This window comes from Litoribrevibacter euphylliae (assembly GCF_042646085.1).
Taxonomy (GTDB): domain Bacteria; phylum Pseudomonadota; class Gammaproteobacteria; order Pseudomonadales; family Litoribrevibacteraceae; genus Litoribrevibacter; species Litoribrevibacter euphylliae.
The window spans coordinates 1-57,671 of sequence record NZ_JBHRSZ010000010.1; the positions used below are offsets into that span (position 1 = coordinate 1).

The window sequence follows — 57,671 nt, forward strand, 5'->3', positions numbered from 1 at the left end:
ACCGTGCGCTAGTCCTAGAACTACTGTTCGCTAATAGATTATCACCTAGTTGAGAGACTTGTAGATCCTTGACTGTCCAATGATTGCCCTCACCGGATGGCGTAAAGTGCGTCCGATAGCTAATAGCTCCCGTACTCACATTACGATCCAAGATAATAATCCCTGTATTATAGGTGCCAATGTAGACCTGTTTACTGTCAGGGCTTTCTATTAACTCGGCCACCAATCCAAGAGGGCCATACACTGACGCACTACCATCTGACGAACCAATGTACGCTTGGCTGTTATCCCACGTAGGGTTTGAGACATATGTATAGCTCAAACGCTCAAAGCTCTGATACTCACCCGAGGCCGTAAACGTACCCGCTACTTCATCAATGTTGTAATGAATCAAGTTTGGTGTAGTACTGTCTTCCATCAAGTACAGAGACTCGCCGTCCCGAGTAAATAATGCCGATACGACAGGCATACTTAGCGACTCATTAGAGACAAAATTTAAAGCACCGGTTTGTGTATCTCGAGCAAAAATCACTATATTTTGAATACGACGAACCGAGCTATCTGGTGAAGACAGTACGTATACAAATTTACCGGATACATGCGAAACAACTTCACGAATATAGTCTAGCCCTTCAACAGTCATACCATTGGCGGTTACATCCCCGTTTTTAAGAGAACCTAAGACAGAAATTTCTGTTCGATCATCAAACTCATTAATCCCCGCATTTGAGCCAAGCAAAAATTCCCACTGGTTGTTATAACCATCGCCATCGGTATCTTCTAAAGCATCATTCCTTCCTGGGTCTAGTCCACCTTGAGCTTCGTACCAATCCGGTAAGCCATCATTATCAGGGTCTAAGGACGGATTATTATAAGTGTAAGGATCATAACCATTGGCTACTTCCCATAGATCAGGTAGCTGGTCATTATCATCATCTAGGTCTCCATTATCACCAACACCATCACCATCACTATCTACCCACTCTAATCTATTTAAAGCAAACAGATCTGAATGATCCTGATAACCATCTCCATCTCTGTCTATATATGAACCAGTATTAGAAGTATTCTGACCAAACATAACCCAATCAGTAGTATTTATTGATTGGTTAATATCAAAAGATTTAACTTGGCCGTCTAATTGGGCAACCCACAAATGATCTGCTGAGCTCAACAAAAGCGGTGCATATATTTCAGGCAAACCTGAAATCAGCTGTTCAGAACTCAGTGATTGAGAGCTGTTAAGGGAGTAAAGATTACCTTGCTGAGTTGATAGAATTAGCTTATTGGACGTGGTTAATAAAGGAGAGGAATAGGTAATTTCATTTAGTGTTACAGAACTCACTAATGAACCATTTGAAGAATACTTATAAACCTGGCCTGTTTCATAGGCAACAAAAAACACATTACCACTGCCATCAATTACAGGAGCTGCAGCTCCTAGTCCTGAGAGAGGTTTACGCCATAATAGTTGACCTGAAGCGTTCAACTTATAGGCATATTTATCAAACCCCCCTAGATAAATTTCACCATCTTTAGTTAACGCAGGAGTTGAAAAGCCTTTGCCATTGGGGCTTGTATACGTAAAAACTATCGAACCCTGTTCATCAAACCCATAAAGCTCACCAATAGAGTTTGATACAACAATAATCCCCTGATCTGTAATAACCGGAGACGCACCGACTTTACCTAACGTATCAAAAGACCAATTAACCACACCATTTTTATTTAAAGAAAGAATGGAGCCAGAATCAGCGCCTAAAACTATGTCACCACCCGCACTGATAGCAGGCGATGTAAAGCTACTTCCAATGAGTGTGTACTGCCACTCAACTTGACCTTCAGGAGAAATCGCAAATAAGACTCCATCCAGAGTCGGAACATAAACAATGCCATCAATAGATATCGCTGGAGTAGAGGCAATTTCAGCCCCTAAATCAACGGGCCAACTTGATGAGTCATCAAGTGTGTACTGCGTACCATCAAAAGAAACTTGATGAAGTAGACCATCCGCATCACCAACATAATACAAGTCACCGCTATAATTTTGGGCAACACCAGAACCGAGATTTTGTCCTGTTTCAAAAGAAGCGATCTCAGTTACGGAAGCTTTAACAGATGAAATAAAGAACACTGTCAATAAAAGAACACGTACACAAAGACTGAAAACAAGTGAGCGACGTCCAGATGTCACAGGCAGACTCCAACTTTAAGTTTATTGTTTTTATATTCCGGCCAAAGCTGTCGGATTTTCGCAGAAACTATACAGAAAGAAGAATAGTCCTAAAAGCTGGAACTAACAGTCCTATCAATAGGACAATCATTATTTGAACTAAATCACAATATCAAAAATAAGCAAACTAAAGTAAAGACCATTCATACCTTATAGAAAGGCCACACTATGATCCCAAATCTTGGCCAAACTATGGGTAGGTATACAATTATTCTTTCAATCCCCCAGCGCTTCGATAGAATACCGCCCTTATTAATTAAAGGATTCACAGCAAAAGGATGTCCTCATGAAAAAAGCACTATTAGCCTCTGCCATCATCGTTTCAGCAGGAGCTGCCGCCAGCCCATGGATTATGGGATCAGTTGCGGAACAACAGTTCTCTCAGGCTTACGAAGCACTAAAAGCACAAGAAAACCAGATCGTTACGCTGTCTGAAAGCAGTTTTGAGCGCGGTTATACGACATCAAAAGCAAAGTTCACTTTGAATTACAGCTTCCCAGACAATGAAATCCCACCATTTGCTCTGGTTTTTGAGTCGAGTGTTCAGCATACGCCGATTGCCACCAATGAATCAGGCACCTATTTCTTTGAAATTACATCAGAAGATTCTGTATACCTCGAAAACATCTCGAAAGAAGCACAAGCAACGATTGATCAATACTTAGGCGGCAAGTTGTTTACTGGTTACAGCCACGTCAATCTGTTTGGTACGGGTACAACAGCGCTGAGTTCTCAGGCCATCGACTATAAAGATGAAGTAGCTGGAGTTTATGCTCAAGTAGCGCCTGTTACATTGTCCATCGAAGGAAACTTCCTAGAGGAATTCGGCACTCTGCAGTTATCCATTGAAAACTCCAACTTCGAAAGCCCTGAGGCCAAATTCTCCATCTACGGCACCACCTTGGACGCCTCTTTTGATAAGCATGAGTCTGGATTAACCGTTGGTTCGAGCGCATTCAATATTAATGAAATCAACGCGCTGACCCCAACAGGTCCTTTGAAGTTAACCAATGCGAATATTTCCAGCAACGTAGATGTTGTGGATAACAAGTTTAATAACCACGCGACCTTTAGCATTGAAAGCATTGAGTCCATGCTTCCGGTTCACGCAGTCCGTTATGAAATAGACTTTAACGGTGTAAGTCAGGAAGCAATGACACTATTGGAAGAGCTGAATGATAAAGCTGAGGCATTTGAAACGGCAGCGTTAGAAGCAGATCCGATTTTTGGTGAGTTAATCAACGCAACTTTACAACCAGGCCTGGAATTAAATCAGGAAGTTGAAATCAGTGCTTTTGACGGAAAATTATTCGCAGATTTAGACGTGCTATTTACTGGTATTGAAGGCGTTGAATTAGATGCGCTGGCAAACCCTGAGCTTGCTCCAAAAGCGATTAAAGCAAACTTTGTGGCTCGTGCGGATAACGAAGCCATCTTTAAGACACCGGCCGCACCTATGATTGCCGAGTACGTTCAACAAGGTTTAATCAAACAAACGGATACTGAAGTCTCGACTGAAATTAAGCTGGTTGATGGCGTATTGACGATCAATGAGCAAGAGATTCCGCTAGAACAGGTTATGCAGTTAGTTCTAATGAGCATGGCGGCTGAAGAGCAGAATATTCAATAAACACTCTTCAATCACTATCTAATCAATAACTCTCTATTTAACAAGCCCGCCGGATATAGCTAACACACGGTCAAACATCTCGCGGGCTTTTTACTGTCTATAATAAAAGCTAAAACGTCTTACTCTAGGGATTCCAAGTAATCCACCAGCTTCCTGAATTGGTAGGTTGAAACAAATCCCCCCACTTTTTCTACGAACACCTGATAATCGCCCTGCAATTCCAACTCCGACAATACGTCTTTTAATGTCAGGATGTTATGTTTCTTGGCAGCTTCCACCAGCGAAGCCAGTTTATCCGACTCTGGCAGAACCAACGGATGCTCAACGGACAAATCACCTTCGGGCGAATTACCGTGCAACAGCCATTCAAGCTTGAGCTGATCTTGTAACTTGTCGATCAACACACGATCCGACACCGGCTTGGGCACCAAGTCATTGAACCCACAAGAACTGACCTTATCGATGGTTTCAGGCTCTATCGCGGCCGTCAAAGCCACAACCGGAAGCTCGTCAGCTGAATGATCTTCACGAATCCTCTCAATCACCGCAAAACCGTCTAAGTCCGGCATTAATAAATCCAACATCACCAGATCCGGCTGCACCTTCGAAAGCATAGTTAAGCCATCCGCGCCGTTCGATGCTTCTTCCACAATAAAGCCCAACTGTTCCAAACGCTGTCGCAGCACATCCCGGTTAAGCGCATTATCATCAATCGACAATATGGTTTTACGTACGCCTTTATACCCGACGATGGCATCGTAGTCCCGGTCTTCACTGACCGTTGAATGCACCACCGAGTGCATACGCACTTCAAAGTAGAACCGACTGCCTTCACCGAGCACACTGTCGACACGGATCTCAGAACTAACCAGTTTGAGCAAGTTTTGACTGATTGCCAGACCCAAGCCAGCACCTTCACTGCTAAGCTTACCGTTATCCAATTGATGAAACGGAATAAAGATGTCCTGAAGTTTATCGCTCGGAATACCCGGCCCGGTATCGATCACTTCAAACAGTAAATCACTGAGCACACGGTGACCTTTCCGCTCGTTCTTTATCACGCTAATGCGTAACGTCACAGAACCTTTCGAGGTGAACTTAATGGCGTTATTCAACAGATTTAACAGCACTTGCCGCATCCGCTTATCATCGGCAAGCACCGTCGTAGGCAAATCGTCACCAAAGTCTTTAATAAAGTCGATGTCTTTAAGTCGAGCTCGAATCTCGGCCATCTCACATAAGGTGTCCAGGAAAGGTCTAAACTGCACCTCACGAGGGTAAAGCTGAATAGATTCAGACTCTACTTTCGAAAAATCAAGAATGTCATTAATCATCAACAACAGGTGGTCAGCGCTTCGATCAATGGTCTCAATACCCTGCCGATATTGCTTCATTAATTCACGATCTTTCTTATAGAGCTGCGTGTATCCCAAGATCGCATTCAACGGAGTTCTCAACTCATGACTGACGTTCGCCATAAACCGGGTTTTAGCTTTATCCGAGGCTTCAATCAGTTTCTTGGCTTTGTGGAGGCGTTCAAACAAAACCAAAGTGGCAAGCCAAACCAGTACCAACAAGCCCAACGCAATGGCCGTTTGACTGTAAAGTTTGCTCTTCATATCAGTACTAAGAAAACGATAGTAAGCATCACTAACCACAAACGATGCTACTCCAAGAATCTCCTGATGTTGACTCACCAACGGTAGGTCGGCCAAGAAACACTCGTCGCAACTCAAGTTACCTTCCGCCAGATCCAAGCTGCCTTCCAGCGCCGCCACCGCCTCGTAATCTAGAAACAGCGATACACCTTGGATGAAGGGCTCACCAATGGAAGGATCGGTGATCAACAGGATTTCCTGCACCGTTTGGACAAGTTGAGCTTTAGTATCCTGCTGCTCGCTATAGACAATCACATCACTGAGCAGGTTGGCCTGAGAGTTTGCCAGCACCTGAGAGTGCGTTTCGGCCGCCTGACGAAGGCGTGGTTCTAAAGTGCCTTCCCAATAGCTATTCAGCGAAGCAATGATAGTGACTTCTACAACCAGAAACACCAGCGTGATCAGGATACTGGATTGACGCAAACGAACTCGAGGTAGCCATCTCTTCATGCCATTACTCCGCCACCGCATATTGCTTTGCCACTTTCACGAAGAAAGGCTTGATGTTGATCTGAGCGCGCATCAGGGTATCCATATTTAACGCAGGCCGAACTCGGGCTTCTACCGAGATTCCACCCAGTACCCCAGCTTCCACATCACCTTCAAAGGGAGAAAACAACACCACTTGATGCTCAATACTAAATTCAATGAGCGCCTTGAGCTCATCACCGTCCAGTTTTTGAGTAATAAAAATGCCCGCGGTAGGGGGAGTATCCCCAGCTAACAGATCTTCCAAACTGACGCTGCGGATATGAACCTCGGGATTGGTAATCGACGCTAACTGTTCATCTGCGGTCTTTTCCAAACGACGAACTGCACTGGAATGAGTAATGTACAGTAAGGCTATCCCCAAGGCGCCATCGTCATCTCGTTTTTTATGGCGATCAGTGTCTGCCAGTAACATCATTTTGAAGAGTTTCATTCCGACGTGCGCACGACGCTCGTCATAACGGTCGGCAATCACTGCATGACCCGGTATCGACACCAACACTAAGCACAGCACCAGCTGCAACACAAAGCTGTATCTTATTTTTTGTTGGTGGCTACTCGGGAAGATTGCCGACACGACTCAGTTACTCCATACATCGCCGCAGGAGCAAACCTACATCAAGGGTCAAACAGAATAAAACCTGAAACTTAGAACTCATAGCCAACCTCAGCCCACCAAGTACGCCCTTCTTGCGGTAAGCCGTCCTCGTAAGTCGGACGAACGGAAAGAATTGCATAATCTTCATCAAACACGTTTTTAACCGTGCCAGAGAAAGACACCCCATCGATGCCCATCGGCTCAACCCATCTCACCGAATAATCGAGGGTCTGATATTCGGGGAAGCTGTTTTCGGGATCTAAACGTCGAATATTCGGATAGCCTTTCTGCTGTCCACGATACTTCACTAGAACACTTTGACTAACAGAACGGGTTGTATGCCAAGTCACAGCGACATTTGACATCCAATCAATCGACCCGACCACATCATCGTTAGTAACTTCATCATCCGTCAGCACATAAGAAACATTGGCTAGCACTTCCCAAGAACGACCAATAGCCTGTTGCCATTCCAGTTCAGCGCCGTAAGATGAGATCTCTCCTCTGTTTAGGTAAGTCGGTGGCTCGCCAGGAACGATGACAAATTCAATCATGTTCTTGATGTCCGTCTTGAACACGGTGAAACGTAGCACTTTGCCACTGCTCCGGTAGATATAAGCCAGCTCATAAGAGGCCAACTCTTCGGGATCAAGTTCACGCCCTTGAGATGTACGCCCTTCTGGTGTTAATGGACCAGGATAACTTTCCTGTAAGGTAGGAGGCCTGAAAGCTTCTGCGTATTGAGCTTTGAACAAATGCTTATCGGTTGCCCGCCACACCAAAGCCACTCTTGGCGAGAGATTGCCACCAAGATCATCGTAGTCGTCATAACGCGCCCCGAAAGTCATATCCAAGGTCGAAGTTAAATGCCACTGATCCTGGAAAAAGACACTGTTAATTTCACGTTCTGTATCGTCAAGAACGACCATTTCATCCGAAGTAAAATACCTTGCAGGTTGAACCAGATCGAAAACCTTCCCGCCGACATCTGTCACTTTCACTTTTTTATGGCTCAGCCCCAACAACAACGAGTGATCCGAAACGTCCCAGCTCCCCTCCCAGTTGAGAGCAAAGGAAGCGTCTTCATGCTCATCCTGACGATAGCTATCCGTAACCGTCGGCGGCCTACCACCTGGCCCCCTGACCCCTGCAGGGAGAGTAAGATGTACAGGATCTTCTGTATCATTTTGCAAATAATTCAACGACAGTTTATGGCTCAATTGCTCATTGAATTTCCATTCTTTAGAAACATCAAAACTCAACATGGATTGTTTGAAGGGAGAGAAGTCTTCAGGTGTATAGGCGGTACGACCAAACGTTATGCCTTTTTGATAATTTAGATACTGGGCTCGAAACTGGTACCCGTCATAATCCAGCCCCAAAAGAAAAGTGCTGCCCTTATTATTATCAAACACTGGTCCAGGTGAATGACCATTACCACTGTTCCAAAAGTTATCGGTGTTACTGATTCGATCCGAATCGTCTTCAATCCAGGCAGACGAACTTAGATTCCACTGAAAACGTCGATCAGACGAAGCGCCAAAGAGATTCACACTGGCTTGGCGCAAGTTATTGTCACCAACTTTGACCGCCACATCGTTCGATTGCTTACGGGTAATTACATTCACTACACCGGAAAATGCAAACTCACCATACAAGGACGCTCCCGGGCCTCGAATCACTTCAATACGATCAACTTGCTCCACAGGCAAATACAGTAACGGCTCAGCCAGCCCCGTGATAGCGTTATTCACAGGAACGCCATTTAACATCATCTTAAGGTTGTTCGAGTCCAATGAGGCGCCAACACCACGCACCAGACTAATGGTACTACCATCGTTGTTTTCATTAATATCGAATCCGGCAACGATGGATAACGCCTGAGCGACGTTCTCAAGCCCCAACCGCTGCAAGTCGCTACTGTGTAGCACCGTTACCATTCCAGGAACAAAGTCCGCGTTCATTTTACTGTGTGTCGCCAGATCCGTTTCCTGCTCCAACAAAGACATCAGAGCAGCAAGTTCATCCCCCTCATCTTTACCTGATGTTGAAGCTCCAGCCATAGAACTGGCAACGAGTCCTGCCAGTATCGTTATATTTTTTATCATCGTTATGCATCTACCGGCGTCCCGGCACCCTTCCTGTTAGTACTAAATATTTAGACAACAGCTATGGTATAGCACTCTCTGATATAACGCGATTTCGCCCCTGTTTTTTTGCTTCATATAAGTATTTATCTGCTAATTCCAGCAGATGTGCTGACTCACTCTCTGAAGACGGCTGCATAGTTGCACAGCCAATGCTGACAGAAAGATATGGCGCAGCATCTGAGTGTGAGTGAAGAATGTCTTGTTCCGCGACTCCTATTCGCAGTTGTTCTGCAATACTGAGTGCTTGTTCACCATTGGTTTCCGGCAACACCACCACAAACTCTTCACCACCGTAGCGCGCCAACACATCCGAAGAACGCTTCAGTAAGGTTTGAAAGACGCTGACTACCTTCTGCAAACACACGTCCCCCTGACCGTGGCCATAGGTGTCGTTGTAGTTTTTGAAATAATCCACATCAATCATGATCAAAGACATTGGTTTGCCATTGCGAATACCTCGTGACCATTCTTTTTTAAGCATCTCATCAAAGTGTCGACGATTGGGGATGCCAGTTAGGCCATCCAAACATGCCAGCTTCGCCAACAAGTCCGTTTTCATTTTCAATTCAAGATGATTACGAACCCGAGCTTTTAAAATTGGCACTGAGAAAGGCTTGGTAATGTAATCAATGGCTCCCAGCGATAAACCAAAAGCTTCATCATCCATTTCATCCATGGCCGTAATAAAAATAATCGGAATATCAGACAACTCAGGGTTTGCCTTTAGCTGCTTACACACTTCATAGCCACTTAGTCCTGGCATCATGATATCCAGCAGCACTAAGTCGGGTTTATGCTCCTTCACTAATCTCAGAGCATCTTTACCATGCAAAGCCACGAGAATTTCTATGTCCTCATCACGAAAATTCTCGATCAGAATATCCAGATTCTCTGGAATATCATCTACCACCAAAACCGTTGGTGTTCTCCCAGGCATCATGTTTTTTAAGGACTCAGTATTCAATTCAACACCTCTTGCCACGCAGTTATCTCTCTGAGTAAGTCATAGACATAACAACGGAACACTTTTCTTATCAATTACTTGAAATCGCTATAAAGCAATTTTCTGACCAAACTTACAACAAAATATAGTTTCTAGCCGTCCTCAGCCGCGGATGACCGGAGAAAATCAACACATTAAATAATAAACTCATTTAATATCAACAAGTTATAATTTCCCATATAAATAATATGGATAAATACCTCTGGCCTCTGGATTTACACCATAAAGATTGTTTAAATATTTATAAGAGATTTTCAGAGAAACCCAGCTAAATTTACTTATAAGTCTACAACCCTTCTTATAATCACTTATAAAAAACTTATAGAACACTTATAGAATTCATCATAGGCGATAAGATTACGGCAATGACAGAGCTTCCTTTGGTCTTAATAGTAGACGACCAACCTGACAACCTGGACATACTGGTAAACCACCTTAAAGATTCAGGTTTTCGACTGGCGGTCTCCATCAATGGAGCAGAAGCCTTAGAACTGGCGGCTGAGCAATCTCCGGATTTAATCTTATTAGACATCATGATGCCAGGCTTAAATGGTTTTGAGGTCTGCGAGCGACTCAAAATACAACACGCTACGCAGGACATTCCGGTCATCTTCATGAGCGCTCTTTCTGATACCGAAAATAAAGTCAGAGGCTTTGAGCTCGGTGCCGTGGATTACATTACCAAACCCTTCCAACGGGAAGAAGTACTCGCCCGCATCAATACCCATCTAACTCTTCATGCGCAAAAGCAGCAATTAGAAGCCAAAAATACCCAACTGCAGGCGCTGAACTATCAATTGATGGAACAAATCCAAAAACGAGAAAGCGCCGAAGAACAACTTCGCATTGCCGATGAACGCTTTGAAACCCTGTCAAAATACCAAGCCTCTTCATTGGGTTTGGAGGGCTTCATTGGCGAACACGACACCGTACTTAGCGTCATTAAGGAAGTGCAAAATCTCCAACAGTTTTCTCAAACCCATATTCTGGTGTTGGGAGAAAGCGGCACAGGAAAAGAGCTCATCTCACGAGCAATTCACTACGGCAGTTCTCGTAAAAGCAAACCTTTTATCGCCGTCAATTGCTCCGCCATTCCAGCAGAACTGGCTGACTCAGAGTTCTTTGGTCACAGCAAAGGGGCATTCACCGGCGCCAATCGAGATCATCATGGTTTCTTTGTCCAGGCGGATGGTGGCACCCTGTTCCTGGATGAAATAGGCGACTTACCACTGGCCCTGCAACCAAAATTGCTGAGGGTGTTAGAAGATGGCCAGGTAACTCCGTTAGGCAGTGAACGCGCTCAAAGAGTGGACGTTCGAGTAGTTACAGCCACCAACGCCGACCTCACGCGCAGCATTCAACAGAAGCAATTCCGCCAAGACTTATACTACCGTCTCTGCGGCTATATTATTCATCTGCCCGCACTCAGAGAGCGTGCATCAGACATTCCATTACTAGCCCAGTACTTTTTACATCAACTGGCAGAGCAGATGGGCAAACATACGCCAACTATATCGGACGAAGCCATACATGCACTCTCTGACTATCCCTTCCCTGGCAATATTCGCGAGTTAAAGAATCTTATTGAATACGCCTTAATTCGCAGTCAAGGGCAAACCATTACCAAGGCACACCTGCACCTCTCCGACCCTCTGTTTCATGACGAGCCTCTTGAAGTCTCATCCCCAATAAACCTGCCTGCTAATTCAGTTCACAAGGATGAGTCACTATTACTGAGTTACGCGCAACAACATGGGCGAATCGACAACACCACAGCACAAGCCCTGTTAAACGTGGATCACAGTCGTGCGTCTTATCTGTTAAAGAAATTGCATAAAAGTGGACAATTGGAACGCCAAGGCGAACGTCGCTGGTCGTATTACACTCCCATCTGATGCGACGATCGCAAGCCAGAAGCCGAAGAGGTCATCAGTAATTAGCTGGATCTGAGATGGCAGTCTCCCGCTCCAGCCGCTAGAATAGCCTTTAGAAAACAAGACAATGGACTGAATATATGAAAAAACTTATTACTTTCGCTGCCTTCGCAGCAATCCTAACATCGCTAAGTGCCTGCTCATTATTTTCAGTTCAGTCGGAGCTAAAAGATAAAGACGCGTTTGTTCAAGCCAATACGTATGCTTGGCGCTCAAAGGCTATCCCGAAGAGTTCGTCCAGTGATTCAAAACCCTATAAGGTAGATCAAAAAATCCGAACCTCAGTGAACGATGTCATGTCAGAAAAAGGCTACCAATTAGTAGAGTCGGATGCAGACTTGTATTTGGACTATCGTTACAAGATTGCTCCGATGGTCGTAGCAGAACAGCCAGAAGTGTCTGAAGCATCAATTAGCATCTCTCGAGATTCTGGCATCACTAGACAAAATGCAAACGTCGGAACCTCCCAAATCTCCTATTCCGCACGTTTTACCTTAACGGTATTCAAAGAAGACAAGAAAACCACTGCTTATGATGTATCGTTCAAAAGCGATGACATTCAGCACGATTCACAAAAAGACATTGATAAGCACATCAGTGATTTAACCCGTCGCATGAAACGCACCATTCCAGCAAAATAAGCCGTCCCCCGAACGAACAGTAATGGAGCTATTCCTAAAATAGCTCCTCATCAAAACAGCTCCACATCATCGTCATCATTACTGGGTTGGTCGATCACATCCGAAGCTACATCTTGCTTACGCCCCTGCCGCTTGGCGGTACTGTATTCCCGCTCACTCACTTCAAAGCTCGCCAACATGCTTTTCACTCGATGACTTAAGTTCGACAAGTCATCCGACGACACCGCCTGCATACGAGTACTTTCCAAGGCATCCGAGTTAAGTGAAATCAAACTATCAATGGAAGCATTGGTTTCTTTTGAAGAGCTCTGTTGTTGCTCTAGCTCTCTACGAACATTTCCGGCATTAGCGTTCACCTGCTCAACAATGCCAGTAATCTTGTAGAGCTCTTCTCTCGAATGAGTGGTCTTTTCCACCGCCTCATTGGTCATGACCCGACCTTGCTCCATACTCACCACCACTTTCTGAGTGATCGACTGAATCAATTCAATCATCTCTTTAACCTCTACCGTTGAGGCATAGGTGCGCACGGCTAAACCACGCACTTCATCCGCCACGACAGCGAAGCCACGACCGGCCTCACCGGCACGGGCCGCTTCAATAGCAGCGTTCAGCGCCAGCAAGTTGGTTTGCTCTGCAATGGAATTAATCACATCCAAAATGGCGACAATGCCATCACCATGTTCCTTCAACTGAGCAATTTGATGACCGGCATCGTCCATCACGGAGGAAAGTTGATGAATACTCTTCACGGATGAATCCACTGATTCCTGAGCCGTTTCAGCAATCGTTTGACCCGATTGCAGATCATCCATAATACTGGCCACATCCTGGCTGACCTGCTCATTAATATCGGTTAAGCGATGAACCACCTCACTGATGTATTGGCCATTCTTTGCCTGAATCACTGCTTTCTGCGCAAGATTACTGTAGGTTTCACTGAGTTCCTGAGACATCGGAATTAAGCGAACCACCGATTGATTGATCTCACCAAGCATCTCATCCGCGTCACAGGCTTTGCTATTGATCCGATCAATCAGAGACTTATACACAGGCGACATGACATCTGAATCTATCTGTTGCGTAAAATTGAAAATACCGTTACTCGACGCAATGCCATAAAGGTCAGATAAACTCGATAATGGTTTGCCGACTGATCGCCAAATTATGCCCCAGGTTACTGCAACCGCAATCCCCATTAACAACAAACTCACCCATACTTGAGGCTGAAGAAAAATAAACAACAAAGAACACAGCCCCCACACCATGGTGATGGGTAAAAAGATAAGCATTAATACTGCTGACTTCATGCGTTGAACCTATGTCCTTGTTTGCTTAGTTGTTTAATTTATCGCCCTGCAGGATCAGGCCTTTAACAAATACAGCGGATTAAAAGCACTCATTACAGGCTATCAACAGAAAAATTTCCTTAATAAGAATAGGCCAAACTGATGAATTAACTCAGTTTCCCAATGCCCCAACCTACTCTATAGTTAAATCCAATATTTTTATGCTTTTCATCTACTTATGAGGCACGCAATGAAACGCACAACATACCTTTTCTTAGGGCTGATAGTATCCATACTTTTAGCTGGATGTGAAAAAGAAATTCCAGTGAAGAAAGAAGTGATTCGCCCTGCAAAACTGATGTTATTGGGGGAAGCCAACAGTGCCTCAATTCGCAATTTCCCCGGTGAAGTTGAAGCCAGTGATCAATCGACCTTAGCCTTCCGTGTCTCAGGCGAACTGAACAAACTGCCGGTAAAAGCCGGTCAGAAGGTAGAGAAAGGACAATTACTGGCACAGCTCGACCCCACCGATTACCAGCTTCAGATGGATGACCGGCAGGCTAGTTTTGACTTAGCAAAAGTGGAATACACGCGCTTTAAGAAGATGCTTGATAAGAAACTGGTGGCCATTTCTACCGTCGATCAAAAGAAGGCCCAGTACCTCTCCACCAAGTCGGCATTGGACCTTGCCAAACAGGATCTGGCTTACACCAAGCTAACCGCACCTTTCGCCGGAGTGGTGTCAAAAGTGTTAGTAGAAAACCACGAGAACATTCAGGCTCAGCAAGTTATCCTGCACTTACAATCAGACAACGTACTGACCATCAGCTTCCAGCTACCAGAATCTATGATTGCGCATTTAAACACCGATGCAGAAGATTATCAGCCAACCATTACCTTCGACACCAACCCAGGCAAAACCTATCTGGCCAGCTATAAAGAACACAGCACCGAAGCCGATCCTAAAACCTTGAGTTATGAAGTGAAACTTGAAATGGATATGCCTGCCGACTTCAATGTACTGCCTGGGATGACGGCGAATGTAGCCATGGACATGCGCATCATTTCCACAGCCATCCTCCCGGACTACCAGATTCCATCCAGCGCCGTCTTTTCCTCTGATACTCAAAACACCGATAGTGACGTTCGTAATGTCTGGAAAATTGATCCTGAAAGCTACACAGCTCACCTGGCCGAAGTGAAAGTCGGTCAATTAACCAGTGCCGGTATTGAAGTCTTCGATGGTTTAATGCCAGGCGACATCATTATTACAGCTGGTACCACCAACATCAGGGAAGGGATGAAAGTGCGCCCTTGGGAAAGGGAGCGAGGTCTGTAGATGAATACCGCAGGTTATTTTATTAATAATAAAGTCACCAGTTGGTTGGTGACTTTGATCTTACTTATTGGCGGCATTCTCTCCTTTGATGAATTGGGCCGCTTGGAAGACCCCGAATTTACCATCAAAGACGCCATTGTTGTGACCCATTATCCTGGTGCTGCACCACAACAGGTGGAAGAGGAAGTCACCTACCTTTTGGAAAACGCTATTCAGCAATTGGCTTATGTTGATGAAATTACCTCCATCTCCACACCAGGGCTATCTCAAATCACCGTGACGATTAAAGACAAGTATAACTCAAATCACCTGCCTCAGATCTGGGATGAGCTGCGTCGTAAAGTGAAAGATGCCAGTCGCAACTTGCCGCCTGGTGTTAAAACGCCCTTAGTAAATGACGACTTTGGCGATGTTTACGGCATCATGTTTAACGTCACGGGCGATGGTTACAGCCAGAAAGAATTAAGCGATTACGTCGACTTTATTAAGCGCGAACTGGTGTTAATCGACGGAGTTGGAAAAGTCAGTTTGGCCGGCGTTCAGCACGAGAAAGTCTTCATCAATATTGATAAAGACAAGCTCGCTTCGCTCGGTATTTCACTGCAACGGATTTACAGTATCGTCGGTAATCAAAACACAGTATCGAATGCTGGCTCCATCCATGTAGGTCAGGAGAATGTGCGCCTTCATCCCACCGGCGAGTTTGAAACCGTCGAACAACTGGAAAATCTGTTGATCAGTGAACAAGGCGATCAGAACCTGATTTACCTTGGCGATGTCGCCACCGTGGAACGCGGTTACGATGAAATCCCCAGCAACATTGTACGCTTTAATGGTAAACCCGCTATCAATATTGGAGTCTCGTTCGCATCCGGCGTCAATGTCGTCAATGTCGGCGAATCCGTTCGACAACGCTTGGAAGAGCTAGAAGGGTATCGCCCAATAGGTATCGAAATCGATGCTATGTACTACCAACCAGACGAAGTCTCCCGATCCATTAGCGATTTCGTACTGAATCTGGCCGAAGCGGTGGTCATTGTTATCTTGGTACTCCTGCTGTTTATGGGCTTTAAAAGCGGATTACTGATTGGTTTAGTGCTGTTTCTGACCGTACTCGGCACCTTCATTTTCATGAAGGTGTTCGTTATTGATCTGCAACGGATTTCACTGGGAGCCCTGATCATTGCTCTCGGGATGCTGGTTGATAACGCCATTGTGGTCACCGAAGGAATTCTTATTGGGCGTCAAAAAGGCTTATCCACACTTAAGTCAGCACAAGCGATTATTAAACAAACGATCTGGCCATTATTAGGTGCCACTGTTATAGCCATTCTGGCGTTTGCCCCGATAGGCACATCCAGCGATGCCACAGGCGAGTTCTGTCAGACGCTCTTTTATGTTCTGTGTATCTCGCTGTTTTTAAGCTGGATTACAGCCATCACCATTACTCCATTCCTCGCCGATATCCTCTTCAAGAATCAATCGAATGAAGCAGAAGAAGATCAAGAACACGATCCGTATCAAGGCGCATTTTTCACTGTTTACAAGTCAGTGCTGGATTTCTGCATGCGCCACCGAGTACCAACGATGATTCTCATGGTCATTGCCTTAGGTACCAGTATTTACGGATTTGGCAGCATTAAACAGTCCTTCTTTCCTTCATCCACAACGCCCATCTTTCTAATCGACTATTGGAAACCGCAAGGGACAGACATTCGGGACACCCATTACGATATTCAGCAAGCCGAGCAGTACATTCTACAGAAAGACATCGTAGAGCATGTCACATCAACTGTTGGCCAGGGCGCTCAACGTTTTATCCTGACCTATGCGCCGGAGAAACAATACAGCAACTATGCCCAGCTGATTATTCGCACAGACACGCTGGAAGACATTCAGCCATTGATTGCTGAACTGTCGGAGTATTTTGAAGATCACTTCCCGGACGCCAAAGTGAAGTTTAAACGCTTGATGTTAGGCCCGTCCGACGATGCCAAAATCGAAGCCAGACTAACAGGGCCAGATCCTGACGTACTTCGAAAACTGGCCGTAGAAGTCGAGGACATCATGCATCAAGACCCTGGCGCCTCTTACATTCGACACGATTGGCGTAACCGCGCCAAGGTGATCCGGCCGGAGTTTTCTGAAGCCCGGGCACGCAAGCTCGGCATCAGTAAATCCGATCTCGACCAGTTATTGCTGATGAGTTTTGTTGGCTCGCCCATCGGGCTTTACCGTGATGGCACTGATCTACTTCCGATTGAAGTGCGTCTTCCTGACCACCAGCGCCAAACCGTCAACAGCTTACCTAACTTGCAAGTGTGGAGTCCGACCAACAACAGCTACGTGGCCATATCTCAAGTGGTGTTAGACTTTGATACTGAATGGGAAGATCAGGTCATTCATCGACTCGATCGTAAACGCACGCTAACCGTCCAGGCCGATCCAAACATATTAGGCAATGAAACCGCAGCTCAAGTATTCAATCGCTTACGACCAAAGATTGAAGCTATCGAACTGCCTCAAGGCTACCACTTACATTGGGGCGGTGAATTTGAAAGCTCAGGCAAAGCCCAACAGGCATTATTCGGCGCGCTTCCGATGGGCTATTTATTGATGTTTATTCTAACCATCTTGCTGTTCAATGCCGTTCGATCGCCGTTGGTGATCTGGGCCTGTGTTCCTCTGGCCGTCATTGGGGTCGTTATCGGCTTCCTACTGACCGGCAAAGCCTTTGGATTTATGGCACTTTTAGGCATGCTCAGTTTGTCTGGGATGATTGTGAAAAACGGTATCGTCCTGATTGATCAGATCAATATGGAACTGAACAGCGGCACCGAGCCTTACCAAGCGGTGTTTATGTCGGCGGTGAGCCGTGTCCGCCCGGTCAGTATGGCTGCAATCACCACCATGCTAGGGATGATCCCATTGCTGTTCGACGCGTTCTTTGAAAGCATGGCGGTGGTGATTATTTTTGGACTCGGTTTTGCCACCGTTCTAACCTTAATTGTGATCCCGGTCTTGTATACACTCTTGTATCGTATCGAGTATCGACATGTATCCAAGATCTAGTCACACTGTTGCACTTCTCCAAGGGTTCCCTTGTAGTAGTTAACTAATACTGGACAGTAATAACGTGGAAAGCCCTCTTAAAAGGGCTTTCAAGACCCTGCGCTTAAACGGGGCTCTTGCTTGTACATAATAAGAAGTTGAATGAAATTACAAAAAAACACATGGCTTTTACTGCTCTGGGCACTTGGTGTCACATTGGCAATAATCCAAGGCTACGATGAGCTGCAAGAGTTCTCGGAAAGCAAGGCCAAATCCACACTCGACCTCTACGACAACCTCTCGGCGTTTTCGGAACTGACCGAGCATAAGTCACGTGAAGTCATCAATCGCATTGAACTTAGCAGTCGACTCTTGGCAGAACAAAGCGACCTGGTTGCCTTAATCGAGCAACAGGCGGCCTTATCCGACCACGACTTGGCCCACTACGCGTCACTACTAAGCACCACTCAAAGCAGTATCTCTGTCATCACAACCATCGATGGCGAGATTCTCTACCGTTCCCCCAAGAGTTTCAGCCTCATTCAAAACAATAGTTTGTCTCATCGCCCCTTGTTTAACCGCACCAAAAGCCAAGGCTTCGCCTGGGATATTTATTACGACATCGCGAGTGAGCAACCCAGCTTACTCTCTAGTATTTTGGTGAAGTCAGGGAATACATCGATTGGACAAGTCGTGATTGAACATAAGATCACCTGGTTTCCGTTATTGAGAATCAGAAACACTGAACTCTTGTTAGTAAATAAACATTATTTAGCCGGCTTTCATTTCCACAATGACAGAACAGAAAAGATACGTTTGGAGTTAACGCACACAGAGTTATTCGAAACGCCATCCAGTCAACCATTGAACAACTTAAAGTCATTCCAACCTGACAAAACATTGAAGTTCAAGCCTCACGAAGAATTCAATATTTCTTACTATCAGCTTGAAGGCATCGGTGTTAAAAAAGCGCTGCTCAGCGAAGCCCCAATTTCGGATCGCTGGTCAATGCTGTTTATGATCCCCATCGACCAGGAGATCGAAACGCTCTACAGAGAAGTGTTCGAAACCATCACCAATTTCTTAGTGATTTTGGTTATCTGCGCAGTTCTTCATAAGTTCATCGTTTTCCACTTCAGAATCCGCGAGCTGACTTTTACCGACGAATTAACCGGCTTGAACAATCGTCAGCATTACAATCTCTTTGTGCCACCGCGCTTAAAATTACATGACCGAGGAAAAGTCAGTAACTTTGGTCTGCTCGTTATCGATGTCGACAAATTCAAAAATGTAAATGACACCTATGGGCACCCAGTCGGCGATCTAGTACTGAAAGCGTTAGCCAAAAACCTCACCGAACAATGTCGTGAATCCGATCTCCTCTACCGTTTTGGCGGTGAAGAGTTTCTCATCATCACCGAAGGAGATTCCCTTGAACAGCTCAAACAATTTGCCAATCGATTACGGGAATTAGCACCAAAAATTGAAGAGATTAATTCTAAAATTCCTGGCGGCATCACCATCTCAATCGGCGCATCACTCAGAGCGCCCAAGGAGTCGTTGACAGCGCTCTTTAAGCGTACCGATGACTTGCTGTATCAAGCAAAGCAAAACGGTCGAAACCGGGTAGAAATTGGTTAAAAAGCTCTAAATTAAAAAGGCCACGATTGCTGTGGCCTTCTCTTTGATCCATTTGAACAACACGAACTAGACTTTCAATTTTTCAGTATACGGTGGCCAGCCCATTGGCTTTCCGCCCAAGACATGCAAATGGATATGGTAAACCGTTTGTCCGCCATGCTCATTACAGTTCATCACGGCTCGATAGCCATCCGCTGCAACCCCTAAATCCTGAGCCACTTTCGCCGCTACCCGATACAAATGACCGACGATTTCGCGATCTTCTTCAGCAATATCATTGATCGTTGGAATAATTTTTTTAGGAATCACTAAGAAATGCACGGGTGCCTGAGGATTAATGTCCTTAAACGCCAAGGCCAACTCATCCTCATAGAGGACCTCTGCCGGAATTTCTCGATTGATAATCTTGGTAAAAATGGTTTCTTGAGCTTCTGACATGCTGTTTTCCAATTTTTGTACAATTAAAAATACAAGAGATGAGAATCACTTAGGCCCATAAAACCCAGTGAAAACAAATGACAACGGCTTTTAACATAGCACGCAACCCGCAGGAGAACTAGATTTTAAAGACTGCCAATACGTTCCAAAGCGCTTTCGCAGCCGCTTTTACAAGATCAACTTTTCAACATCAACCAAGAAACGCATAAGTCAGGTGATTTCATGAGCAAAACATTATTAATGTTGACTTACATGATGCGCAATTATCTGCTTGATTGTGAGTGGGAGCCCATTGCTTTAGGCAATCACAGAGTAATTATTCAACGTAAAAAAGAAAGCCGGGTGAGAGCCTTATGGCTATGTGCCTCCGGTGCCATGATGGCTGTGCCAACGTTAGGCTCTGTCATTGCAATCGGATTCGCATCCTTGTTTTTAACCTTTGCGATCATGGACGAAGCCTAGCGGCTAAACACGGATCGACGCCCTATTCAGAAGCAAATCGAAACGGTGGGTATTCTCCCATCCATTGGTAGTGGATATCTGCCGTGTATTGGTCGTGATTCCTATCCCTCAAGTTAGTAATACCCTGATAGCGCAAGATACGACGAGTTGCACAGTCGTACTCTAATTTCACGGGTGAAATGAATAAGTCTACCGGCCACCAATCCAAAGCCATCTGAAGATAGCATGTTCCTTCGGATTGATTATTCATCTTGAGGCTGAATTGGTAACTGTCGAGTTTTAATGGCGCAAATACCTCAAAGCTAACTTCCTGGTCTTCCTCTAATCTCGCCCAAGCCCGCTGAATAAAGGCATCAAACCCAGCATCCACAACCGTATTAGTACTCAGCGGTAAAGTAATTTCTTCTAACGATGTCTTTTCTGAATAACGATACAAACGGGCCGACGTGGCCGTCACCTCAACCCCCACTTGGTAACCAACTTCCTGATCGTCATAGGAAAAGCTTGGCGTCCACGGAGCCGCTTTAGAGTAATCCAGCTGTTTCACGCTTTTAAGGGTGTGATCCGGTAAGTGATATTCCACATATCGACCCACAATATAGCCATCTCCATCGAGGATGAAGTTGTGGTATTCGTAGAACAGCACCTCTTGCGTACCTGGCTTATAGCCAGTGCCAATCATTTGCCACGACCTCTCAGTAACATCAGAGTCGCCAGCCAACCCATGCGCGAAATTCCCCATAAGGATTTGACTGATCAACAGAGACGCAATCGACAACCCTGTTCTAATCGACAACAAGCGCGTCATAGCAATCACTTGGCCGGTAGATATTCTTTTACCAGAGAGGCAAGAAATTCAATATGATCAGGTTCGGCATTGAGAGCAGGAATATAGTGATAGTCCTTTCCACCCGCCTCTAAATAAATTTCCTGATTTTGAATCTGAATTTCTTCCAAGGTTTCCAGACAGTCCACAGAGAAGCTAGGTGCAATCACATCCACCCGTCCCATGCCTTTCTTACCCCAATCTTCCAATGTTTCATCGGTGTAGGGCTTCACCCACTCTTCACGACCAAAACGAGACTGAAACGCCTTCTGCCATTGATGATCTTCAAGACCCAGCTTTTCAGCCAGTAATTTAGCCGTTGTTCGACATTGCTTAGGGTACGGATCGCCAATGCGTTCAAGACGCTGAGGAATACCATGGAAAGACATTAATAAGTGATCACCTTTTCCATACTGTTGCCAATATTGCTCTACCGACTGTGCCAGAGCTGCAATATAACCAGGATGATCATGATAGTCGCTGACCCAGGTAAGCCCAGGGACATGCGGACATTTCCCAAGACTGCGAGCCAAGCTGTCGAACGCTGCCGCCGTCGATGTTCTCGAATTCTGAGGATACAAAGGTAAGACTATGATGTGTTCAACGCCTTGCTTAGCCAACGACTTGCCAGCGTCAGTCATGGATGGTTTACCATACGTCATGGCTAATTCCACAGGAATATCTTGATCCGCCAATGCTTGCTGTAACGCCTGTTGTTGTTTTCGGCTGTAATGCATCAAAGGTGAGCCATCATCAAACCAAATACTTTGATACAGCTTGGCGACCTTCTTGGGGCGAATACGCAAAATCACGCCATGAAGAATGATCATCCAAAGGACTTTAGGAATATCAACCACACGACGATCTGATAAAAACTCCGCAAGAAACTGTCTTACGGATTGAGCGGTAGGCTGTTCTGGGGTTCCAAGATTAATTAACAACACGCCCACTTTCTTACTCATACGCTTATTTTTCCTAATTAAATCGCTGTCTTAAGGTGCCAGAATATCGGGGAATATTACCGGAATAAATCATCTAACGCAGTGTTTATGTCAGGGTATTTGAAAGTAAAGCCGGATAACTCAAGTCTTTTTGGATAAACCCATTGACCAGACAACAAAAGTGTTTCTGCCATTTCACCAAACATCATTTTTAATAAAAAAGGCGGCATCGTCATCCACGCCGGTCGATGCAATACCGAGGCAAACACTTGTGTAAATTCCGAGTTATCCACAAACTTGGGCGCAGTGATATTCACAGCCCCCTCAATGTCAGGGTTATCGAACAACCAAACTACAGCAGCCAATAAATCCTCTAAGTGAACCCAGGAAAACCCTTGTCGGCCAGAACCTAGTTTGGCGCCCATGCCCAATGCAAACGAAGGTTTCAGTTTCTTCAGCATGCCTCCATGACCTAACACCACACCAAAGCGCATCAGTACTGTTCGGCAAGGCCAATCAATCTGTTCATCAACCAATTGCTCCCAGTCGCCACACAAAGACGCTGCAAAATCATTTCCCTGAGACGATTCTTCTGTCACTTGTTCCTTTCCGGCTCCGTAATAGCCGATAGCGGAAGCATTTAACCAATGATCAGGTTTCCAAGACTGACCTTTCAGCCATTGAATCAGATTACGGGTGAAATCAATGCGACTCTGACGAAGTAATTGTTTTCTCTGAGCCGTCCAACGTTTATCGGCGATGCCTTCACCAGCCAGATTAATCACTGCATCGTGTGATTCAATTACTGGCGCAGTTTCATCTTGGCGTTTCGAGAAATCCCAATACAGCCAAGATAACTGAGCAGACTCTTTTCCCGCAAAGGCTCCTTTCCGCTGTGTTTGACGGGAAACGATGGTGACTTGATGTCCTTGTTCAAGCAAGAGATCCACCAACGCACTGCCGATAAAGCCGGTTCCGCCTGTCACTAAAATCTTCATAAGTGATCCTCTTTTAATCTTGCCTCGTATATCAACAGACTAGACATCAGTTATACCCAAGCGAAAGTATTTTGGTTCACTTGAAGATCAATAATTAAGGAGCAGCCATGTTCAGCCCTAATATTTTTAATCAAGGCCAGCTAACCCATAGAATCCCCATCGGCATCAGCCAATGCCTCTTAGGCGAAAAGGTTCGCTTTGATGGCGGGCATAAACATTCGAAGTTATGCACACAACAACTGGGGCAATACTTTGATTACATTCCAAGTTGCCCTGAGCTTGGAGCCGGGCTGGGCGTACCAAGACGCACACTAAGAATGGTAGGTGACGATCAATCTCAACGTGTTGTCGAAACACGCGATAATCAGATAGACGTAACGGACCTTCTTGCCGATTACAGCACTCGACGCATTGAAGAGCTAGCGAACCTCAGTGGCTACATCTTCATGCAGAAATCTCCTAGTTGCGGAGTTTTCAGAGTAAAAGTGTATGCAGACAATGGCTACGCACAACACAGCAGCCCAGGCATTTTTGCCAAAGCCTTCAAGGAAAAGTATCCCTTAGTTCCAGTCGAAGAAGAGGGACGCTTGCATGATCCTGTATTATTAGAAAACTTCTTGGTGCGCGTTGTCGTTTACCACCACTGGCGCATCTTGATGGAAGAGGGCTTAACACCGAAAAAGCTGATCAAGTTTCACCAAAGCATCAAATACCAACTTATGGCGCATTCCATTGAAGGCTATAAACACACCGGTAAACTGTTATCCAACTTAAAAGAAAAGATAATTGAAGAGATAGCGCAAGAATACATTACTGCGCTCATGGGCCATTTGGAAAAACGAGCCACGCGAAAGACGCATACCAATGCACTCCTGCACATCCGAGGTTACTTCAAAGGCAAGTTATCGAAGCTTGAGCAACAAGAATTAAGCCAAGTGATCGATGACTACCGATCAGGCGTTATTCCTTTGGTCGTACCCATTACGCTCCTTCAACATTACACTCGCAAACTAGGCTGTGAGTACATCGAACAACAGCTCTATCTTCAGCCTTATCCTCATAAACTTGGGCTAAGAAACGGGATTTAATTTAGGAAAGGAAATTTCAGACAAAAAAAAAGCCCTAAACTTGCTGTTTAGGGCCAACAACGACAGACATGTTCCGTGTCTGGTACTGCCTAACAAAAGGATTGAATAGCCTAGCCTATCAACCGGATGCGTGAGCATCTCGAAACAGACTAATAACTACTATAGCCACCTCAAAATCTTTTGAAAGCTCCTAAAATCGAACTGACAGTTCCATATATCGAAACAAAAAGTTACAGGCACAAAAAAGGCGCCAAAAAAGCGCCTGTTTTTTTAATCAACCACTGACAATTACTCGACAGCCCTACCAAGACCTAGACAATATTCTCAATCGCCTCAAAGGCCGCCATTGCTAGGTTCTCTTTCAAGTGGTTAATAAATGCCGTGATCTTTGGCGGCACATATCGGCGAGATAAATACACGGCATGCAATGTTGATGGCGGTACAGTGTACTCGGTTAATACACTGACCAATTTTCCATCCTGAACCGCCTTAGCAGTAATATCCACCGGCAGTAACCCAATACCCAGGCCACCAATCACTGCGTCACGAATAAAGGTAATGTTATTTGCAACCAAACTGCCTTTGACTCGAGCCTGAACCGGCATACCTTGCGGATCCAGAATATTCCAAGGTAAATGTTGACTCTGCTGCATGACGATACAATTAGACTCAAGCAATTGCTCATGAGTGTCCAAAGGTCCGTGTTTTTCAATAAACTCTGGACTTGCATAAATGCCACGAGATAAGACACCAAGACGCGTTGCAACAAAATTGGAATCCGGCAAATCACCGATCTTCAAAGCAATATCAATATCATCTTCCAACAAGTCCGTTGCACGTCCGGACAAATCCACACGACATTGAATTTCCGGATATTTGTCCATAAAAGACGAAACAAGTCCGCCCATGTAATACATACCAAATTCAACGGGTGTCGAAATATTTAGCCGTCCCTGAGGTTTCTGCTGAAGATCGGAGAGACTGGCTTCAGCTTCTTCAATCTCACGAAGAATTCGCTGACAATGCCCATAATAACGCTCACCGATTTCCGTCAGCTTAAGATGGCGTGTGGTTCGATCCAACAAACGAACGGCCAGGCGTTCTTCTAGTTGAGTAATACGACGACTGATGGTGGACTTTGGCATATTCAGCTCGCGGCCTGCCGCGGTCAAACTGCCACAATCTACAACTCGAGTGAAAATTAGAAAATCGTTAAGATCCATCTTCTGGTTTCCGGCCCCAGGGCATTGTTTTTATTATCTTAGAAATAAGTGGTTACTACATAGACATACTTTAGCACAACTTATCTATTAAAAAATTGCAATTTCACTATTCAATATACCCTTTGTGATCTGAAATTAGTGTGAATTATCATACTTTTAAGAGAATTGATGACATATCAACTTTTTTCAGTAAATAAAATCAGTATAAAATGCGTCCATTAAATTCAAGAGATAAATACTATGAGCCAATTACTAACTATCGTTTCGAACATCAATAAATTACCTTCACCACTGAAAGGTAAAACGCTTTCTATGTTCTTTGGACGCGTGATTCCGTTTGCAGGAACCGCCAATGTGCAGATTGAAGAGCTAAATCAAGAACGTAGTGTCTTGGTTCTTAAAAACAAGAAGCGCGTACAAAACCATATTAAAGGTGTTCATGCAGCAGCAATGGCATTACTTGCAGAGTCAGCGACTGGCTTTTTATGTGGCATGAACTGCCCTGATGATAAGCTGCTACTGATTAAATCTATGAACCTGAACTATGTTCGTCGCGCAAAAGGCAATCTAACCGCAGTAGCAGAGTTATCTGAAGCCGAGCGTCAGCTGATGGTAGATCAGGATAAAGGTGAAGTCAGCGTTAAAATCACAGTAACCGACGAAGACAACAAAGAGCCGGTAGAGTGTGAAATGATTTGGGCCTGGGTACCTAAAAAGCGCAGCAAGTAAGAACGACCGCCTACTCTCCAAGATCAAGGAAAGCACCCTGCTTTCTTTGATCCTTCATTTCACCTACGAAATTTTTCCTATATTCTGTCACATTCAAACAAACGTCTGACATAATTTAATATTAGTGTCAAATAATTATTAGACACGTCTTTAAAATTGAATCCAGACTGTTACACTGTTCTCAATCCAAAAAAATAAAAACATGTGATTAGGATTGAAGTCAATGAAACATCTAGGCCTTAAACACGCCTGCCTTGTCACTTTAGGTATCTTGACGTCGCTAAATGCAATAGCAGACGGCCAGACCAAATTAGATGACCCTAAGAAGGCAGCTAAAGATACCTTTTGGGATGAGTTGTACAGCAAAGGCGGCCAATCCTTCTTCTGTAATCAACCATTTGAAGGTAAGACTCGTCGAATTATTGCGGGACACGTGTATAACACCCAACACATGATTGATCACTTCAACTGTGGTACCAAAAGCCGTTGTCGTCGCTCAGATACGAATTACAAATACGCGGCATCCGATCTTCACAATATGTACCCAGTAACGCCCCGTGTGGAGTTAAACCGACGGAACTCCCGATATGCAGAACTACCAAAAAGCAAAGATCAGTTTCCTAACCTTGAGTGCTCCTATAAGTCGAACTTCCAAACGGTAGAGCCTGCAGATGAGATTAAAGGCAACATCGCGCGAATCATCTTCTATATGCACGACTCGTACAACCTTCCCATTCTTGACGGTGTTCAAATGTTAATGGAATGGAACGAACAGGACCCTGTCGATGACGCAGAACGAGAGAGAAATATTTTAGTAGAAAAAGTCCAAGGAAATCGTAATCGCTTTATAGACAACCCTCATGCAGTCAAAGACATACAGATGACTGTTACAAAGTAGACGCTTCTTTTTCTACAACGTCTAGGTTCAAAACCTCCAGACATTAAAAAAGCTCGCCGAGGCGAGCTTTTTTATTGAGTTCAAACTAACTTAGAAAACAAATTTTTCTTCGTCCAGCTCAAACAATACTTCAGCACCGTTCTTAATAGAAGACGTTAGACCTTCGTAAGTTGGTAGTAGTCGCTTGAAGTAGAAACGTGCAGTAGATAGTTTGGCATCGTAGAAACCAGAAGTATCACCTTCTGCAATCTTAGCTTGAGAAGCTTTAACCATCTTAGCCCACATGTAAGCGTAAGCAGTCAAACCGAATACATGTAGGTATTCTACAGACGCTGAACCAATTTCATGGACGTCAGCCTGAGCAGCTTCAAGAACGTGAGCAGTCAGACCATCAAGGTTTTCGATAGCCGCTTTCAAAGGAGCAATGAACTCAGCCAAACCAGCATCACCTTCGTTTTCAGCAGCGAATGCTTTCATCTCGTCCGAGAATAGTTTGTAGATAGAACCACCGTTCATAGCGATTTTACGACCCATAAGGTCAAGCGCCTGAATACCGTTTGCACCTTCATAAATCTGAGTAATACGGATATCACGAACGTGCTGCTCTTGACCCCACTCACGGATGAAGCCATGACCACCAAACACTTGCTGACCTGCGATTGCAGACTCAAGCGCTTTATCAGACAAAAATGCCTTAGCAACAGGCGTTAGAAGAGCAACCATTGCATCAGCAAGCTTCTTCTCATCTGCATCTTCAGTAAACTTAGCACGATCCAACCAAGTAGAAGTGTAAGTAGAGAATGCACGACCCGCTTCGGTGTAAGCTTTCATAGTCAGAAGCATACGACGTACGTCTGGGTGAACAATGATAGGGTCAGCCACTTTATCTGGGCTCTGAGCACCTTTTGGTGAACGGCTCTGTAGACGATCACGCGCATACTCAACAGCACTCTGGTAAGACGCTTCAGCAGCACCAATACCTTGGATACCTACTGCAAGACGCTCATAGTTCATCATAGTGAACATGCAGGCTAGACCTTGATTTTCTTCACCAACTAACCAGCCTTTCGCGCCATCGTAGTTCATTACACAGGTAGCAGAACCTTTAATACCCATCTTCTTCTCGATAGAACCACAAGAGAAGTCATTACGCTCACCTAAAGAACCGTCATCATTAACAAGGAATTTAGGTACTAGGAACAAAGAAATCCCTTTAGGACCTTTCGGTGCATCTGGAAGCTTAGCCAACACCAAGTGAATGATGTTCTCAGCCATGTCATGCTCACCCCAGGTAATGAAGATCTTAGTACCTGTGATGTTGAAGCTACCGTCGCCATTTGGCTCGGCTTTGGTACGAATGATACCCAAGTCCGTACCTGAATGCGGCTCAGTCAAATCCATCGCACCAGACCAAACACCTGAATACATGTTTGGAAGATATTTTTCTTTCAATTCTTGGCTAGCGTGCGCATTGATTGAAAGACATGAACCTGCAGTCAACATTGGCGCAAGACCAAATGACATACAAGAACCTTGAATCATTTCTTCGAATTGACCAACAAGCGTCTTAGGCATACCCATACCACCAAACTCTGGGTTACCACCAAGAGCATTCCAGCCACCTTCGATGTACGTCTGATACGCTTCAGCGAAACCGTCTGGAGGAGTTACCTTACCGTCTTCCCACTTAGAACCTTGCTCATCAGCTTCACGGTTTAGAGGAGCCAAAACTTCGTTAGCAATCTTTGCCGCTTCTTCCAAAATTGCATCCGCAGTGTCAGGGTCAACAACATCTGCAACACCAGGCAAACGTGCCCATAATTTATCCGCTTCAAACACATCCTTCAGAAGGAACTGCATATCACGCAAAGGCGCTTTATATTCAGCCATTTTACTCTCCAGCTTAGTAATTCGCTTTATCTAATTAGAGGCTTATACAGCCCTGGCATGGATTGCCAACTTGTACAGTGGCTGGGGATTTTACAAGATTAAAACACATTTGTATAACGAGCGGACGCTTGGTCAAGTCAGCCATCGGGAAATTATTAATACAACACTCAGAAATGCCGGATAAGCATGGCAAAGCATGACGTTTTTACCCAGCGCCGAGATCAAATTGTCCTGTAGCTCATCTTTTGATTTCGTGTATTTCCAAAGAGGATACACAAACAAAAGCACACCAAGAACAATCAAACTAAATAGGAACACACCGACGTATTCAGCACACAGCAAAACAAGAATAAGAGCCGCGATCCATTGCAGTCGAAATACGGCCAAAACAAAATCACTGCTGTGAGTTATCCAAAGATGCTGTCTGTTTACCTGTGCATCTGCTTGTGCATCCGGAAACTGATTCAATAACAACAAATTATTGAGTAACAAAGAAAATCCTATCACGAGTAAGACAGACATAACGGAAAGGCTTCCAGATAAGATGTAGACACTCCCCAAAGTTGCCAACACACCGATTCCTAAGCCAGGAGCAACCAAACATAACCAAGGGTGGCGATTGATCGTAATGGTGTAATTCATAACAATCCACAGCCCCAGAATCCCCACTGGCAAAAGCTCGATACCCACAGAAAAAATAAACCAAAGTCCGATACAAAGCGCCAAACCAATAAATAGATAGGCAATCAATCTTGCAGTATCAGCAAATTCAGGATGATCAACTAACGTACCACTGCCGCCACTGAAGAGCGTCTTATCGGTAGTCAAATCCAATCCCGATACAAAATCCTGGTATTCATTCAGAGCATTCACGCCGATGTGAGCAGACATCATGGCAATTAGAATCAGCAGACTATCTATAAACGAAGGAAAGCCCGACTGAAAAAAAGCTAACGACCAAGAAAATACCAGAGTGACTAGCGACAATGTTAAAAACGGAGCACGACTGACTCCTAAGGTACATTTCAGAAACAGGCGACTATCCATAGTACGAATCCAACAACTCCATCCTAAATGGGTAAAAATTAACCCTAGCAGGTTGAGTGCAAAGATAGTATGACCAAAACAAAAAAACCGCAGCCTAAGCCGCGGTTTTTTCGTATCTGGCGCTCTTCTATAAGAGCATTCAGAAACTTATAGGAATGCGAAGTTTTCTTCTTCCATATCCATCAAGTTCTCAGCACCAGACAACATAGTTACTGCATGAGCACGAGTACGTGGCAAAATACGATCAAAGTAGAACTTAGCAGTCTGAAGCTTAGCTTTGTAGAATGCTTCTTCTTCAGTACCAGCATCAAGTTTCTCTTGAGCAACTTTAGCCATTTCAGCCCATAGGTAACCAAGACATACATAACCAGAGTACATTAGATAGTCTACAGAAGACGCGCCCACTTCGTCGCGGTTCTTCATTGCAGCCATACCAATCTTCATAGTTAGGTCGCCCCACTCTTTGTTGTGCTCTGCAAGAGGCGCAACAAATTGAGCGATCGCTTCGTTACCTTCGTTATCTTTACAGAACTTATGAACGATCTTAGTGAAACGCTTCAGAGATTCACCTTGAGTCATAAGAACTTTACGACCTAGTAGGTCAAGCGCTTGAATACCAGTGGTTCCTTCGTACATCATAGAGATACGAACGTCACGCATTAGTTGCTCCATGCCCCACTCGGCAATGAAACCATGACCACCGTAAACTTGCATACCGTGAGAAGTACACTCGAAGCCTACTTCAGTTAGGAATGCTTTGGCGATTGGCGTTAAGAAACCTAGAAGCTCGTCTGCTTCTTTCTTCGCTTCTTCAGAAGAGTTAGGAGACTTAACGATGTCCGCTTGCTTAGCCGTTAGATAAGCAAGAGCACGACCGCCTTCACCTAGAGACTTGATCGTCAATAGCATACGACGTACGTCTGGGTGAACGATAATTGGATCGGCGGCTTTTTCAGGAGCCTTAGGTCCTGAAAGAGAGCGCATTGCCAAACGATCTTTTGCGTAAGTAAGCGCGCCTTGGAATGAAGATTCCATTGCAGAGCTACCTTGTAGTGCAGTACCGATACGAGCAAAGTTCATGAACGTGAACATGCAGTTCAGACCTTTGTTCTCAGGACCGATCAACCAGCCTTTTGCACCGTCGAAGTTCATTACACAAGTAGAGTTACCGTGGATACCCATTTTGTGTTCGATAGAACCACAAGCAACCGCATTACGCTCACCTACAGAACCATCTTCGTTTGGAAGCATCTTAGGTACGATGAAAAGAGAAATACCTTTAGTACCTTGAGGTGCATCAGGAAGACGCGCAAGACAGATGTGAACAATGTTCTCTGCCATATCGTGCTCACCAGCAGAGATAAAGATCTTTGTACCAGTGATGTTATAAGAACCGTCAGCATTTGGCTCTGCTTTGGTTTTTAGTAGACCAAGGTCCGAACCACAGTGTGGTTCAGTCAGACACATAGTACCTGTCCACTCACCAGAGATAAGCTTAGTTAGGTAAGTTTGTTTCTGCTCTTCAGTACCGTGCATTTCGACAGTGTCAACAGCACCGTGAGAAAGACCTGGGTACATACCCCATGCCCAGTTTGAAGAACCTACCATCTCGCTCACTGCGATACCGATAGATGCAGGTAGACCCTGACCACCATACTCTGGGTCACAAGTCATTGAAGGCCAACCACCCTCAACGTACTGCTGATATGCTTCTTTAAAGCCAGTTGGTGTTTTTACGCCGTCTTCACTCCAAGTACAGCCTTCTTCATCACCTACACGGTTAAGAGGAGCAAGAACGTTCTCACAGAACTTTGCACCTTCAGAAAGGATGGCATCAACCATATCTTCTGTACATTCATCAGCACCTAGTGACTGATAGTGAGTTTGCATGTCTAGTAGCTCGTCCATGACGAACTTCATGTCGCGTAAAGGAGCCTTATATTCTGGCATAGTAACTTCCTCGGCATGATTTCAGGTTAAATGAACAGAAAGAATCTTTTGATTACTAACGTCTGTTCCACTTTTAAGCCAAACCTAATTCTGTACAATGTTTGACCAACTTATCAAACGGTTGTTTGAAACTTACGTTTAATGCCTGACATTGTCAAGATAATTCAAACAAATGTTTTAAATTTTCGACCAAACAAAGTTCATCATGCGTTTCTTACTGTCACATCCGCACCAATCTAAAGCACAGCATGCTGGAGAGAAAATTAGAAACGCCCCATTATGGATAGTGTTGACTCGGGAAATACGATAAACAACACAAGCTGAAAGCTTAGTTTCAATCTAATGGTACGAAATATAGAAGATCTGGATCACTGGTCAAACCAGTTCATCCAGATTACCTTTGGGAGGATCACGATTGATATTTTCGAAAACAGCCATTGCATTACGACGGGCTATTTCTGAAGCAAGAAGATAAGAAAAATCTTCAGGGGTTAACGAGCCATCATCCACCTGAACATCAGATTCAGCAGTATCATCATCGGACGATTCAGCCTCATCCTGCTCATCAGTAGAAGCTGCTTGAGTAGCATCTCCTCTGCCCGTTGTATTTACCGCCTCGGAAGATTCATCTGACTCTTTAGACGACTCTTCTGATTCTTCCGTCGCTGCTTCGGATGCTTCGGCTCGTAGCTCAGCCAATTCAGCCTGAGCTTCTAATTTAACTTGGGAAGCTTGCGCCGCCACTTGGCGGTCTTGCGCAGAAGGTTCAGCGGGAGCCAGGGCCGCGCGTCGTACGACTTCAGCTTTTTCAATGGTTGCCTGAGGATCCCCCGTCACCTTACTCGCGTCGATGGAAACCTCACCACCAATAGCATAATTCAGACCATCCGGGCCACGTTGATAGGTAAAGCTCGCAGCACCTGTATATTGCCCACCAGCGGATTGATGCGCTTGTTCATGCGCCCTGACCTCTCGGTCGCGAGCAGCAAGTTTTCTTACTTGCTGTAGCTCTTGCTCTGTTAATTCAGTAGCTAATGAAGACTCGGAAGAGGCATTGTCTGACGGCTTTTGTTCTGATTCACGACCTGAGCTTTCTGTTTCAGCGGCTTCACTAACAGCCGCTAACGACGAATCCTTGGACTTTAACTCAGTCCCACCTGAGGAAGCCACACTGACAGCGTCCCTGGTCTCAGCCAAATTGACATAAGATACGGTGCTGATTTGCATAGTCTGGATCACCTACTGTCGTTCACACAAAGAAAACTCAAATTTTATAAGGTCTAAAATCAAGCCATTTCATCGATCAAGGTACCCGCAACCTCATCGGCAGTTGAAATCACTTTTGCCGACGCCTTAAATTGTACTTCATACAATTTCAAGTCCACCACTGCGGTTAACATGGCATCATCTTCCGACTTTACCGCGGATGTATCGTTAACAGGAGGCGTTTGTCCGCCACTGGCTATCGTCTTAGCACTTTGCGTCAGTCCATCGCGACTTTTCGATATACCTTCCAATCCTGAACCTAACAATGCAGATACCATGGACACCTCATATAATCAGACCAACCTGACTATAATTTAACCAGAAAACACTTATAACCACCAATTTTATGCCGAAGTATGTGAGCATTTTCCCGATCAACGGCCTGAAATCACCTCTAAAATTGATAAATACTCTGCCACAGCCTCGGCAGATTTATTTTCCAAAAAGGGAACTTCCCCCAAACAGGGGGCATCAATCATCTGTTTAAGCGTTTCCAAATTCTCTTCATAGCGACTCATTTCCGGATCCACACGATTGGCGACCCAGCCAGCCAACTTTAAGCCACTTGACTGTAATGCGGCGACGGTTAAGAGAGCATGATTGAGGCACCCCAATCGCATACCCACGACTAGAATTACTGGCACATCGAGCTTTTTGACTAAATCAGCCAAAGTTTCCCGATAATTCAGAGGTGTAAACCAACCACCAGCGCCTTCAATTAATTTGACTTGAGCAGGCTTCAGTAACGCACCCCGAACAAACCCTTCCAATGAACTCGCGGTTAACAACTTCCCTTTTTCCATAGCTGCAATATGAGGTGCTATCGCCGGTTCATAAGCTACGGGATTAACACTTTCATAAGCCACTTTGACAGAAGCAGCTTGCTGCAATGCAAGAGCGTCTTCATTTCGTAAACCGTCTTCTGTTACGTCACAACCAGCAGATACCGGTTTAAGCCCTAGCGTTGAGTAACCTTCAGCCTCAAACGCTTTGAGCAAGCCCGCAGTCACAAAGGTTTTACCCACTTCCGTGTCCGTTCCAGTAATAAAGGCAGTAAATCGTTTCATCTTCTCTCATCCAAACTAGGGTTATCTTTCAGGGACTTGCAACACGCCATAAAACACATCATAAGAGGCAGGCAGCATGCCAGAGGCATCCCGAAAGGAATCATAAGCCTTAATCAATTTCCCGTACTGTCCTTTGGTCATGTTGCCAGAACCATCAACCACAGTGTTTGCCCCAATCCCCTTGATACTGTGCAATAACCGTTTCAAATCGGGGTATCCTGCGACTACTCGCTCACGATGTGATGTGTGAACAGCACCATAAGGTTGCATTGCCGTTTCTATTTGAGACGCACTTAGGAAGCGATTCACATGAACACGTTGGTCGACTTGATGCCAAGCATCTTTTAGTTCACATAAGGTATCGGGTAGCAAGGTCGAAAATGCAATAAAGCCACCCGGCTTGACGACTCGTGATAACTCGCTAAACAACTGAGTTAAATCTTCACACCATTGAATGGCCATGCTGGAGAACACCACCGCCAGCGAGTCATCAGGCAAAGGAAGTTGTTCTGCGTCGGCCACAAAACAATAATCCAGCTGATCAGAATATTTGGCCTGCACATGCCGCATCATGCCTTCGGATAAATCAGCCGCCATCAAAGGGCGTTGAGTATCAATATTCCGTAATGCCGGAAGAAAATAGCCTGAACCCGTACCCAGATCTAATATAGGGCCATCAACCACGTCTGATTCCGCAAACGCATCGCGTATCAACAATCGAATCAGGTTATGACCCACATACTTCTGAACCCGAGCATGCACATCGTATGTCGTCGCTTTTTTTCCAAAAGCCTTGGCAATTTGCTGCTTATCCAATGAACAACCTTTTAATTTCACTAGAGACCAACGAGCTGTTGGTAACCGGTGCTAAATGAGTTGCATCCAGAGCGTCTTGCTTAAGATGCTCTGGAATCCGTATCAACGCATCGTGCTGAAAATAGACAGGAAATAGAGCGTCCTTATCTAACAAGCCCTTCCATGCTTCGCGTACATTTAACTGATATAAGTGTTCTAATGACCGAACTAACAGATCCCCTGAAACATTTTCGGTTTGCACGTCTTTTTTAAGAGTGTGTATCTGAGCTTTGGGTTCACCTTGAGCGGTCAAGGCAATGAAATAGCTCAGCCCCTTAACCACAGACATAGCGACCCGTTTTCGAAACGACTCCGCCACCTCAGCATCAAAAACCGTCCAGTCGTCGTCAATAAACTGTGGACGTGCGCCTAACGTAACCACCTTACAATCTGTTTCGATGGTCGCTAATAACTTATGCGCCAGAGAGACGGCCAACATTCCGCCATACGACCAACCAATCAATAAGGGCCGATGATATTTAGCCAACTGATCCAACCAATTTTGCTGCCAAGATTCCTGATCATCAGGAAGATCAATCATTTCAACCGAGCACTCAAAACTCTGAGCTAGATCACGCCGCAAAGGGAGCAACCAATGACTGGGACACCCCCAACCACCTAACAAAAAAATACCGTCGGGCTGCCAATTAATGCTCGTTGTCATAGGTTTCGAATCAACCACTTACAAACTTATCTTTAACATCAGAGAGTTGAGCTTTTTTCTCATCAGAAAGCTGTTGATAAATATCTTGAAGCGCTGACAGTAATAACTCGATCTGATCGGATGAATGATCTGCAGATAAGGTGATGCGTAATCGTGACGTTCCTTCAGGCACAGTAGGCGGACGAATGGCTGTGACCAACAAACCTCTTTGCTCTAACTGCTGACTGATGTCTAACGCCAACGCGGCATCGCCAACCAATATCGGCTGAATTGCCGTTTCAGAACGCATTAAAGGAAAACCGATAGATTCAATACCACCCCTGAGTTGAGCAATCAGAATCTGTAACTTATCCCGACGCCAAGCTTCCGTTTGGATTAATTTCAGACTTGCTAAGCTCGCAGCAGCAACGGCAGGTGGCAGTGCTGTGGTGTAGATATAACTTCGTGCCTGCTGAATCAGTGTTTCAACAAGTTCTTCCGATCCCGCTACAAAGGCACCAAAAGAGCCACACGCCTTCCCTAAAGTACCCATCAAAACCGGCAATCGCTCTTGTGATAGGTTGAAGAGTTCAGCCGATCCAGCCCCTGTTGCGCCGAGAACGCCCAAGCCATGAGCATCATCAATCATCAAGCAGGCATTGTGCGCATCGGCTATATCGGCGATGCGGTCCAAAGGTGCAATGTCACCGTCCATACTAAACACACCATCCGTAACAACGAGTTTTCGACGAGCTTCGGAACAGCTATTAAGTTGACGCTCTAATCCGTTGAGATCGCAGTGAGGATAACGTTTGAATTTAGCTCCAGAAGCCAAACCTGCATCGATCAAAGACGCATGATTCCACTTGTCTTGGATCACAGCATCACCACGCCCGACCAAGGCGGAAATAGTGCCTATATTAGCCATAAATCCTGTAGAGAATAAGACGGCCCGATCTCGGCCTGTGAGTTCAGCTAACTTAAGCTCTAATTCATGATGAAGCTGACTGTGGCCATTCACCAGATGCGAAGCACCACTACCAACACCGTATTCACTGGCAGCTTCTATGAAGGCCTTTTTCACCTCTGGATGATTAGCCAAACCAAGATAATCATTACTGCAAAAAGAAAGTACGGACTTGCCATCCACTTGTTGCTCAGGTTGCTGAGCACTGCCAAGCAGACGGCGAGAACGATAGAGGTGTTGTGTTTTTCGGGCGTTAAGTGATTCACTCAAGCCATCAAAATCTGCCATAACGGCTCCAGGCAACGAAGAGAGCGATCAGAATTGAATAAATATAGAGTAAAGACGCTTCTTAAACCGAAGCGTCATAGAACATTTGATCTTGTTGCTGAGATTCCACAGCATTCATCAAAGCAGCTTCCTGAGCTTCCTCAGAGTGCTTCTCACAACGGCGCTCAGGGTTAATCCCCAGGCGTTCAAATAGCTTGCGATCGTTTTCAGCACGCGGATTCGCTGTGGTCAGCAATTTCTCACCGTAGAAGATAGAGTTTGCACCGGCAAAGAAGGCCAACGCCTGCATTTCGTCATTCATTTCTTCACGACCTGCCGACAAACGTACATGCGACTTAGGCATCATGATACGAGCGACAGCAATGGTGCGGATAAAATCGATTGGATCAAGTTCTTCGTTTTCAGCGAACGGCGTACCTTCGACACGCACCAACATATTGATGGGCACACTCTCCGGTTGCTGAGGCATGTTCGCAAGTTGAATTAACATACCGGCACGATCCAACTCCGTCTCACCCATCCCCAAAATACCGCCAGAACACACTTTCATACCGGCTTTACGGACATTATCAATCGTATCTAGACGATCCTGGAAAGTACGAGTCGTGATGATGTTACCGTAGAATTCAGGTGAAGTGTCCAGATTATGGTTGTAGTAATCCAAACCGGCTTCCGCCAATTCTTGAGACTGATCCGCATCCAACATCCCCAAGGTCATACAGGTTTCCATGCCCATATCTTTAACGCCCTGGATCATCTGAATAACGTAAGGCATGTCTTTTTTAGTCGGTGAGCGCCACGCAGCCCCCATACAGAAACGCGTAGAGCCAATCTCTTTTGCTTTACGAGCTTGCTCTAACACCTTCTCAACCTTCATGAGCTTTTCTTTTTCCAGCTCAGTGGTGTAGTGACCGCTTTGAGGGCAATATTTACAGTCTTCCGGGCATGCGCCAGTTTTGATCGAAAGCAGAGTACTGACTTGAACCTCATTAGGATCGAAGTTCTGACGATGAACCGTTTGGGCATGAAACAACAAATCATTAAATGGCATATCAAATAGTGCCTGAACTTCTTGTGATTCCCAATCGTGTCGAACTTGACCTAGCTGCGTGAGATTCATATACCGCTCTCTTCCGATGTTAAATAAAAATGCCCAGTGATAATTTAATAACCACTAAGAACGTGAAGACATAGTAATCCGCAAACGCTCTCTGTCAACTATACACAACCAACCGAGTTAACATTTGATTATTTTATGATCGCAAACAATCACTGCCGATTATGCTATTTTCCTCTTACCACTGCAAACGCCTACTTTTGTACTGAATGCACCTTCACTCTCCCCTTTATCACAAACTATTGCTCAAGCTGTGCTCTTCCAACCAACACCCCTTTAACAACCTGTGGTCATTGCCAAAAAACACCTTACTTCTTTGATAATGCGTTCAGTTTGTTTGAATACACAGGACAGATTCAAACACTCATCCATCAGTTTAAAGCCAACCAGCTCATAAATCTGAATCAGTTACAGATGTGGTTATTTTCCGCTTATTACCACAAGTTTAATGAACGGAAAATTGATGCGCTGATACCCATCCCAAGCAGCATAAAGAGCATCATCAAACGCGGTCATGTTCCAGCTCAAACTCTGGCCTCATTACTCAGCCACCGTACGTCATTACCAATTCATACAAACTTATTTTCGAAACGATGGTTTACGCCCAGTCAAAAAAACCGGAACAAACAGTCTCGAAAACACAGTCAGCAATTCAAACCGCATCAGCAGCGAATAGAGAGACTACCAAAAACATCACGAATTCTGTTAATAGATGATGTTATGACCACAGGTGAAAGTGCCAATGAAATCGCACGTCACTTAAAAGCCGCCGGAATTCAACAAGTGGATGTCTTAACCATTGCTCGTACGCCGTTGAAACACTAGACTGAACACCCTTCCTAAGCATTCAGGACTATGACGTGTCGAGCCTTTCTCATCCCTATCAATCCTTAACTCAAGATCTCGTAATCGACCTAGTTGAATCCTTAGGTTTTTACTCAGACGGACGTGTTTTCCCTCTCAATAGCTTTGAAAATCGCGTCTACCAAGTTGGGATTGAGGAAGAAACACCCATCATCATTAAGGTGTATCGTCCTAACCGTTGGAGTAGAGAACAAATTCAGGAAGAGCACGATTTCATGCTGGAACTGCAGGCGGCCGACATCAACGTGGTGCCACCGATGATTATCAATGGTCAAACCCTGCATCAAGATAAAGGCTTCATGTTTTGCCTGTTTGAACGTCGCTCAGGTCGCCCGCTAGAGCTAGATCAGTTAGATCAACTTTATGAAGTAGGCACCCAACTCGGTCGAATTCATTCAACAGCGAAAGCCAAAGATTTCATTCATCGACCTGCTCTTAATCTTGAGACCTTTGGTCGTCAGAGCATTGAAACGGTACTGGAATCCAACTTACTGCCTGACTATTTGCTTGAACCCTATAAAGTCCTAGCTGATCAACTGATGGGCATTATGGAGCAACGTTGGGGCGAATCAACTCATCAGCCGATTCGCCTGCAAGGGGACTTTCACCCAGGCAACATATTGATTCGTGACGAGCAATCAATCTTTGTCGACTTTGATGATTGTCGAAGTGGCCCAGCCATCCAGGATATCTGGATGTTACTCTCCGGTGACAGACATCAGCAAGAAATGCAGCTGTGCGAAATTCGCGAAGGTTATGAAATGTTTTGTGAATTTCCCAAAGATCAAATCGGGCTCATTGAAACCATGAGAACACTGCGCCAACTTCACTACGCAGCGTGGTTGGCAAGGCGCTGGGACGACCCCGCTTTTCCACATAATTTCCCTTGGTTTGGGCAAGAGCGATATTGGTCCGAGCATTTGTTGTCACTGAAAGAACAATTAGCCTCTCTGCAAGAACCGCCGCTGCAGTTGCTTTAAAGGCAACTAACCCCATTCCAACGGCGCTCCCCTGGTCAGGCAGGGATTAATTAGGGTTGACTAACCGGCCTGACCACATCGCGCTTCATCCGAATAGGATTCTGCAAGCGATTCTTACGTGCCTGTTCCATAACATCAAGGGTAAATTTGGCTTTACGTCGTTCCGGGCTCAGCATCTTGAAGCTCATTCCCAGTTGTTCGTGGCGTAACTTTCGCTCAGATAAAGGCATTAACAGCGCCTCTCGAACGGCCTGTGAAACACCCACAACATCCAACGGATGAACCACCAGCGCCCCCGGCAAGGTATTACCATCCAACGCCAAGGTTGAAACAATTAAAACCGCAGGATCCTCCGGGTCTTGTGACCACCAATAATCACTGTGATTGCAACTGCTGTAACAGCCCAAACTCAGATCCACAAACACTTTTGCTGAACGATATAAACTCTCAATCTCACCTTCCATCTTTTGGCATTGCGCCATCCGAAACGGCTTTCGAGAGAAGGATCGCCAATGGTCATTCAGCTCTTCTAAATCCGTGCGCCAACGCCGGATCGTACTCCGCACCCGCTCTTCATTAATGGCAAACGGCGTCACCAAAGAACCAAAAACGATATTTTTAGCGACAGCAGGATTGTCCTTTAGGAACAGCTCATAGGCCTGGTTTCGATTGGTTCGGTTGGTGAACCATGCAGGCGTATCGACCGTGAGCACTAACTTATCCCCTGGCGACATTCCAAAACAATCAATTTCAGGCAGGCGCCCTAAGACTTCGCTGTCGGTAAAAGAAGCCGGTGGGTATGCATCAACCTTCAAAATTTGATTGTCTTTCTTCAAGCGCTTATCAGCTAGGGTAATCGCGCCTTTGAGATCAATCATGGCTTCCGAAATGTTCTTAATATCCGCTTCTCTGGAGAAGGTGACCAGGTCAAAATAAAACAAATCGTCCAATAACTCCTCTGCAACCGGCAGAGTTTGCAACACTTCAGCCCCAGCAAAGGAAGAAGGAAAAGAAATACCGATAGGTAAGTTAGGTTGAAGCTCTTTTAAATAACGTGCCAGTGGAATCCAATGTGCATCATGCAGCCATAGCACATCGCCATCTCGGTACAAAGATGCCAGCCCTTCCGCCAAGCCTTTATTCCATTTCCGATAAGCGGAATAGTGATGATAATTGAAGCTGAATGCCTTCCTTAATTGATGGAATAACGGCAAAAGGCACTCTTCAAAGAACAATAAGCTTAATTCCAGCTCTTCGCACTGATCCATATTTAACCCAACCAGCTGGGTTCTTGCGTTAGGCGAGCCACCCTCACGCTCGACACATAGCCAAAGACCATCATCCACCTGCGAATGGATACCTGCCACCTGCTTAGCAACGCCATCCTTGGTATCCACCCCGCCATACCAGCTAAGGCTTAACATTCGACCAATCTTCACATTAACTCCCTTTTCTTAGGTAACCCCTAAAGAAAAACGCTTAACTTCATGATTCAAATAACTTTGTAGTATAGTTTATTTTTTGAACAGTCAAACAAAATACCAAGAACATCCTAAAACAACCCAATTCAAACCTGACACTCAGTCTTTTATAATGCTTCTGTTTTAATTTTAGCGAGTTGTGAATAAGGACGCGCATGAAAATAATTGGCCTTACTGGCGGCATTGGCAGCGGAAAAAGCACCGTCGCGCAATTTTTTAAAGAACTAGGTATTAACGTGGTCGATGCCGATCAGAAGTCTCGGGATGTCGTCGAACCTGGAATGCCGGCATTAGCGGCCATTGCAGAACACTTTGGCCATGAAGTGATACAAGAAGATGGCCGTTTGGATCGTGCTTACTTAAGAGGTGTTGTTTTTAATTCAGAAGAAAAACGACGCTGGCTCGAAGCATTACTTCATCCCCTGATTAAAGAAGCCATCATTGCAGATCTCAACGCATCAACATCAGACTACGCAATTCTTGAAAGCCCCTTATTATTTGAAACCGATCAGCATCAAATGACGCAAAAAACCGTTCTTGTTGATGTTCCAGTGGAAGTTCAGATTGAGCGTACCTGTCAACGAGACAATAATGACCGATTACAAGTTGAGAAAATCATTGCCGCTCAAATGCCGCGTCAGGAAAAACAAGTCAAAGCAGATTACCTTCTGGACAATACGCAATCATTGAGCGCCGTCAAACAACAGGTAGAGCAACTCCATCAAGAGTTACTGGCCTTATAGATGGCAACGGTTATTTTACGACCTTCACCTTTTAACCAAGGAACCTAACAGATCCATGTCGACCCCCATCAAGCTATTTAAATGCCCAACCTGCAGCGCCCCAATACAATACGATACGAAAAAATATCCACATTTCCCGTTTTGCTGTGAACGCTGCAAAATGATCGACCTGGGTGCCTGGGCCAAAGAAGAGCATAAAATCGAAGGTGATCAAGAAGGCTTCGACGATATTTTTTCCGAAGAAGACACCCTATAAATTACGAGCGCTAACAAAACAACAAAGCTACTCCGCTTTGAAGGCTCTGATCCCGGCAATGCCTTGAGCACCTAATGCCAAGGCGTGTTCCATATCTTGCATATCGACACCACCCAACGCATACGCAGGCATGTGTGCCAATTCGGCAAGCTCTTGAAATTTATCCCACCCTAAAACATCACCACCAGGATGCGATGGCGTTACTTGCACCGGAGAGATAAAGATAAAATCGACCTCCAACGCATTCGCCTTTTCGATCTCAGCCTCATTATGACAAGACGCAGACAACCAAATCACATCAGGACGGTCTTCCAAAGAATTCAACTGTGCAGAAGTCAGATGTGCCATCAAAGGGTCATTCTTTTGAAGAACCGGATAACCTTTGTCTTTCAAGTCACTGAGCTGGGTTAAGAACTCGCTCTTATTCTCGTCTCGAACATAGATGACAAGCTCATCAGGGGCATAAGACTGAGTCAGATATTCAACCTGCTCATTTGATATAGGATCCAGGATCGCCACCTGCTTGGGTAAAATGAGCGCATTCAGAATACCCTTGTTGGCTGCCGGAAACTCATAATTCTTTAACTGAGATTTAGGACACCAAACGACCGGTTGACCTTCCTTACCATGAGGCTCGCCTTCAAACTGATGTATCCGATGGACATCTAACAGCACATGTTTATCAGTATAACGATATCTGACGGAAATCAGAGGTGAGTGCGCCAAAACATCAATGCCTAACTCTTCATGGATTTCCCGTTGAAGTGCTTGGGTGATGGTTTCCCCCGCTTCAACTTTGCCCCCGGGAAACTCCCATAACCCACCTTGATGTTGATGATCGGCTCGCTTAGCGATACAGATATCACCGTTTTCCCGTTCAATCACAGCAACGGCTACGTGCACTACTTTCATTCAAACCTCAAAAACAATTCAAATCAGAATATTTAATTAACCCTGCACCTTATAATAGGCAGCGATTACTCAAAAAGGCAGTTACTAATAAAAAAGACAGCGTTTCAGCTGCCTTTTTGATGGTAAATGCTCTACAGGTTCATCGATCAGGTACGGTATTCGGCATTAATCGTCACATAGTCATGCGACAAATCACTGGTCCATACCGTTTCAGATGCGTCTCCAGATGCCATATTAATTCGAATCAGAATATCTTCTTGATTCATAACCGCTTGGCCGGCCTCTTCGGTATACTCCGCAGCACGCCCGCCATTTCGAACAATGCAAACATCATCCAAGTATATTTCCAGCTTATTCAAGTCGAAAGGCTCGATCTTTGCGCGTCCTACCGCTGCCAAAATTCGTCCCCAGTTAGGATCACTGGCAAACAAGGCTGTTTTCACTAACGGAGAGTGAGCAACAGTAAAAGCCACTTCCAAAGCCTCTTCGCTGCTCAATGCGCTATCCACCTGAATCGTCACAAACTTAGTCGCACCTTCACCATCACGAATAATGGCGTGAGCCAGAGCTCGCATCACATCCTGCAACTTCTCTTTGAAGATCTGGTACAGCTTATCCTGGCTAGATTCAATTTTAGGGGCAGAAGAACGCCCGGTGGCTACTAAAACGCACGAATCATTGGTCGAAGTATCACTATCAACGGTGATTCGATTGAATGACTTAGTCGTCGTATCCGATAACAAGGTCTGCAACACAGAGGCATCAATATTGGCATCCGTTGCGACATAACCCAGCATGGTTGCCATGTTTGGCTGAATCATACCAGAGCCCTTAGAAATACCCGTTAATTTAATGGTATGCCCCTGATACTCAAAGCTGACAGAAGCCCCTTTAGGGCGCGTATCAGTAGTCATAATGCCGGAAGCCGCCGCTACCCAGCCATCATCAGACAACGCTTCTTTTGTTGCAGGAATCGCAGATAACAGACGATCCATGGGGAGATTTTCACCAATCACTCCGGTAGAAAACGGCAGCACCGCTTCCGGTGTCACACCATAGCATTCAGCCACTGCTGAACAGGTTGCACGGGCATCTTTCATGCCTTGTTCGCCAGTCCCTGCATTCGCATTACCGGTATTGACCACTAAGTATTTCGTTTGTTCTTTAGATAAATGCTCTTTGGATACAAGCACTGGCGCAGCACAAAAACGGTTCTTGGTGAATACACCTGCAACACTACAACCATCCGCTAACTCGAACACTACCAAATCTCGTCGTCCAGGAGTCTTAATACCAGCCGAGACGGTCGCAATCTTAACGCCATCAATTGGAAGTAGAGTCGGAAGGTTTGGATTTCCTGTTGCCATAATGATCTCTTTATACATAACGTTTTTTAGATAAACACAAAAAAAGCCCTTCCAGGCTTTTCTTGTATGGGTGCAAAACTAAGAAACTTGCTTCTTTAGTTTACAGCTTGCCATGACATTGCTTGAACTTTTTGCCTGAACCACATGGACAAGGGTCGTTTCGACCAACCTTAGCGCCTTCTCGGACAAAAGGCTGTTCATGTGCTTCTTCGGGCTGCTCTTCAGCAGTATTCTCATTACCCAATGCAGACGCATCGTCATGACGATATTGAACCTGCTCTTGCTCTGCTTGAGCCTGGCGCTGACGCTCCATTTCTTCAACTTCTTCCGGACGCTGAACCTGAACATGACTGATGATACGAATCACATCTTGTTTAATATTGGTTAACAGCTGCTGGAATAACTCGAAAGCTTCACGCTTATATTCTTGTTTAGGATTCTTCTGAGCATAACCTCTCAAATGAATACCTTGGCGCAGATGATCCATCGTTGCCAAGTGCTCTTTCCATAAAGTATCAAGCACCTGAAGCATTACTTGCTTCTCGAAACCACGTAAAGTCTCAGCACCGGCCGCCTCTTCTTTCGCTTGATACACAGAGATAATTTCATCTGAGATTTTCTGACGAAGTGTTTCTTCGTACAGCTTCTGATCTTCATCTAACCACTGTTGAACAGGTAACTCGATACCAAACTCGGACTTCAAATGCTCTTCCAGACCAGGAACATCCCACTGCTCAGGTAAGCTCTGTGGCGGAATAAACATGCTGATTGCATCAGACAGCACATCGTCGCGAATTGCCTGAATAGTTTCAGCAATATCTTCACCCGCCATCAACTCCTGACGCTGCTGATAAATCACAGTACGTTGATCGTTTGCCACATCATCGTATTCAAGCAACTGCTTACGAATATCGAAGTTACGACCTTCCACTTTACGCTGTGCTTTCTCAATCGCATTCGTCACCATGCGGTGCTCAATCGCTTCACCGTTCTGCATGCCTAACGCTTGCATAAAGTTTTTAACACGATCCGACGCGAAGATACGCATTAAGTCATCTTCAAGAGACAAATAGAAACGGGTAGAACCGGCATCCCCTTGACGACCAGAACGACCACGTAGCTGGTTATCAATACGACGAGATTCGTGACGTTCAGAGCCAATTACATGAAGACCGCCAGCATTTAGTACGGCTTCGTGACGTGTTTGCCACTCAGTTCGAATTTTATTGATCTGCTCTTCTGTCGGCTCTTTCAACTTAGCAACTTCTGCTTCCCAGTTACCACCCAACACAATATCGGTACCACGACCGGCCATGTTGGTTGCAATAGTAACGGCACCAGGAATACCGGCTTGTGCAATAATTTCAGCTTCTTGAGCGTGATGTTTCGCATTCAAAACACTGTGCGGAATCTTATCTTTCTTCAAGACATTGGAAAGATACTCTGATGTTTCAATCGAGGCAGTACCCACCAACACAGGACGGCCTGCGGCAATACAATCACGAACATCATCAATAATGGCTGCGTATTTTTCTTCACGCGTCAGATAAACTAAGTCATTGAAGTCTTTACGTTCTGGGGTCTTGTTTGCAGGAATAACCACCACGTCCAAGGCATAGATCTGACGAAACTCAAAGGCTTCGGTGTCGGCAGTCCCAGTCATACCGGAAAGCTTGTCATACAAACGGAAGAAGTTCTGGAAGGTAGTCGATGCCAGAGTCTGACTTTCCGCCTGAATAGAAACGCCTTCTTTCGCTTCAATCGCTTGGTGAATGCCTTCACCCCAACGACGACCAGGCATAGTACGGCCAGTGTGTTCATCAATAATGACGATCTGCTTATTCTGTACGATGTATTCGACGTTTTTATGGAACATCACATGGGCTTTTAAGCCAGCATACACATGATGCAGCAAATTCAGGTTTTGAGGCGAATAAAGGCTGTCACCTTCGTTCAGCAAGCCAATCTCAACTAACAGCTCTTCAACATAGGTATGACCGTCTTCAGTCAGTTCAAGATTACGCTGTTTCTCGTCATAGGTATAATGACCTTCCATCGCTTCTTCATGAAGTTTCAGCTTTGGAATCAAGGTATTGATTTTCTTATAGAGTTCTGAGCTATCAGCCACAGGACCTGAGATCACAAGAGGTGTTCGAGCTTCATCAATAAGAATCGAGTCAACTTCATCGACTACAGCAAAGTTCAGACCACGTAACACCTGTTCTTCCTTGCGGAATGCCATGTTGTCACGCAAGTAGTCGAAACCAAACTCGTTATTGGTTCCGTACGTAATATCGGCTTGGTAAGCTGCGGCTTTTTCTTCAGGGCTTTGACCTGAATATACAACGCCAACCGTTAAACCAAGGAAACGATAAAGGCGTCCCATCCACTCGGAGTCACGCTTAGCAAGATAGTCGTTGACGGTTACAACATGCACACCCTTGCCCGATAGAGCATTCAGATAAACAGGTAAGGTTGCAACCAGGGTTTTACCTTCACCTGTACGCATCTCAGCAATTTTACCGTTATGCAATGTCATACCACCGATTAACTGAACATCAAAGTGGCGCATTCCCATAACGCGTTTACCAGCTTCACGAACCACTGCAAAGGCTTCAGGTAAAATAGCATCCAGCGACTCGCCATCAGCTATACGCTTTTTAAATTCGTCTGTTTTAGCTACTAATTGCTCATCTGATAATGCAACCAGATCGGCTTCCATCTCATTGATATGATTGACAACCTTCTTGAGGTTTTTTATTTCTCGATCATTTTTGCTGCCGAACAGTTTTCTTACCAGGGGTGCAAACATAGAAGCCTTCTGTGTATTTCCATTAAGTGCTTAAACACTTTTTGTTATATATCTATCAAGTGCTGTGGTGATTCAGACATCCGTCAAACGTTTCTTTGACCCGACGTCAGACAACCAGTAACTATAAGCGCTTTATACGTGAATCTTGTTACAATAGGGAACAGATAATAAAAGGATTTTGAAGAGAATACCAATAGCTGATGTGCACTATCGGCTAGCACGATGAATAAATCTAGCGGGATCAACCTGTCGGTTGTTTTTAAGCACTTCAAAATGAACGTGTGGCCCAGTTGATCGGCCTGTACTTCCCATCAACGCAACCACTTGATTTTTATCCACAACATCACCAACCTTCACGCTAATTTCTTTACAATGAGCATAACGAGTGGAATAGCCATTCCCATGATTAATTTCAACCAGTAACCCATAGCCATAACGCTTAGCCGCCCAAGTTACGACACCTGCGGCTACAGAAATAATTTCACTGCCATCTTTTCCCGCAAAATCAACGCCGGCATGCCAAGCAATACGGCCATGAAAAGGATCTCTACGCTTACCATAACGAGAAGACATCCACCCCTTTTTAATAGGACGACCAGCGAGGAAAATATCTTTCTTGAATTCACGGTTACTCAACAACGAATGAAGCACTTCAATTTGTTGCTGTCGATCAGTGATTCGAGCGGTCAATTGATCCAGGGCATCACTTAAGGTAGGAGCTTGATAATTCTCATCAAGCATATCAGAAGGCCCACCCATACCAGGGCCGGTAGCAAAATCAAATTCACTTTGATCAATTTCTGCCATTTGAGTAAGACGTTCACCGAGACCTTCAATTCTCAGTAGTCGAGCCTGCAATTCACCCATCTTTACAGACAGAGCATCAATCTTACGGGTAGATAGCTCTTTTTGAGCTTCGACTAACTCTTTTTGCTCGCTTAAGTCATCCGACCAGCGGGAAATCATTTCCGGAGTTAAAACGTTGGACTGGCGACTCTGCGCGTATTGATATCCACCATACGAAGTTGCAACAAGCAACAAAATGCATACGACAAGCGCCATCAACAAACGTTTCCCGTTCATTGAATAGGTAGAGGACTGACCATGCGATTTACTAATAAAAACGATATTCATTAGGCGCTTATATAAAAAACTTCGACTACTACAGTATATATTAAGAAAAAAATATAACCTAAATAAGCATGAAATGTAACGTACTAAAATAAAAAAACTGCCAGCAAAGCTGGCAGTAAATTTACGTTCGTTAACTTGGCACCCAGATTAAGGATTGGAAATCTCAAAGCACCAACTTCTCACAATCACGCGGTAACAGGTTTCATATAGTTAATAGGTAACTCATCAGCATTTTCATAAGTCACCAATTCCCAAGCATCCTTCTGCTCCATAAGCTCTCGTAGCAAGAGATTATTGAGACCGTGCCCGGACTTGTAGCCAATGTACTCACCTATCAAGCTTTTACGTAGGAGATATAAATCCCCGACAGCATCCAATACTTTGTGCTTTACAAATTCATCTTCATAACGAAGACCATCTTCGTTAAGAATTGAGAATTCATCCACAACAATCGCATTGTTCAGACTGCCACCTAACGCTAGATTCTGAGAACGAAGGAATTCAATATCCTTCATGAACCCAAAGGTTCGAGCTCGACTCACTTCCTTCACAAAAGAAGTACTCGAGAAGTCAAGCGATGTTTGTTGATTGCCTTCATCTACCACAGGATGATTAAAGTCAATGGTAAAAGTAACTTTGAAACCATCGAACGGTTCAAAGCGTGCGTATTTGTCGTCTTGACGCACTTCCACTGGCTTTTTGATACGGATAAATTGTTTCGGCGCATCCTGCTCAGCGATACCCGCCGACTGCAACAAGAACACAAACGGTCCTGCACTCCCATCCATAATAGGCACTTCAGGCGCAGATAATTCTACATAGGCATTATCAATACCTAAGCCAGCCATTGCCGAAAGCAAGTGCTCCACAGTATCCACTCGAACGCCATCTTTAATCAAAGTCGTGGACATAGTCGTGTCCCCTACTTGATCAAAGTTAGCCTCAACTTCATTGGCACCTTCCATGTCAGATCGACGGAAGATAATCCCGGTATTCACAGGAGCAGGCTTAAGGGAAAGATACACCTTCTCACCTGAATGAAGCCCTACACCAGTGGCACGAATACTGTTTTTTAAGGTGCGCTGTTTAATCATGGCAACCACCATTTATATGCAAGTTACTACGCAAAGGCGCGCGATTATACCAAAAAGCATTTAAGTAATCACTGACTAGTTATCACTTAAAACGATTTGGCCGAGACCTTTCCGTATACCGTATCTACCTTAGGTAGAATCAACAATCTAATCAGCTTGTCGACGTAAGAAAGCCGGAATATCCAGATATTCAATGCTGTCTTCACCACCAACGGCTTTCTTGGCAACACCCGCCACATCAGATTTAGCATCATCTACTGGCTTGTTACGCATAACTGTTGGGCGATCTAGCTGACGATAATCTACCTGACCATCCGCTTGTTTGGCCGAAGTATTATCAATAACCTTTACTGGCTTTTCAGTCTCAAACGCACGACCGATACCAGTAGCTACAACGGTAACTTTAATTTCGTCAGTCATCTCAGGGTCGATCGATGTACCAACAACTACGGTTGCAGTTTCAGAAGCAATCTCTTCAACAATCTCACCCACTTGGGCAAACTCACCCAAACCTAGCTCTGGTCCACCAGTGATGTTCACCAAAATACCGCGAGCTCCTGTTAGATCGATATCATCCAATAATGGACTACGAATGGCTTTTTCAGCCGCTTCAGTAGCACGATCTTCACCCGTAGCAACGCCAGTTCCCATCATTGCCATACCCATTTCAGACATCACAGTTTTCACGTCTGCAAAGTCCACGTTAATAACACCAGGATGAGTAATAAGATCAGCAATACCTTGAACCGCACCAAGCAACACATCGTTTGCAGCTTTAAACGCATCCATCAAGCTTGTTGATTTACCTAACACCGACAATAGCTTCTCATTCGGAATAGTGATTAGAGAATCAACATGCTGAGATAGTTCCTTGATCCCTTCATCAGCAATTTTCATACGCTTACGGCCTTCAAACGGGAAAGGTTTAGTAACAACCGCAACCGTCAAAATACCCATTTCACGAGCAACTTCAGCCACAATAGGAGCGGCACCAGTACCGGTACCGCCACCCATGCCAGCAGTAATAAATACCATGTCAGCACCGTGAAGTACTTCCATGATACGCTCACGATCTTCAATAGCAGCCTGACGCCCGACTTCTGGATTAGCACCAGCGCCAAGACCCTTAGTTAGCTCATTCCCCAGTTGCAAAATTGACTTAGCAACGTTTTTCTTCAGCGCCTGAGCATCTGTATTTGCACAGATAAAATCCACACCTTCAATATGATTATCCACCATGTAGCAAACAGCATTGCCACCGCCGCCGCCGACACCAACAACCTTAATGGTGGCCTGGTTTGGTACGTTATCAACCAGCTCAAACATATTAGACATTTCTAGTTTCTCCTTTAACGAACGTAATTCTTATACTTTATTTTTAAAAATTTCCTTGGAACCACTTCTTCAGTTTGGTCATCACGTTTTCTTCATCCGCAACGCGATTAACCTCTGCCGAACTTGCAGGCCCTTCTTCAAGGGTCTTTTGGCCATAGAGCAACAGCCCTACCGCCGTTGAATAAATCGGGTTACGCACTACATCAGTTAACCCTGATACTGAGTGCGGAACCGCCAAACGAACAGGCATATGGAAGATTTCTTCAGCTAGCTCGACGACCCCTTCCATTTTCGCAGTACCGCCGGTCAACACGATTCCTGCGGGTACCAAATCTTCAAAGCCGCTACGACGTAGCTCTGCCTGAATTAAAGTAAACAGCTCCTCATAACGAGGCTCTACTACTTCCGCCAATGCCTGACGCGACAAATCACGAGGAGGACGATCACCGACACTCGGCACCTTGATCGTTTCATCCGCACCAGCGATGGTCGTCAACGCACAGGCATACTTCATTTTGATTTCTTCCGCATGCTGCGTCGGCGTACGCAATGCCATCGCGATGTCGTTAGTCACCTGATCGCCCGCAATTGGGATCACAGCAGTGTGACGAATAGCACCTTCGGTAAAGACAGCGATATCAGTAGTACCGCCACCAATGTCGACCATGCAAACGCCCAACTCTTTTTCATCTTCAGTGAGAACCGCATAGCTTGATGCTAGCTGTTCTAAAATCACATCATCTACTTCAAGAGTGCATCGACGAACACACTTCTCAATATTCTGCGCAGCATTGTCAGCACAGGTCACCAAATGAACCTTGGCTTCCAAACGAACTCCCGACATCCCAAGTGGCTCTTTAATACCCTCTTGATTGTCGATCACGTATTCCTGAGGAAGAATATGTAAGATCTTTTGATCCGCAGGAATCGCAACGGCTTTTGCCGCTTCAATAACTCGCTCAAGATCCGCCTGCAGCACTTCTTTATCTTTAATCGCTACGATGCCATGAGAGTTCATGCTACGAATATGATTGCCAGCAATACCCGCAAACACTGAGTGGATCTCACAACCCGCCATTAACTCTGCTTCTTCTACCGCACGCTGAATTGATTGGACCGTGGACTCGATATTGACGACCACTCCCTTTTTCATCCCTCTCGACGGATGGGAACCAATCCCAACAATCTCAATATTGCCGTCTTCCGCCGTCGCGCCAACAATCGCAACAACTTTAGACGTACCTATATCTAAACCAACAATCATGGTTCCTGGTGCAACCATAGCTAGGTGTTTCCTCTTTCTTACCGAACACTATGTCGGTAGTCCCTATTTTCAATTCTCTCAGTACGATATACGCTATATTTTTTGTTGTTGTGCTTTCCAAGCCACCGCCAATCCATTGGTATACCGCAAATCAACCCGTTCAATCTGTTCCACTTTATCTTGCAACGCCAGCTTATAGACGGTTACAAATTTACTTACTTTCTGACCCACCCGATCTCGACCAAGATTCAACTGAATCTTATTACGACTCACTAACTGCCAAGCGCCACGCGAGGAACGAGTCAATGATTCGATACTCATATCAATTGGCGCTAATAGTCGACTCAAATCTCGATAGGTCGCCATCATTTCCAATTCATGCCCTTCATCGGCATTCAACTTGGGTAGCACTCCAAACTCGGCTGTATCAGCTACTTGAAATACTTCCCCTTCACTACTCAACAGAGCATGTTCTCCCCAACGAGCCACGGGAATATGTTCATTAACCGTCAGTTCAATACCATAAGGCCAGAATCGATGTATCTTGACCGTATCCACCCAACCAAAGGTTTCAGCCTCAGCTCGCAATTCCGACATATCCGTTGATACAAACCCCGCTTGTCCAATAGCAAGTAAAGTTTCCTTCAACCGGGCAACATCCAACTGATTGGTATCTCCCGAAATCACAACCCGTTGAATAGGCTGATCTAAGTAGTTAATGAACATTCTGGTAAGGCTTGCTGATCCATAAATGAATCCTGACAACACCATCACTACCAGTATCAAGGGCCACGGAATATGCTTTAACCAAACTAAACTTGGTCTCTTTCGTCGGCCCGGTTTAGACTCTACCGATACCGTCCGGCTGGCACCTCGACGAGGTTCAGTCGGCTTTGCTTTATCGCGCATCGCCTCATTACCTACCCTGATTACCCACTACCCCTTTAGAGCCGCCTGAGCTAAAACGTCCAACACCAACGCCTTAAAGTCCATACCACGAGCACTTGCGGCCATAGGCACTAAGCTATGATCAGTCATTCCTGGCACCGTATTTACCTCAAGCAAGTAAAACTTCCCACTTGCAGCATCCTGCATCGCATCTACACGTCCCCAGCCTTCACAGCCCACTGCTTTAAAAGCCGTCAATGCCATGTCCTGAAGCGCCTGCTCCTCTGCCTGCTCTAAACCGCATGGCAATAAATAACGGGTGTCATTGGCAAGGTACTTAGCGTCGTAATCGTAAAAGCTATGATCTGTTTCCAATTTAATAACAGGCAGAGCTTCGCCATTTAGAATCGCAATAGTGTATTCGTTACCTGTAATCCACTTCTCGACCAAAACACTGCTATCCAAAGCTTTCGCCTTTTCAATGGCATCCACCAGCTCCGCTTCAGAATGAGCTTTCGACATACCAATACTGGAACCTTCATGCGCAGGCTTCACAATCACAGGTAATCCAAGCTGGCTTACAATCTCCGCTGCCGAGACATTCTCAGATACCACCATGTACTCAGGCGTTGAAATACCATTACCCACCCAAATATGTTTGGTCAGCTCTTTGTCCATGGCAATTGCTGATGCTGTGACACCACTTCCGGTGTAAGGCAAGCCTAAAGATTCAAGCACTCCCTGAACCTTACCGTCTTCACCACCCCGACCATGCAATGCATTAAAGACACGATCATAGTTACCTTGAACTAGACGCACGATCCAATCATCAACCGCATCAATGGCATCAAAATCAACGCCAGCCTGCTTAAGCGCCTCACACACGGCACCGCCACTTTTTAGAGAAACGTCACGTTCCGCTGAAGAGCCGCCATACAGCACTGCTACTTTGCCAAAAGAGGTTGTCGAGCCCATCATTAACTTGTTCCTACTTACTCAATACTAATTTCTGTTCTGCTAACCCAGAGGCCAAACTACCAATATCACCAGCCCCTTGAGTGAGTAAAATATCGCCATCCTGAAGTACACCAGACAGAACCTTAAAAGGATCTTCATCTCGCTCCATGAATACAGGCTCCACCTGACCTCGCTGCCTGATGCTTCGACATAGGCTACGACCATCAGCGCCAGGAATAACCTTTTCACCTGCTGGATATACTTCCATCAACACCAACCCGTCGGTCTCAGAAAGCACCTGAACGAAATCTTCATAGAGGTCACGAGTTCGGGTGTAGCGGTGCGGCTGATACAAGGTTACCAACCGCCTTTCTGGCCAACCGTCACGAATAGCGGCAATCGTTGCGGCGACTTCTCGTGGGTGGTGACCATAATCATCCACCAGCATGACCTGCCCTTGGCCTGTCTCAAACTCACCATAAACCTGGAAGCGGCGACCAACACCGTTGAACTTAGCCAGTCCTTGAACAATAGAGTCATCATCCAAACCTTCGTCTGTTGCAACAGCAATGGTCGCCAGTGCATTTAGGACATTATGCTTACCAGGCATATTCAGCTCGATATCCAACGGCATATGCCCTTCTGGACGAATCGCGGTGAACTTCACTGTCTGCTGATCCTGACGAATGTTCGTCGCGCGATAATCCGCTTTTTCATTCTCGATACCGTAAGTCACCGTTTGACGACTAATTCTTGGAATCAAACTTTCCACAACCGGGTCATCCACACAAACCACCGCCAATCCGTAGAATGGCAAATTGTGAAGAAACTCAATAAAGGTCTGTTCCAACTTGGAAAAGTCCCCACCATAAGTATCCATGTGATCCGCGTCGATATTGGTCACAATCGCTGTCATCGGCTGTAGATGAAGGAAAGAGGCATCACTTTCATCTGCTTCTGCGACCAGATAACGACTATCACCCATCTTGGCGTTAGTGCCAGCACTGTTAAGTCGACCACCAATCACAAAGGTTGGATCTAAACCACCTTCAGCCAACACAGAAGAAACAAGACTGGTTGTTGTTGTCTTACCATGAGTTCCTGCAACAGCAATGCCGTGACGGTAACGCATCAACTCAGCCAACATTTCTGCCCGAGGAACAACAGGAATTCTACGAGCTAACGCTTCTGCCACTTCAGGATTGGTCGTATCCACCGCGCTGGATACCACAATCACATCAGCGCCGATCACTTGTTCTGCGGCATGCTCAATAAAAACAGTGGCGCCCAGATCTTCCAAGCGCTGAGTATTCGCGGACACTTTAAGATCAGAGCCGGTAATCCGATACCCCTGATTAATCAAGACTTCTGCAATACCGCACATTCCAACACCACCAATTCCAACAAAATGAATTGTGCGAATTCTGCGCATCTCAGGCACTTCCCAACTGGCCGCCTTGATTGTTTGAGGACTAATTGATTGCTTGTCACTAGACATTTACTAACTCCTGGCAATGGCTTAGCACCCGTTGGGTTGCATCCGTTTTCCGGTTTTGCCACGCATTGTTCGCCATTACCGGCAACTTTTTACTTTTAATTAAATCCAAGATCACTTGGCTTAACTGTTCTGAATTCATATCACGCTGCTGACAGATAATGCCCGCATTCACCTTTTCCAAATATCCAGCATTCGCCGTCTGATGATCGTCCACAGCAAATGGAAACGGCACAAGAATAGCGGGCACTCCGACATTCATTAGTTCAGAAACGGTTAACGCACCAGACCGGCAAATCACCAAATCAGCTTGCTGATAAGCTGCAGCCATATCATCAATAAAAGGAACCACTTCAGCATCCACCGAGGTGTTCTGATACAAACCTCGAGTCTCTTCTAGGTTTCTCTTACCACTCTGGTGCAGCACTTTCACTGACACACCCTGTTGATGCAGCAGTTCTAACGCTTGAGGCACCATATTATTGATAGCTACCGCACCTAAACTGCCACCCACAACTAAAATATGGTTTGTCTCTTTCTGCCCCAGATGCCTTTCTTCAGGAGATGATATGGCATTCAAATCGGCTCTTACTGGATTACCAGTGGCGTCATCCGCATGTGTAAACGTATTCGGAAACGCTTCAAGTACTCTGTCCGCAATTCTCGCCAATAACTTATTGGTCATCCCCGGAATGGCATTCTGCTCATGAATAACCAGAGGAACACCCTTCGCTTTCGCAGCAACACCACCAGGCCCTGTCACAAATCCGCCCATGCCGAGTACGACATCGGGCTTCACAGAGGACATGACCTTCAACGCCTGACCAATAGCCTTCAAAATTCTAAACGGCGCTTTTAACCATCCAAGCAAGCCATTACCTCGTAAACCAGCAATATCGATATATTCAATATCGATTCCGGCCTTAGGTACGAGTTCTGATTCAAGCCCTGCACGAGTTCCTAACCATACAACCCGGCCTCCCTTAGCAAGCACTTCATGAGCGCAAGCCATGGCCGGATAAATATGACCACCTGTGCCACCAGCCATCACCAGCATGGTTTTACCTGACCATTCACTGTTATGCTGTCCCTTCACTCACGCGCCCTCGACTTTCAAGCCAGACTGTTGCTGCGTAGATGATTGAGACGCTGATGATTGAGCTAAGCGAGTTTCATAATCGATTCTCAAAAGCATTGCGACCGCCATACAACTAATTACCAAACTACTTCCACCGTAACTAAGGAAAGGCAAGGTTAACCCCTTGGTTGGCAAAGTACCGGTATTTACACCTATGTTAATAATTGCCTGCATCGAAAAAATAATAGCTAAACCGTATGCCATATAAGCACTAAACAGCTGGCCTGCCTGCTCAGCTTTTCTGCCTATGGTTAATGCCCGCCAGGCAAATATTGCGAACAGCATAAGAACGCCTATGGCGCCAATAGTTCCCAGCTCTTCCGCCAAGATTGCAAACACAAAATCTGTATGGGCTTCCGGTAGGTAATACAGCTTCTGCATACTGTTCCCTAGGCCAACTCCAAACCAATCCCCACGCCCAATAGCGATCAATGCCTGAATCAACTGATAACCACTACCAAACTGGTCTTGCCAAGGATCAAGAAACGCCTGTAGTCGTGCCATTCTGTAAGGCTGGGACACTGCAAGCGCTGCAGCGCCTAATAAGCAAACGATGATGGATAAGAAAAAGTGCGACGCCCTCACTCCTGCCAAAAACATCA

Annotated in this window: 48 protein-coding genes (1 of these 48 running past the window's edge); 14 read left to right on the forward strand and 34 right to left on the reverse strand. The window is 45.3% G+C overall.

All coding sequences use genetic code 11. From position 1 onward, the window contains the following. The coding region (locus ACFOEK_RS20790; protein WP_386723415.1) for an outer membrane protein assembly factor BamB family protein at window positions 1-2,194 on the reverse strand (2,194 nt) is incomplete at its 3' end. A 325-nt stretch (window positions 2,195-2,519) separates the two neighbouring features. On the opposite strand from ACFOEK_RS20790, the gene ACFOEK_RS20795 reads away from it, so the two are divergent. Then, window positions 2,520-3,863 (forward strand): DUF945 family protein, encoded by a 1,344-nt coding sequence (locus ACFOEK_RS20795; RefSeq protein ID WP_386723416.1) that lies wholly within the window; start codon window positions 2,520-2,522, stop codon window positions 3,861-3,863. 119 nt (window positions 3,864-3,982) lie between these two features. Here ACFOEK_RS20795 and ACFOEK_RS20800 read toward each other — a convergent pair whose 3' ends face one another. The 4 genes from ACFOEK_RS20800 to ACFOEK_RS20815 all read right to left on the reverse strand — a co-directional run bounded on the left by ACFOEK_RS20800 (window position 3,983) and on the right by ACFOEK_RS20815 (window position 9,722). Then, window positions 3,983-5,971: a response regulator gene (locus ACFOEK_RS20800; RefSeq protein WP_386723417.1), complete on the reverse strand. Its 1,989-nt coding sequence runs from the start codon at window positions 5,969-5,971 to the stop codon at window positions 3,983-3,985. A gap of 4 nt (window positions 5,972-5,975) precedes the next feature. Further along, window positions 5,976-6,587: a hypothetical protein gene (locus ACFOEK_RS20805; protein WP_386723418.1), complete on the reverse strand. Its 612-nt coding sequence runs from the start codon at window positions 6,585-6,587 to the stop codon at window positions 5,976-5,978. 71 nt (window positions 6,588-6,658) lie between these two features. Next, complete coding sequence (locus ACFOEK_RS20810; protein WP_386723419.1) at window positions 6,659-8,716, reverse strand: TonB-dependent receptor plug domain-containing protein; 2,058 nt, start codon at window positions 8,714-8,716, stop codon at window positions 6,659-6,661. A gap of 61 nt (window positions 8,717-8,777) precedes the next feature. After that, window positions 8,778-9,722, reverse strand: coding sequence for a diguanylate cyclase (locus ACFOEK_RS20815; RefSeq protein WP_386723420.1), 945 nt, complete (start codon window positions 9,720-9,722; stop codon window positions 8,778-8,780). A 404-nt stretch (window positions 9,723-10,126) separates the two neighbouring features. Between ACFOEK_RS20815 and ACFOEK_RS20820 the strand changes: the two genes are divergently transcribed. Together ACFOEK_RS20820 and ACFOEK_RS20825 are read left to right on the forward strand one after the other, a co-directional pair. After that, the gene (locus ACFOEK_RS20820; RefSeq protein WP_386723421.1) at window positions 10,127-11,656 is read left to right on the forward strand and encodes a sigma-54-dependent transcriptional regulator; all 1,530 of its coding nucleotides are present in this window, start codon (window positions 10,127-10,129) and stop codon (window positions 11,654-11,656) included. Window positions 11,657-11,775: 119 nt separating this feature from the next. Further along, window positions 11,776-12,336 carry a hypothetical protein gene (locus tag ACFOEK_RS20825; RefSeq protein WP_386723422.1) on the forward strand — a complete coding sequence of 187 codons (561 nt, stop codon included), beginning with the start codon at window positions 11,776-11,778 and terminating at the stop codon, window positions 12,334-12,336. A 50-nt stretch (window positions 12,337-12,386) separates the two neighbouring features. Here the strand turns inward: ACFOEK_RS20825 and ACFOEK_RS20830 are convergent, their stop codons facing one another. Next, window positions 12,387-13,646 (reverse strand): methyl-accepting chemotaxis protein, encoded by a 1,260-nt coding sequence (locus ACFOEK_RS20830; RefSeq protein ID WP_386723423.1) that lies wholly within the window; start codon window positions 13,644-13,646, stop codon window positions 12,387-12,389. 229 nt (window positions 13,647-13,875) lie between these two features. Here ACFOEK_RS20830 and ACFOEK_RS20835 point away from each other — a divergent pair, with 229 nt between their 5' ends. From ACFOEK_RS20835 to ACFOEK_RS20845, 3 genes are all read left to right on the forward strand, one after another. After that, entirely contained in the window at window positions 13,876-14,964 is a 1,089-nt protein-coding gene (locus ACFOEK_RS20835) for an efflux RND transporter periplasmic adaptor subunit (RefSeq protein ID WP_386723424.1), read from the forward strand. Next, window positions 14,965-18,036 (forward strand): efflux RND transporter permease subunit, encoded by a 3,072-nt coding sequence (locus ACFOEK_RS20840; protein ID WP_386723425.1) that lies wholly within the window; start codon window positions 14,965-14,967, stop codon window positions 18,034-18,036. It abuts the gene before it with no gap. 141 nt (window positions 18,037-18,177) lie between these two features. Continuing rightward, complete coding sequence (locus ACFOEK_RS20845; RefSeq protein WP_386723426.1) at window positions 18,178-19,656, forward strand: GGDEF domain-containing protein; 1,479 nt, start codon at window positions 18,178-18,180, stop codon at window positions 19,654-19,656. 66 nt (window positions 19,657-19,722) lie between these two features. On the opposite strand, the gene ACFOEK_RS20850 is transcribed toward ACFOEK_RS20845, so the two are convergent. Further along, complete coding sequence (locus tag ACFOEK_RS20850) at window positions 19,723-20,094, reverse strand: histidine triad nucleotide-binding protein (RefSeq protein ID WP_386723427.1); 372 nt, start codon at window positions 20,092-20,094, stop codon at window positions 19,723-19,725. Window positions 20,095-20,316: 222 nt separating this feature from the next. On the opposite strand from ACFOEK_RS20850, the gene ACFOEK_RS20855 reads away from it, so the two are divergent. After that, the gene (locus ACFOEK_RS20855) at window positions 20,317-20,556 is read left to right on the forward strand and encodes a hypothetical protein (protein ID WP_386723428.1); all 240 of its coding nucleotides are present in this window, start codon (window positions 20,317-20,319) and stop codon (window positions 20,554-20,556) included. A 22-nt stretch (window positions 20,557-20,578) separates the two neighbouring features. Here ACFOEK_RS20855 and ACFOEK_RS20860 read toward each other — a convergent pair whose 3' ends face one another. The 3 genes from ACFOEK_RS20860 to ACFOEK_RS20870 are packed head-to-tail and all read right to left on the reverse strand — an operon-like array spanning window position 20,579 to window position 23,321. After that, entirely contained in the window at window positions 20,579-21,364 is a 786-nt protein-coding gene (locus ACFOEK_RS20860) for a hypothetical protein (protein ID WP_386723429.1), read from the reverse strand. Between the two features lie 5 nt (window positions 21,365-21,369). Further along, window positions 21,370-22,344, reverse strand: coding sequence for a ferrochelatase (gene hemH, locus ACFOEK_RS20865; protein WP_386723430.1), 975 nt, complete (start codon window positions 22,342-22,344; stop codon window positions 21,370-21,372). A 56-nt stretch (window positions 22,345-22,400) separates the two neighbouring features. Then, window positions 22,401-23,321, reverse strand: coding sequence for a TIGR01777 family oxidoreductase (locus tag ACFOEK_RS20870; protein ID WP_386723431.1), 921 nt, complete (start codon window positions 23,319-23,321; stop codon window positions 22,401-22,403). 107 nt (window positions 23,322-23,428) lie between these two features. Between ACFOEK_RS20870 and ACFOEK_RS20875 the strand changes: the two genes are divergently transcribed. After that, window positions 23,429-24,409 carry a YbgA family protein gene (locus tag ACFOEK_RS20875; protein ID WP_386723432.1) on the forward strand — a complete coding sequence of 327 codons (981 nt, stop codon included), beginning with the start codon at window positions 23,429-23,431 and terminating at the stop codon, window positions 24,407-24,409. Between the two features lie 311 nt (window positions 24,410-24,720). On the opposite strand, the gene ACFOEK_RS20880 is transcribed toward ACFOEK_RS20875, so the two are convergent. Further along, on the reverse strand, window positions 24,721-25,632 hold the full coding sequence (locus ACFOEK_RS20880; protein ID WP_386723433.1) for a LysR family transcriptional regulator: 912 nt from the start codon (window positions 25,630-25,632) through the stop codon (window positions 24,721-24,723). A 240-nt stretch (window positions 25,633-25,872) separates the two neighbouring features. On the opposite strand from ACFOEK_RS20880, the gene ACFOEK_RS20885 reads away from it, so the two are divergent. Both ACFOEK_RS20885 and ACFOEK_RS20890 read left to right on the forward strand, forming a co-directional pair. After that, on the forward strand, window positions 25,873-26,361 hold the full coding sequence (locus ACFOEK_RS20885; protein ID WP_386723434.1) for a DUF4442 domain-containing protein: 489 nt from the start codon (window positions 25,873-25,875) through the stop codon (window positions 26,359-26,361). 223 nt (window positions 26,362-26,584) lie between these two features. Beyond that, window positions 26,585-27,259 carry an endonuclease gene (locus ACFOEK_RS20890; protein ID WP_386723435.1) on the forward strand — a complete coding sequence of 225 codons (675 nt, stop codon included), beginning with the start codon at window positions 26,585-26,587 and terminating at the stop codon, window positions 27,257-27,259. Between the two features lie 90 nt (window positions 27,260-27,349). On the opposite strand, the gene ACFOEK_RS20895 is transcribed toward ACFOEK_RS20890, so the two are convergent. The 10 genes from ACFOEK_RS20895 to bioB all read right to left on the reverse strand — a co-directional run bounded on the left by ACFOEK_RS20895 (window position 27,350) and on the right by bioB (window position 38,352). Then, entirely contained in the window at window positions 27,350-29,149 is a 1,800-nt protein-coding gene (locus ACFOEK_RS20895) for an acyl-CoA dehydrogenase C-terminal domain-containing protein (RefSeq protein ID WP_386723436.1), read from the reverse strand. Between the two features lie 132 nt (window positions 29,150-29,281). After that, window positions 29,282-30,196, reverse strand: a complete 915-nt coding sequence (locus ACFOEK_RS20900; protein WP_386723437.1) for a prenyltransferase — start codon at window positions 30,194-30,196, stop codon at window positions 29,282-29,284. A 147-nt stretch (window positions 30,197-30,343) separates the two neighbouring features. Further along, window positions 30,344-32,146: an acyl-CoA dehydrogenase C-terminal domain-containing protein gene (locus ACFOEK_RS20905; RefSeq protein ID WP_386723438.1), complete on the reverse strand. Its 1,803-nt coding sequence runs from the start codon at window positions 32,144-32,146 to the stop codon at window positions 30,344-30,346. Window positions 32,147-32,521: 375 nt separating this feature from the next. After that, complete coding sequence (locus ACFOEK_RS20910; RefSeq protein WP_386723439.1) at window positions 32,522-33,373, reverse strand: putative metalloprotease CJM1_0395 family protein; 852 nt, start codon at window positions 33,371-33,373, stop codon at window positions 32,522-32,524. A gap of 59 nt (window positions 33,374-33,432) precedes the next feature. Next, on the reverse strand, window positions 33,433-33,690 hold the full coding sequence (locus ACFOEK_RS20915) for a flagellar biosynthesis protein FlgE (protein WP_386723440.1): 258 nt from the start codon (window positions 33,688-33,690) through the stop codon (window positions 33,433-33,435). Window positions 33,691-33,786: 96 nt separating this feature from the next. Then, the gene (bioD, locus tag ACFOEK_RS20920) at window positions 33,787-34,479 is read right to left on the reverse strand and encodes a dethiobiotin synthase (RefSeq protein ID WP_386723441.1); all 693 of its coding nucleotides are present in this window, start codon (window positions 34,477-34,479) and stop codon (window positions 33,787-33,789) included. A gap of 21 nt (window positions 34,480-34,500) precedes the next feature. Beyond that, entirely contained in the window at window positions 34,501-35,295 is a 795-nt protein-coding gene (gene bioC / locus ACFOEK_RS20925; protein WP_386723442.1) for a malonyl-ACP O-methyltransferase BioC, read from the reverse strand. Beyond that, a complete protein-coding gene (locus ACFOEK_RS20930) occupies window positions 35,288-35,998 on the reverse strand; it encodes an alpha/beta fold hydrolase (protein ID WP_386723443.1) in 711 nt (236 codons plus the stop codon). The genes bioC and ACFOEK_RS20930 overlap by 8 nt, the downstream gene beginning before the upstream one ends. A 10-nt stretch (window positions 35,999-36,008) precedes the next feature. Continuing rightward, on the reverse strand, window positions 36,009-37,232 hold the full coding sequence (gene bioF / locus ACFOEK_RS20935) for an 8-amino-7-oxononanoate synthase (protein ID WP_386723444.1): 1,224 nt from the start codon (window positions 37,230-37,232) through the stop codon (window positions 36,009-36,011). Between the two features lie 61 nt (window positions 37,233-37,293). Then, a complete protein-coding gene (gene bioB, locus ACFOEK_RS20940) occupies window positions 37,294-38,352 on the reverse strand; it encodes a biotin synthase BioB (protein WP_386723445.1) in 1,059 nt (352 codons plus the stop codon). Between the two features lie 135 nt (window positions 38,353-38,487). On the opposite strand from bioB, the gene ACFOEK_RS20945 reads away from it, so the two are divergent. Beyond that, on the forward strand, window positions 38,488-39,174 hold the full coding sequence (locus ACFOEK_RS20945; protein WP_386723446.1) for a ComF family protein: 687 nt from the start codon (window positions 38,488-38,490) through the stop codon (window positions 39,172-39,174). A 35-nt stretch (window positions 39,175-39,209) separates the two neighbouring features. Then, on the forward strand, window positions 39,210-40,193 hold the full coding sequence (locus ACFOEK_RS20950; RefSeq protein WP_386723447.1) for a serine/threonine protein kinase: 984 nt from the start codon (window positions 39,210-39,212) through the stop codon (window positions 40,191-40,193). 50 nt (window positions 40,194-40,243) lie between these two features. Here the strand turns inward: ACFOEK_RS20950 and ACFOEK_RS20955 are convergent, their stop codons facing one another. Next, window positions 40,244-41,632 carry a trehalose-6-phosphate synthase gene (locus tag ACFOEK_RS20955; RefSeq protein ID WP_386723448.1) on the reverse strand — a complete coding sequence of 463 codons (1,389 nt, stop codon included), beginning with the start codon at window positions 41,630-41,632 and terminating at the stop codon, window positions 40,244-40,246. A 197-nt stretch (window positions 41,633-41,829) separates the two neighbouring features. On the opposite strand from ACFOEK_RS20955, the gene coaE reads away from it, so the two are divergent. Both coaE and yacG read left to right on the forward strand, forming a co-directional pair. Then, window positions 41,830-42,417 carry a dephospho-CoA kinase gene (gene coaE, locus ACFOEK_RS20960; RefSeq protein WP_386723449.1) on the forward strand — a complete coding sequence of 196 codons (588 nt, stop codon included), beginning with the start codon at window positions 41,830-41,832 and terminating at the stop codon, window positions 42,415-42,417. 55 nt (window positions 42,418-42,472) lie between these two features. Further along, entirely contained in the window at window positions 42,473-42,673 is a 201-nt protein-coding gene (gene yacG, locus ACFOEK_RS20965; RefSeq protein ID WP_386723450.1) for a DNA gyrase inhibitor YacG, read from the forward strand. Window positions 42,674-42,700: 27 nt separating this feature from the next. On the opposite strand, the gene ACFOEK_RS20970 is transcribed toward yacG, so the two are convergent. The 12 genes from ACFOEK_RS20970 to ftsW all read right to left on the reverse strand — a co-directional run. Next, the gene (locus ACFOEK_RS20970; RefSeq protein ID WP_386723451.1) at window positions 42,701-43,585 is read right to left on the reverse strand and encodes a Nudix family hydrolase; all 885 of its coding nucleotides are present in this window, start codon (window positions 43,583-43,585) and stop codon (window positions 42,701-42,703) included. A 146-nt stretch (window positions 43,586-43,731) separates the two neighbouring features. Continuing rightward, entirely contained in the window at window positions 43,732-44,952 is a 1,221-nt protein-coding gene (gene argJ / locus ACFOEK_RS20975; protein WP_386723452.1) for a bifunctional glutamate N-acetyltransferase/amino-acid acetyltransferase ArgJ, read from the reverse strand. A 100-nt stretch (window positions 44,953-45,052) separates the two neighbouring features. After that, complete coding sequence (gene secA, locus ACFOEK_RS20980) at window positions 45,053-47,764, reverse strand: preprotein translocase subunit SecA (protein ID WP_386723453.1); 2,712 nt, start codon at window positions 47,762-47,764, stop codon at window positions 45,053-45,055. 207 nt (window positions 47,765-47,971) lie between these two features. Beyond that, the gene (locus ACFOEK_RS20985; RefSeq protein WP_386723454.1) at window positions 47,972-48,898 is read right to left on the reverse strand and encodes a peptidoglycan DD-metalloendopeptidase family protein; all 927 of its coding nucleotides are present in this window, start codon (window positions 48,896-48,898) and stop codon (window positions 47,972-47,974) included. A gap of 185 nt (window positions 48,899-49,083) precedes the next feature. After that, the gene (gene lpxC / locus ACFOEK_RS20990; protein WP_386723455.1) at window positions 49,084-49,992 is read right to left on the reverse strand and encodes a UDP-3-O-acyl-N-acetylglucosamine deacetylase; all 909 of its coding nucleotides are present in this window, start codon (window positions 49,990-49,992) and stop codon (window positions 49,084-49,086) included. 147 nt (window positions 49,993-50,139) lie between these two features. Beyond that, the gene (ftsZ, locus tag ACFOEK_RS20995) at window positions 50,140-51,318 is read right to left on the reverse strand and encodes a cell division protein FtsZ (RefSeq protein ID WP_386723490.1); all 1,179 of its coding nucleotides are present in this window, start codon (window positions 51,316-51,318) and stop codon (window positions 50,140-50,142) included. A gap of 52 nt (window positions 51,319-51,370) precedes the next feature. Then, window positions 51,371-52,609, reverse strand: coding sequence for a cell division protein FtsA (gene ftsA / locus ACFOEK_RS21000; protein ID WP_386723456.1), 1,239 nt, complete (start codon window positions 52,607-52,609; stop codon window positions 51,371-51,373). Between the two features lie 75 nt (window positions 52,610-52,684). Beyond that, the gene (locus ACFOEK_RS21005; protein ID WP_386723457.1) at window positions 52,685-53,500 is read right to left on the reverse strand and encodes a cell division protein FtsQ/DivIB; all 816 of its coding nucleotides are present in this window, start codon (window positions 53,498-53,500) and stop codon (window positions 52,685-52,687) included. Between the two features lie 27 nt (window positions 53,501-53,527). Then, the gene (locus ACFOEK_RS21010) at window positions 53,528-54,457 is read right to left on the reverse strand and encodes a D-alanine--D-alanine ligase (RefSeq protein ID WP_386723458.1); all 930 of its coding nucleotides are present in this window, start codon (window positions 54,455-54,457) and stop codon (window positions 53,528-53,530) included. Between the two features lie 10 nt (window positions 54,458-54,467). Then, a complete protein-coding gene (gene murC / locus ACFOEK_RS21015; protein ID WP_386723459.1) occupies window positions 54,468-55,934 on the reverse strand; it encodes a UDP-N-acetylmuramate--L-alanine ligase in 1,467 nt (488 codons plus the stop codon). Beyond that, window positions 55,927-57,027, reverse strand: a complete 1,101-nt coding sequence (gene murG, locus ACFOEK_RS21020) for an undecaprenyldiphospho-muramoylpentapeptide beta-N-acetylglucosaminyltransferase (RefSeq protein ID WP_386723460.1) — start codon at window positions 57,025-57,027, stop codon at window positions 55,927-55,929. The genes murC and murG overlap by 8 nt, the downstream gene beginning before the upstream one ends. Beyond that, window positions 57,028-57,671, reverse strand: the 3' portion of a protein-coding gene (gene ftsW / locus ACFOEK_RS21025; protein ID WP_386723461.1) for a putative lipid II flippase FtsW. Its footprint extends 571 nt past the window's final position; 644 of the gene's 1,215 nt are visible here — the last part of the coding sequence; the start codon falls outside the window, past its right edge — the gene reads right to left on this strand; the stop codon is at window positions 57,028-57,030.

What these genes read in the sequence shown, in the direction of transcription:
- ACFOEK_RS20895 (WP_386723436.1), bottom strand. Translation starts at nt 29,149, where the DNA reads ATGGCTGAATATAAAGCGCCTTTGCGTGATATGCAGTTCCTTCTGAAG.
- argJ (WP_386723452.1), bottom strand. Translation starts at nt 44,952, where the DNA reads ATGGCAACAGGAAATCCAAACCTTCCGACTCTACTTCCAATTGATGGC.
- bioD (WP_386723441.1), bottom strand. Translation starts at nt 34,479, where the DNA reads ATGAAACGATTTACTGCCTTTATTACTGGAACGGACACGGAAGTGGGT.
- ftsZ (WP_386723490.1), bottom strand. Translation starts at nt 51,318, where the DNA reads ATGTTTGAGCTGGTTGATAACGTACCAAACCAGGCCACCATTAAGGTT.
- ACFOEK_RS20970 (WP_386723451.1), bottom strand. Translation starts at nt 43,585, where the DNA reads ATGAAAGTAGTGCACGTAGCCGTTGCTGTGATTGAACGGGAAAACGGT.
- ACFOEK_RS20825 (WP_386723422.1), top strand. Translation starts at nt 11,776, where the DNA reads ATGAAAAAACTTATTACTTTCGCTGCCTTCGCAGCAATCCTAACATCG.
- ACFOEK_RS20845 (WP_386723426.1), top strand. Translation starts at nt 18,178, where the DNA reads ATGAAATTACAAAAAAACACATGGCTTTTACTGCTCTGGGCACTTGGT.
- ACFOEK_RS20900 (WP_386723437.1), bottom strand. Translation starts at nt 30,196, where the DNA reads ATGGATAGTCGCCTGTTTCTGAAATGTACCTTAGGAGTCAGTCGTGCT.
- ACFOEK_RS20860 (WP_386723429.1), bottom strand. Translation starts at nt 21,364, where the DNA reads ATGACGCGCTTGTTGTCGATTAGAACAGGGTTGTCGATTGCGTCTCTG.
- ACFOEK_RS20910 (WP_386723439.1), bottom strand. Translation starts at nt 33,373, where the DNA reads ATGCAAATCAGCACCGTATCTTATGTCAATTTGGCTGAGACCAGGGAC.
- bioF (WP_386723444.1), bottom strand. Translation starts at nt 37,232, where the DNA reads ATGGCAGATTTTGATGGCTTGAGTGAATCACTTAACGCCCGAAAAACA.
- ACFOEK_RS20875 (WP_386723432.1), top strand. Translation starts at nt 23,429, where the DNA reads ATGTTCAGCCCTAATATTTTTAATCAAGGCCAGCTAACCCATAGAATC.
- ACFOEK_RS20835 (WP_386723424.1), top strand. Translation starts at nt 13,876, where the DNA reads ATGAAACGCACAACATACCTTTTCTTAGGGCTGATAGTATCCATACTT.
- ACFOEK_RS21005 (WP_386723457.1), bottom strand. Translation starts at nt 53,500, where the DNA reads ATGCGCGATAAAGCAAAGCCGACTGAACCTCGTCGAGGTGCCAGCCGG.
- ACFOEK_RS20915 (WP_386723440.1), bottom strand. Translation starts at nt 33,690, where the DNA reads ATGGTATCTGCATTGTTAGGTTCAGGATTGGAAGGTATATCGAAAAGT.
- ACFOEK_RS20885 (WP_386723434.1), top strand. Translation starts at nt 25,873, where the DNA reads ATGAGCCAATTACTAACTATCGTTTCGAACATCAATAAATTACCTTCA.
- ACFOEK_RS20820 (WP_386723421.1), top strand. Translation starts at nt 10,127, where the DNA reads ATGACAGAGCTTCCTTTGGTCTTAATAGTAGACGACCAACCTGACAAC.
- lpxC (WP_386723455.1), bottom strand. Translation starts at nt 49,992, where the DNA reads ATGATTAAACAGCGCACCTTAAAAAACAGTATTCGTGCCACTGGTGTA.
- yacG (WP_386723450.1), top strand. Translation starts at nt 42,473, where the DNA reads ATGTCGACCCCCATCAAGCTATTTAAATGCCCAACCTGCAGCGCCCCA.
- ACFOEK_RS20810 (WP_386723419.1), bottom strand. Translation starts at nt 8,716, where the DNA reads ATGATAAAAAATATAACGATACTGGCAGGACTCGTTGCCAGTTCTATG.
- ACFOEK_RS20870 (WP_386723431.1), bottom strand. Translation starts at nt 23,321, where the DNA reads ATGAAGATTTTAGTGACAGGCGGAACCGGCTTTATCGGCAGTGCGTTG.
- coaE (WP_386723449.1), top strand. Translation starts at nt 41,830, where the DNA reads ATGAAAATAATTGGCCTTACTGGCGGCATTGGCAGCGGAAAAAGCACC.
- ACFOEK_RS20850 (WP_386723427.1), bottom strand. Translation starts at nt 20,094, where the DNA reads ATGTCAGAAGCTCAAGAAACCATTTTTACCAAGATTATCAATCGAGAA.
- ACFOEK_RS20930 (WP_386723443.1), bottom strand. Translation starts at nt 35,998, where the DNA reads ATGACAACGAGCATTAATTGGCAGCCCGACGGTATTTTTTTGTTAGGT.
- ACFOEK_RS20840 (WP_386723425.1), top strand. Translation starts at nt 14,965, where the DNA reads ATGAATACCGCAGGTTATTTTATTAATAATAAAGTCACCAGTTGGTTG.
- murC (WP_386723459.1), bottom strand. Translation starts at nt 55,934, where the DNA reads ATGTCTAGTGACAAGCAATCAATTAGTCCTCAAACAATCAAGGCGGCC.
- bioB (WP_386723445.1), bottom strand. Translation starts at nt 38,352, where the DNA reads ATGAATCTCACGCAGCTAGGTCAAGTTCGACACGATTGGGAATCACAA.
- ACFOEK_RS20890 (WP_386723435.1), top strand. Translation starts at nt 26,585, where the DNA reads ATGAAACATCTAGGCCTTAAACACGCCTGCCTTGTCACTTTAGGTATC.
- ACFOEK_RS21010 (WP_386723458.1), bottom strand. Translation starts at nt 54,457, where the DNA reads ATGATGGGCTCGACAACCTCTTTTGGCAAAGTAGCAGTGCTGTATGGC.
- ACFOEK_RS20855 (WP_386723428.1), top strand. Translation starts at nt 20,317, where the DNA reads ATGAGCAAAACATTATTAATGTTGACTTACATGATGCGCAATTATCTG.
- ACFOEK_RS20795 (WP_386723416.1), top strand. Translation starts at nt 2,520, where the DNA reads ATGAAAAAAGCACTATTAGCCTCTGCCATCATCGTTTCAGCAGGAGCT.
- ACFOEK_RS20985 (WP_386723454.1), bottom strand. Translation starts at nt 48,898, where the DNA reads ATGAATATCGTTTTTATTAGTAAATCGCATGGTCAGTCCTCTACCTAT.
- ACFOEK_RS20830 (WP_386723423.1), bottom strand. Translation starts at nt 13,646, where the DNA reads ATGAAGTCAGCAGTATTAATGCTTATCTTTTTACCCATCACCATGGTG.
- ftsA (WP_386723456.1), bottom strand. Translation starts at nt 52,609, where the DNA reads ATGGTTGCACCAGGAACCATGATTGTTGGTTTAGATATAGGTACGTCT.
- hemH (WP_386723430.1), bottom strand. Translation starts at nt 22,344, where the DNA reads ATGAGTAAGAAAGTGGGCGTGTTGTTAATTAATCTTGGAACCCCAGAA.
- ACFOEK_RS20945 (WP_386723446.1), top strand. Translation starts at nt 38,488, where the DNA reads ATGATCGCAAACAATCACTGCCGATTATGCTATTTTCCTCTTACCACT.
- ACFOEK_RS20800 (WP_386723417.1), bottom strand. Translation starts at nt 5,971, where the DNA reads ATGAAGAGATGGCTACCTCGAGTTCGTTTGCGTCAATCCAGTATCCTG.
- ACFOEK_RS20880 (WP_386723433.1), bottom strand. Translation starts at nt 25,632, where the DNA reads ATGGATCTTAACGATTTTCTAATTTTCACTCGAGTTGTAGATTGTGGC.
- ACFOEK_RS20905 (WP_386723438.1), bottom strand. Translation starts at nt 32,146, where the DNA reads ATGCCAGAATATAAGGCTCCTTTACGCGACATGAAGTTCGTCATGGAC.
- secA (WP_386723453.1), bottom strand. Translation starts at nt 47,764, where the DNA reads ATGTTTGCACCCCTGGTAAGAAAACTGTTCGGCAGCAAAAATGATCGA.